Raw genomic sequence first — 57,438 nt, forward strand, 5'->3', positions numbered from 1 at the left:
TCCGGGCGCCCAACTTCCCCCCCCCCCCCCGCCGGCGGGGGGTGGGTTTCCTCGTGCGGCCTCCGTCCCCCCCCCCCCCCCCCCGGGGGCCCCCCCCCCCCCCCGGGCCCCCCCACCACACCCTTGCCGCCAGGGCACTACCGATTGCACACGCCCTGATCATCGAGCAGAGAGACAAGCTCACATGACGTTCATTCCGAACGCAGCCACCATCGCCGCAGTCTGGGGCAAGTCATCACACAGCGGCGGAGACGAGAACTGCGTCGAGGTTGCCATCCCCGGCGGGCCGGTCTCCTACATCCGCGACTCGAAGGACCCTTCCGGCCCCGCCCTGGCCTTCGACCGCGCGGCCCACTCCTCCTTCATCGCCGCCCTCGCCACCGGGGAATTCGACTTCGGGCTGTTCTGATCACCCAACAGAGAGGCAGCCTCACATGCCCATAACCCTGAACCACACCATCGTTCCGGCCGTGGACAACGAGGCGGCAGCCCGCTTCTTCGCCTCCGTCATGGGCCTCGACTACCAGGGCGCCGACCGGCACTTCGCGCCGGTGCGGGTCAACGACTCCCTCACCCTGGACTTCATGACCGTCGAGAACCCGGTCGGCCATCACCTGGCCTTCGACGTGGACCCGTCCTCCTTCGACGGGGTCCTCGCCCGGCTCCGCGACGCCGACGTGCCGTACGGCAATGATCCCCGTGAGCCCGGCAACGGTCGGATCGACCACCCGTTGTGCCCTCGCGGCCTGTACTTCACCGATGAGGCCGGGAACCTCTACGAGGTCATGTCCCCTCAGTAGGGCCCCGCTCCACTCGGTGCCTCGCCCGCCCAGTAGGCCGGGCGAGGCACCGCGGCCATCAGATCAGGCCGCGCCGCATGGCGTACCCCACGGCGTGGGCCCGGTTGCGCAGGCCGAGGCGGGTGATGATCTCGTGCAGCACGTTCTTCACCGTGCGCTCGGAGTACGAGGTCTTGGCGGCGATCTCGCTGGTGTCGAAGCCCTCCGCCACCAGCTTCAGCATCTCCGCCTCCCGCGCGGTTAACGTCGAGAGGGTCAGGCCGCGCCCGTCCAGCATGGTGCGCTGGAGGATTCCGATCCGGTCGAGCAATTCGCCCAGCAGGTCGCCGGGCATCACGCCTTCACCGTTGGCGAGGGCCGTGATGAGGTGCACCAGCCGGTCCTGGTCGGCCTCGGACCTCCGCAGCACGGCGGCGACCCCGTTCTCCACGATGGTCTGCAGCCCGCCGGCCTCGAAGTGCCCCACCACCAGGCCTATCCGGCCCGACGTCGCGAGTCGCAGCCTCCGCAGGTGCTCGGTCACCGTCTCCGTCAGCGCGTCGACCACCAGCAGGGAGACCTCGGCCCGCCCGGCCTCGTTCTCGCTCAGCAGCTCCACCTCGGGCCGCTGGCGCAGCTGTTGGACCACGCCGGTCTGCAGGATGAGGTCCTCGGCGTAGACCGCCACCCGCACCTGGGCCGGCCTGCCGCGCAGTTGGGCGGGCACGCGCGGGACGGTGGCGCCGGCGGGCTTCGGTGCCACCGTGGTCCGGCGGGCTGTGACGGCTTCCTCACGGGTTGTATCGGTCGACGTCATCGAACTGCTCCATTCTGCAAGTGCCTGCGAGGGTGACGGCCGGGCGCCGCGGGGCGGCGCCGGCCGGGGGCTTGGGGGCGGGTCACGCGGAGCCGGGCCGGGCCCGCGACGGGACCGGGCGGGGTCTCCGGTCGGTCCGTACGGGCAAGGGGTGTGGCCCCCAGCTTGCCCGTACGGCCCTCTTCTCCGGCGCGGTACGGCCCTACCGTCACGCTATGACCACATCCGCCGAACTCGGCCTGCCAGCATTGACGGTGGCCCCCGGTGGCGTGGCCACCACGACCCTGACGGTACGCAACGATCTTGACATCGTTGAGGCTTACACGTTCGAGGTGGTCGGCGACTGCGCCGGCTGGACGAAGGTGGAGCCGGCCCGGGTGTCGCTGTACCCGGGGACGTCCGAGACCGTGACGGTCCGGCTGGCTCCGCCGCGCTCCCCCGCCACCCGGGCCGGCGAGTTCCCGCTCGGCATCCGGGTGCTGCCGGTCGAGCGCCCCGACCTGGTGACGGTGCCGGAGGCCACGGTCACCGTGACGCCGTTCGAGGAGCTGCAGGCCGCGCTGGCCCCGCGCCGTCGCCGCGGCTGGCTGCGCGGACGCTACCGGGCCTCGGTGCGCAACCTCGGCAACGCTCCCACCGGTGTGACGTTCACGCCGGGACAGGCCGGTGAGGACCTGCGGTTCCGGGTCACGCCGGAGAAGCTGCGGCTGGAGCCCGGCGAGTCCGGGGAGGTGCGGGTGCAGGCGCGCACCCGCAAGCTGATCTGGTTCGGCAAGCCGGCGACCTGGCCGTTCGAGGTGACGGTGGGCCCGGAGGAGCGGGCGGACGGCAAGGACGGCAAGGACGACAAGGGAGGGAAGGACGCGAAGGACGGCAAGGACGGGGTCAAGGCGCCGGAAGCCGCACCGGATACCGCGCCGACGCCCGTCCAGAAGCCGCTCCTGGACGGCGAGTTCCTTCAGCTGCCGATCTTCCCGAAGTGGCTGCTCGCGCTCCTGGCGGCGCTGATCGCGCTGCTGCTGGCCTGGTTCGCCCTGGTCCGCCCGGCGGTGCGCAGCTCCGCGAAGCAGGCGGCAGAGAAGGCCGTCGCCCAGCAGAACGCCACTCCGGCCCCGCCGGCCGGTGTCCCGGCCGGTGACACACCGGGCAGCCCCGCCAACGGGAGCACCCCGGGCGGCCAGACCAAGCCGGGCGCCGGGAAGCCGACCACCGGCCCCGGCAGCCAGGGCGGACCTGGTCCGGGCGGGCTGGCGGTGCCGGGGACCGGCCAGCAGAGCTCCGCCACGATCGACGTCGTGACCGAGAACGGCGCGGCCACGACCGGCAGTTACCAGGTGCCGCACGGCAAGGTCTTCGACATCACCGACCTCGTGGTCGCCAACTTCCAGGGCGACCAGGGACTGGTGACCATCACGGCCGGCAACAAGACCATCACCACCATCGCCTTGGAGACCTTCCGCAACCAGGACTACCACTGGGTGACTCCCCTTCAGGTCCCCGAGGACCAGGCGGTGACCGCGAGCGTGACCTGCGAGGTTCCGGGCACCCCGGCCTCGGGCAAGCAGGCGCCCACGTGCCACGAACTCCTCAACGTCAGCGGGACTCTGAGCGACATCCGGCAAGGAAACTGAACGTTTCCGGCCCATTCGTCTCCGAATTCCCGCTCCCCCGCATCTCCCCTCACATCCCGTGACCATGTCAATACCCGACGGACACTGTTGCATCGTGCACCCGTCCGAACCAAACCGACCCGCCGGTAACCAGCCGTGATCTGCCCCTGAGGGCAACCGGCCTGGCCCCTGAGGGCAACCGGTACGCCCCTACGGGCGGTTCGGGGTGCCCCGGCCCGGAAAAGCCGAACGCCGGTCCCCGCCCAACCAGGGCGGGGACCGGCGTTCGGTGTCTGTCGCGGGCGGCGGGCCGCCGGATCAGAACCAGTGCAGGCAGTGCGGCGCGCGCTCGGCGCGGAACAGGGCGTCGGCGAGGACGGCCGCGCCGGGTCGATGGGCCCGGATGTGACCGGCCCGGACGAGGGCGCTCGGGGCGGTGCCGCCGAGGTAGACCGCCCCCAGGTCGCGGACGTCCAGGGAGAGGTCCGGCTCCCGGTCCGTCGGGACGCACTCGGCCTTCCCGTCCCGGACGGTCAGCAGGTATCGGTGGTGCTCGCCGAGGAACGGGTCGTCGACGTCCAGGACCAGTTCGCCGTCGGTGAACCAGCCGCGCGCGGTCAGCGCGCGCGGGACGTCCAGCAGCCGCACCCAGAGCCAGTCGGTCTCGCCGCCCGGCTGGACGGCGCGGAAGTCAGCGAGCTGCCAGCGCAGCGGGTGCTCCGGCGGGCAGTGCCGGAACACGACCTGGGAGACCAGGTCGTGGCCGAGCACGAACCGGGCCAGGTCGGTGTAGGCGGCGTCGTCGACGGCGACGGTCTCGTCCACCGTCAGGGTGTCGTCGCCGAGCGAGTAGCTGGCGTACCCGTCCGGGGTGCCGTCGGCGTCCCGGTGGACCGCGACGTAGCGCGGCGTCGGGGCGATCGGGACCTGCCCCGCGCCCAGCTCCCACCAGCGGCGCGGCCGGGACAGCGCACCGGGCTGACGGCGGCGGTAACGGTCGTAGACCTCCTCCACGATCTGCCCGCAGTCGGCCCGCCGCAGCAGCTCGACCGAGCCGGCCGCCGGGGCATCGGCCGCCCGCCGCGCCCGGGGTTCGGCGAAGGCGGCCTGCCGGCTCGGCACCGTCAGCCGCTGGGTGTACGTCGCCGGACCGTAGCCGAACCTGCCGTAGATCCCGGCCTCGGAGGCCAGCAGGACGGAGAGGAACTCCCCTCGCGCCCGCACGTCGCCGAGCTGACGTCGCATCAGCGAGGTGAGCACGCCCTGGCGCCGGTGGGTGGGCAGGACTCCGACGGACGTCACCCCGGAGGTCGGGACGACCACCTCCCCGGGCAGGGTGAGCTCGAAGGAGCACGCCCCCGCGGTACCGACCGGCCGCCCGTCCGCCGTCACGGCGAGCAGGTTGCGGTCCATCTCGGTCGCCGCCCACCAGACCCCGCCGCCGTCCGCGTTCGGGGTTTCCGGGAAACGCCCGAACGCGGCGTGAAGCGTGTCGACGAAGACGTCGAGGTCCTGGTCGGTCGTGGAACGGATCTCCATGCGGTGCTGCTGCCTCCCCGTACTGCCGGCGCCACCGCGCGCGGCGCCCCCCGAAGTGCAGCGCGACCGGCCTCCCCGGTCAACCGAATTACCGGCGGGCGGGGCATCGTCGGGGCGTCGCCGGGACGTCGCCGGCGGGCTCACCCGGGCCTGACGGCGGGCGGTGGCAGCGAGTGGCGGGGAAACGCTGCACAAAGGCTGCGGGTGGTGCCGGGAAACCGAAACGCTGCACAGTGCCGGGGTGAGCACGCACGCCTGCCCGTCCCCGTCCCTCTCCCCAGCCGTCCCTGCCAGCCCCGTCGTCGCGGCTCCGGCCGCGGAGCTGGAACGCCTGGTCGCCGCGGTGGCCCGGGGCGACCAGGCGGCGTACGCACGGCTGTACCGGGCCGTGGCCGCACCGGTGTACGGGACGGCGCTGCGGACGCTGCGCAGCCCCTCGCAGGCCGAGGAGGTCGCGCAGGAGGTGCTGCTGGAGGTCTGGCGCGCCGCCGCCGGCTACCGGCCGGCCCGCGGCACGGTGCTGGCCTGGGTGCTCACCATCGCCCACCGCCGCGCCGTGGACCGGGTCCGGGCAGCTCAGGCCGCCGCCGACCGCGAACTGCGGGCGGCCCTGCGCGAGCAGCCGGTCCGCGAGCCTGGCGCCGAACCGGTCGCCGAGCAGGTCGAGCGGGTCCTCGACGCGCGCCGGGTGCGGTCCGCGCTCGCCCGGCTGAGCGGCGTCCAGCGCGAGTCGCTCGTCCTGGCGTACTACGGCGGGTACTCGCAGAGTGAGATCGCCCGGGCCCTGGGGGTGCCGCTGGGCACGGTGAAGACCCGCATGCGGGACGGGCTGCTGCGGCTGCGGACGGCCTTCGACGGCTCCTGACGCCCGGGCCCGACAGGGGATCATGGCAGTGGCGAAGGACGCCCGGGACGTCCAGGGCATCCGAGACGCCCGGGACGCCCGGGTCATCCGGAAGATCCGCGAGAGGAGAACGATGGGTGCCGACCAGGCGGGCCTGCCGACCGGCGGCGTGGCCCGGCTCCTCGGGGTGTCCCCCACCACGATCCGCTCCTGGGAGCGCCGCTACGGCATCGGCCCCTCGCTGCGCGACCCCGGCCACCACCGCCGCTGGAGCCCCGAGGACATCGCGCTGCTCGAAGCGATGTGCCGCCTGGCGGCCCGCGGCGTGCGCCCGGCCGAAGCGGCCCGGGCGGTGCTGGCCTCCCACCACGCGGCCGGGGCCGGCGCCGAGGCCGGGGCCGGCGCCGGTGCCGGTGCCGCGAACGAGGCCGTCGCACCGGTGCCCGGGCAGGCCGCGGGGCCCGGGCCGGAGGCCGGTCGCGGCCCGGCCGGCGGCCGTTCGCTGCGGATGGGGGCGGTCCGCGCCGAGTGCCGGAGCCTGGCCCGGGCCGCCGTCCGCCTGGACTCCCCGGAGGTCGCCCGGATCCTGCGGGAGGTGGTGGATTCGCTCGGGGTCGTCGACGCCTGGACCGAGGTGATGATGCCCGCGCTGCGCGCGACCGGACGCAAGTGGGCCTCCTCCGGCGAGCAGTACGTCGAGGTCGAGCACCTGCTGTCCTGGCACGTGTCCACCGTCCTGCGCGCCGCGGCCGTACGGCCCGCCAGGCCGCGGCCCGCACCGCCCGTCCTGCTGGCCGCGATGCCCGACGAGCAGCACAGCCTGGCGCTGGAGGCGGCCGCGGCGGGCCTGGGCGAGCGTGCGCTGCCCTTCCGGATGCTGGGTGCGGCCGTCCCGCCCAGGGCGCTGCTGGACGCGGTGCACCGGATCGGCCCGGGCGCCGTGATGCTCTGGTCGCAGCTCCCGCCCACCGCCGACCACGAGCTGGTCCGGCGGGTGGCCGACTCCACGTGGGGCGCGCGCGGCTCCCGCGGCCGGGCCCTGGTGCTGGCCACCGGCCCCGGCTGGGGCCGCTCCGGCGCCCCGGGCGGCACCGCGGGCCCGCAGAGCCTGGCGAGCGCCCTCGACCTCCTGGAGCGGACCGTCACCGGGTGATCCGCGCGGCCGTCCCCCGACCGCCGAATATCCCCCCGGCCGCCGAATGTCACCCGCCTCCGGATGTCACCCGTTCGGGTGACTCCGAGTGCGCTCGCCCATCCGGGGCCCGTTCGGCACCGAACCCACGGTGCCGGCGGTCGGCCGGGACGAGGACATGGACGGGTACGTGGACATCGGCATGGACGTGGACGTGGACAGGAGCGCGATGAAGGTGTCCCCCAGAACGGGACGGACGCTGCGGGTCCGGCCCGCGACCCACGAGGACCAGGCCCAGGTGGTCCGGCTGATCACGGCCGACCGGCCCGCCGTGCCCTTCCCGGCGACGGCACCCGTCGCCTGGGACCGCCGGCCCGACCGGACGGTCCTCGTCCTCCACGACGGGGACGGCCGGCTCCAGGGCGCGATGGCCGTGCACCGCCGGACGACCGCCGGCCGACTCACCGGCGGGGTGGCCTGGCTGCACTGCCGCGAGGCCGCGGACGCGGCCGAGGCCCTCGTCCGGACCGTCCTGGCGCGGAGCGGCGGCCTGACGGCCGTCACCGCCTTCACCGACCCTTCGCCCTGGCCGCCCCACCTGCCCGGACTGCCGCTCCACCGCCGACCGGTCACCACCCGGGCGTTCCTCGCCCACGGGTTCCGCCCGATGGACCACCGCCTCCTGCTGCACCGCCCCGCCACGTCCACCATCGACCGCGCCGCCCTCGGCCCGCGCACGGCCGACGCCCCGCCCCTGTGGGTTTCCCCGGAGGGCACCCTCCACCACGACCGCGGCACCGTCGGCCCGCCCGCACCGGCCGTCCTCTGGCGCCGCAACCTGCCCCGCGCGCTGGAGGAACTCGACCGCGCCGGCGGCCGGGACGTCCTGGCCATCGTCGATCTGCTCGCCCCCGGCGCCTGCGAACTCGCCACCGTCCTCGCCGGGTTCGGCTTCGACGAGCTCGACCTGCTGCGCTCGATGGTCCTGACCTGAGCCTGGCCCGGGGTCTGCCGCCTCCCGGACCGCCGGGTCGCCGGGCACGGCGAGCGTTACATTGAGGCGGAGAGGGGCGCCGGTCCGGAACGGGGTGGCTGATGCACTCGATCACCGCCTGGCTGAGCGGACTGTCCGGTCCGGTCGGGTACACGGTGGTCGCGGGCCTCGTGCTCGTCGAGGACGCCCTCTTCTTCAGCTTCGTCGTCCCCGGCGAGACCGCGGCCGTCCTCGGCGGGTTCCTGGCCCACCAGGGCCGGCTCTCGCTCGGCTGGCTCGTCCTGTTCGTGGTCTGCGCGGCCGTCCTCGGCGACACCGCCGGCTACGAGATCGGCCGCCACATCGGCCCGAGGATCCTCGACACCCGCCCGATGCGGCGCCATGCGACCCGGGTCGACCGGGCCCAGGACCTGATCCGCCGCCGCGGGCCGGCCGCCGTCTTCTTCGGCCGCTTCGTCGCCTTCTTCCGCGCCATGGTGCCCACCCTGGCCGGCATGTCCCGCATGCCCTACCGCCGCTTCCTCCTGTTCAACGCCCTCGGCGGCGTCCTCTGGGGCGTCGGGTTCACCCTGCTCGGCTACTTCGCCGGAGCCGCCTACACCCGGGTCGAGAGCACCGTCGGCCGGGTGCTCGCCCTCGCGATCGCCGCGGGCGTCGTCATCGCCCTCGCCGTCTGGTACCTGCGCCGGCGCGGCGACCGCGCCCCGGACCGCGGCGACCGGAGCGACCGCGGCGACCGGGACGAGTAGTCCTGCCCCCACCGCCGACTCGTGCCCTCGTCGACCGAGGAATCGACAGCCGGCGAGAGGTCCTCGCCACCGGTTCGCCGGGGCCCGTCGGAGGAACAGGGTGCGGGTCAGCCGCAGTTCGCGCTCTGGATCGTGGTGGACACCGGCTCGTCGAAGGCGGTGACGGTGTCCACGGTGATGCACGGATTGTCGTTGAACCCGCTGAGGATGGCCACGTCCGTGTCGGCGGAGGCGCTGCCAGTGGTGGCGAACAGTCCGGCCGCAGCAAGGACGGCCGCAGCGAGCGCGGTGCGGATACGCATCGAAGTCTCCTGATCTCCCGGGCACGGGCCACCTGGTGCGGCCCGGCACGACAAGGGCGGTGCCCAGCCGCAGCCGGCATGATTCCGGTGCTCACTCCAAGAGACGACCGCTGACACCCGGGCGCCGCAGCAGTGGCCCCGCCCGGCTCAGCGACGGCCTCCGTACGGTGACGGCACCGCGGCGGACCGGCGTGGGCACGGCGCCCTGAACCGAAGCCGGGGCCGTGGCCGCACCGTGTGGCATCGCCCCCAGCGTCCGGCAGCGCGGCCTCCGGCCCGGGGTTACGGTCGGAGGGCCGACGACCGAGGGCTGACGGAACCGGCGCCGGGCCCGGTCGGGCCGGACCACCCGACCCGTACTCGCGGCCCGGATTCCGGATCGGAATCCGGTTCGGACCCGGACATCCGGGCAGCCGCCCGGTGTCCCATCCGTCGAAGCCCAGGACCCGGAAAGGGGAACGAGCCCATGACCACACCCGACGACCACGGAACGCAGCCGGACGAGGCGGCGCAGGAACGGTCCGCCGAGGAACGCGCGATCACGGCCCCGACCCCGGCGGACGTCCGGGCGAAGGCCGAGGGCCGGGTCGGAGCCCGGGAGCGCTCGGCCGAGGAGCGATCCATCAGTGCGCCCACCCCGGCCGACGTGCGGCGGAAGGCGAAGCCGGGCGAGGACGAGGAGCCGGAGCCGCCCGCGGCGGACACCGTGGCGCCGTGAGGCTCCGCACGATCACGCGGTGATCACCCGGCGACCCGCGAGCCCCACCCGCCCCACCCGCCAGCCCCGCCCCGCCCCCGCGACCGTGCGCCGGGGCGGGGCTTCGCTGTGCGGGCCCGGGGCGGTGGGCGACCACCCGCTCCCCCGATCGGGAAACCACCCGGGTGGGGGATCACGCCGGGCGACGCGGTTGCGTTGAGAGACGAGGAATGCACCCCGGGCGCGCGGGTAACCGAGCGCTGCCACCACCGGCCGCCGCGGTCGGGGAAAACCGGGTGCCACCGCCAGAATGGGAGTTCGTCGCATGACTGTCGCCACCTCCTGGTCCACCGCCGTCACCCTGCCCGAGGGCCCGTTTCCCGACGTGGCCGTGGAGGCGCAGCTGCGGTTCGACACGGCGTCGCCGTACGCGGTGTGCCTGGCGTTCCCGCCGCTCGGCGACGACGACGCGGCGCGGTGGACTTTCGCGCGCGAGTTGCTGGACCGGGGCCGGCACGGCCCGGCCGGCCACGGGGACGTGACCGTCGCGCCCGGGCCGGAGGACCGCGTGCTGATCACCCTGCGTTCGCCGGCCGCGCGGGCCGTCATCAGTGTTCCGGCGGCCGTCGTGACGGCGTTCCTCCTGGACTCCTTCCGCCTGGTGCCGGCCGGCGCCGAGGCCGAGCACCTGGACCTCGACGCCGCCCTCGCCCGCCTGCTCTCCTGACTCCGCCCCGCCGGCGGGCCGGGGCCGCCACCGGGCCGGGCCAAGGGCATGCCTCCCGGCGCGCGGGGTAGGAGGGCGTCACGCGACGGCCCCGGCCCGCCGGTCACCTCCCCCTCGGGTCCGGGCCCGCCGCCGGAACGCGAGGAGAGGAGAAGACCGTGACCACCCCACCGTTCCCGGCCACACCCGACGGCCCCGCCCTGTACGCCGTCGCCGTGCCCGCCCTGGCCCTCGCCGTGCTGCTCATCGGCGCGTTCGCCTGGGGCAGCCACCACCTGAACCGCCGACGGCCGAAGCCGGCCCGCGACGCCCCCGCAGCCCCCGCCGCCCCCGCCGCCCGTGCGGACTCCCGGCACGCTCGGCACGCTCCCGGGCCGGACGACACGCACGCCGGCCACCGGAAGCCCGCAGGCCGCGAGGCCGGTCGGCCCTCGCATCGGCGGGCCCACCGCGCGGCCCCGCCCCGACGGTCTTCGTGAGGGTCAGGGACCGTTACCGGCCGCCCGCCGTCACCAGCGGGTGTGGACCTGCGCCCGGATCCGCCGGTCGTACAGCTCGCGCACGGCGGCCAGGGTGGCCGACGGCAGCGGCGACAGTCCGGCGGCGGCCGCGTTGGCCCGGGCCTGCGCCACGTTGCGGGCGCCGGGGATCACCGTCGTCACGCCCGGCTGCTGGGTGACCCACCGCAGCGCCGTCTGCGCCGCGCTCGCGCCCTCGGGTGCGAGCGCGGCGAACTCCACCGCCGCCTCGACGCCCGTCGCGAAGTCCACCCCGGAGAAGGTCTCCCCCTGGTCGAAGGACTCGCCGTGGCGGTTGTAGGTGCGGTGGTCGTCCGGACCGAAGACGGTGTGTTCGTCGTACCGGCCCGACAGCAGGCCCGAGGCCAGCGGCACCCGGGCGAGGATTCCCACGCCGGCCGCCTCGGCGGCGGGCAGCACCTGCTCCAGCGGCTTGAGCCGGAACGCGTTCAGGATGATCTGGACGCTCGCGACGTTCGGGCGGGCGATGGCCGTCAGCGCCTCGGCGCAGGTCTCCACGCTCACCCCGTAGGCGGCGATCCGGCCCTCCTCCACCAGGGTGTCCAGGGCGTCGAAGACCTCGTCCGAGGAGTAGACCGGCGTCGGCGGGCAGTGCAGCTGCACCAGGTCGAGCCGCTCCACCCCCAGGTTGTCCCGTGAACGGTCGGCCCAGGCACGGAAGTTGGCGAGGTTGTAGTGCTCGGGCCGCTGCTCGACCCGGCGGCCGAACTTGGTGGCGACGAACACCTCGGCGTCCGGGCGCTCCTTCAGGAAACGGCCGATCAGCCGCTCGCTGCGGCCGTCGCCGTAGACGTCGGCGGTGTCGAAGAGGGTGACGCCGGCCTCCACCGAGGCGTCCAGCACGGCCAGGGCGTCCTCCTCCCGGACGTCCCCCCAGTCCGCGCCGAGCTGCCAGGTACCGAGTCCGACGATCGAGACGGGGCGGCCGGTGCGGCCGAGTACGCGCTGTTCCATGGAGCGAGCCTCTCACGCGGGGCCGTTGGGACCAATCCGCGCCGCGGGCGGCTCCGAACATCCGGGGAGAGGCAGCTGAAGCGGTAGAAGCAATCAGAACACCCGACGGCACCACCTGTGAGGCCCCGCCCGTGACCGTATCGATCGCCCTGTTCACCCAGGACCTGCGGCTGCACGACAACCCCGTGCTGCACGCCGCCCGGTCCGCGGCCGACCGGGTCGTCCCGCTGTTCGTCCTGGACCCGGCCGTCGAGGACGCCGGATTCGCCGCGCCCAACCGGCAGGCGTTCCTGGCCGACTGCCTAGCCGACCTGGACGCCTCGCTGCGCCGGATCGGCTCCCGGCTGATCGTGCGCCGCGGCGAACCCGCCGAGCAGACGGCCCGGGTCGCCGCCGAGGTCGAGGCCGAAGACGGGGCCGAGGGTGCTGCCGGTGGCGGTCCCGCTCCCGTCACCGTGCACATCGCCGCGGGCGTCAGCGCCTTCGCGCACCGGCGGGAGGCCCGGCTGCGCGAGGTGTTCGGCGGGCTTCTGCACGTCCACGACGCCTCGGTGACGGTCGTCCCCGCGGGCCGGATCACCCCGGCCGGCCGGGACCACTACGCGGTCTTCACCCCGTACCACCGCGCCTGGCAGCAGGCGCCCCGCCGCACGGTGCTCGGCGCGCCCCGGGCGCTCGACACCCCGGACGGCATCGGCAGCGAGAACCTGCTGCTCACCGGGCCGCTCTCGCCCGCCCTGCCGCCCGGGGGCGAGAGCGCGGCCAGGGAGCGGTGGCGGCGCTGGGACGTCGACGCCTACGCCCGGGTGCACGACGACCTCGCCGCCGACGCCACCTCCCGGCTCTCCCCGTACCTGCACTTCGGCTGCCTGTCCCCGACCGAACTCGTCGAACGCGCCCTGCGGCACGACGGCGAGGGGGCGCAGGCCTTCGTCCGGCAGCTCGCCTGGCGCGACTTCCACCACCAGGTCCTCGCCGCCCGCCCCGACGCCGCGCACCGCGACTACCGCACCAGGGACGACCGCTGGCACCGGGACGAGCGCGAGGCCGAGGCCTGGCGGCAGGGCCGCACCGGCTACCCGATCGTCGACGCCGGAATGCGCCAGCTCGCCGAGGAGGGCTGGATGCACAACCGGGCCCGCCTGCTGACGGCGGGCTTCCTCGCCAAGTGCCTGTACCTGGACTGGCGGATCGGCGCCGCCCACTTCCTGTCGCTGCTGGTCGACGGCGACGTGGCCGACAACCAGCTCAACTGGCAGTGGGTCGCGGGCACCGGCACCGACACCCGCCCCAACCGGGTGCTCAACCCGCTGCGCCAGGCCGACCGGTACGACCCGGACGGGGCGTACGTGCGGCGCTGGGTGCCCGAACTCGCCCACCTGCCGGGGGCCGCCGTCCACCGCCCCTGGCTGCTCGACCCCGCCCCCGACTACCCGGCGCCGCTCATCGCCCCGGACGCCCTCACCGCCCGCTTCCGCGAGGCCCGGGGCCTGGACTGAGCACGGCCGGGCGCCACCCGGTGGAGGGTGGCGCCCGGCCGCGCGGCCTGCTCGGTGATCAGCCGCGATCAGCTGCGATCAGCCGTGGTCGGCCGGGTTCAACGGTGCTTGCCCCTACAACTGTCAGAGGGCGAGCTTCTGGCAGAGCAGCGCGGACGGCCGCGCCGCCCACAGCTGCCACCAGGGCGTGCTGTAGGCCATGCCCGCGACGACCTCGTCGTCCGCGCACTGGCCCTTGGCGAAGCCGTACGAGAAGTCACCGCCACCGGCCGCGGCCGGACGGTTGTCGCCCTTCTCGAACCAGAGCGTACGGGTCGAAGCACCCAGCGGGGCGGCGGACTTGGCGCAGAGCGCGCCCATCGTCCGGCCGTTGCGGCTGTACCCGGTCATGACCGAGCCGGCCGGGCACTGGGCCTTGGCGTAGCCCGACGCCCATTCGGTGGTCACGTAGGTGCCGCCGTGGTCGACGACGAACGCGCGGCCGGCGTCCCACAGGCCGGCCTTCGTGACGTCCGTGCAGAGGCCGTTGTCGCCGCCGTAGCTCAGCCCGATCAGCCGGCTGCCGTCCGGGCAGGCGGCCTTGAGGGCGTACGGGTCCCAGTCCGGCCGGGTCGCCAGGTAGGCGGAGTGGTTGTCGTCGAACAGGCTGGCGTTGAGCGAGGTCCAGTCCACCAGCCGTACCGGGGGCTGCCCGACACTGACCGAGGCGATCGGCCATTCGCGGTGGAAGGCCAGGAAGGGCAGGTCCGACTCCAGGATCGGGGTGCCGAGGATGACGAGCCGGGCCATCAGCGCCCCGTTGATGTCGAGTCCGCCGTAGAGGGCCGCCGAACCGTTGACGTCCGGCGTGGTGCTCGCGCCGTCGAGGACGACCGAGCCGTTGACCACGGCCCGCAGGTACGGCTCGATGGACGCCTTCACGCCGACCGTGTCGTACAGGGCGATCGAGCCCTCGGCGAGCAGGCCGGCCTTCGCCGAGGCGGTGCCCCTGAGGTCGAGGCGCAGCGGGGAGACGGTGGAGTTCCCGGGGTCGGTGGTGGTGGTCCAGCCCGGGCCCTTGACGTAGTCGGAGTGGACGCCCCACTGGCCGTCGTAGGCCTGCTCGGCGTCGAGGCTGACGGTGCCGTCGGCGCTGATGTCGGCCGAGAGGGTGAAGGCCAGGTTGATCACGACGGGCAGCGGGCCGACCATCACCACGGGGCTGGCGCTGTACTTGGCCAGGGGTATCCGGATCGGCCCGGTGCTCGCGGTGAGGTTCGCGCTGACGTGCCAGTCCGCGTGCGCGCCCAGGGTGAAGCCGACCCGGGCCTGCTGGGGGTCGATGACGCCGAGGCCGCCCTGGTAGGAGAAGTCGATGGCCGGACGGAGCGAGACCGAGCCGGACAGCTTCGCCGAACTGCCGTCGGGCAGAGGGACGGTGGCGTTCGCGGTCAGTCCCAGGCTGCCGGACACCGAGCCCTGACCGGAGGTCGCTCCGAAGTCGGTGACGACCTGGACGCCACCGATCTGGGGCTGGACGTCGAAGGTGCTCGGGCTGACGGCGCTGCGCAGGCTGGTGCTGGTGCCGCCGAGCAGTTCGGGGAGGGTGGCCGGGCGGGTGGAGACGGCCACCTTCCCGTCGGCGGTCGACTGCACATCGGTGACGGCGACCAGCGCACCGTGCGGGGCCGCCGGGGTGGGCGGGCTGTCGATCAGCTGCCCGGGCCGGACGGCCGCCGCGGCGGCGTCCGGGCTCGCGGCCAGGGCGGACGGTGCCTGCGGACCGGTGGCGGCCGGTGCGAGCACGGCGGTGCCGGTGGCCGGGTCGTAGGAGGAGAGCGCGAGGACGGGGGCGGTGGTGGCGGTCGCCGGCGCGCTGCCCTGCGCCGGGGCCGCCACCGTGGCCGCGGCGGTGCCGGACGCCGGGGGCGCCAGCGTCGCCGACGCGCTCGGGGCGGCGGACGGGTCGGACGAAGCCGCCGCCGTGGTCGCGGTGGTTGCGGTGGTTGCGGTGGTGTTCGCGGCGGCCGGTGAGGCCGCCGCTCCGGTCAGGACGGCGCCGCAGAGGAGGAGCACGGTGGTTGTCGCCGCGGCTGACAGCGTCAGCTTGCGCACGGTCACGTGGAGGGTCCCTTCGGGGTCAACGGTGCTGAGGCAGTGGTGACTTGTGGCGGGACGCACAGTCCGGAGCCGTCGCACCGACTCTCGAACCGCCGGGTAACATAGCACTGACCGACAGCGTTGTTGACTGGTTCGGGCGAATCCCGGGTCGCGATCACCGAGACTTCACCGCCCTGGAGCGGGGCCTTCCCCCCTGGTTCACACAGCACTCGGCGACCGGGGCCGAGACGGGCCGACGGAGCGGATCCGGAAGGGTTCCTGAAGGGTTCCGGCCGTGCCGACCGGCCGTCACCTCCGCCGAGCGGCCGCCTCGCTCACGGCCTCCCGCTCACGACCTCCCGCTCACGGCTTCGCCGGGCGCGGCCAGTCCAGGACGGCACGCACCGTCCCGCCGAGGAGCCACTCCTTGTCCTCGGCGCCGAGCCGGTCGGTCTCCCGCAGGGCGAAGAGCTCGTCGGCCCAGCAGTGGTCGCCGCTGATCATGGTGTGGTCGCTGGCCCACATGACGCGCTCGCGGCCGAAGGCGTCCAGCACGCGCAGCAGTTTGTCGAGCGCGGGCGTGAACGGGTAGTCGCCGGCGTGGAACAGCTCCGGGCCGTGCCCCCACTTGATCATGATGTTCGACTGGTCGGACAGCCGCAGGACGTCCTCGAACTCCTCGTCGTTCACCGGCATTCCGACGTGGTCGAGGACGATCGGGGTGTCGGGATGGGCTTTCGCGTAGGGGCGCAGCAGGTGCCCGTTGCGCGCCGTCATCGCGAAGACGGGCAGGCCGTGGTCGGCGGAGGCGTCGAACACCGGCCCGTAGTCGCCCCGGGCCAGTTCCCTGACGTCCTCGTCCTCGCGTGCCACGATCCGCACCGCCCGGGCGTGCGGCGCATCGGCCACGGCCCTGATGCCGGAGGCGAGTTCGGGGTCCCGGTGGTGGATGCGCAGCAGGTGGCAGAAGCGCTCGGGGTACCGGATCGACGCCATCTCGGCCCCGGGCGCGACGGCGCGGAACGCGCGGGCCCCCGGCAGCGCGATGCCCGGCTCGCCGTGGCCGGTGCGAGCCTCGAAGCCCCAGAACTCGTCGATCACCGCCCCCTGGATGCCCAGGGCGTTCATGGCGGCGAGGGTCTCCTCGGCGCTCATGGTGAGGTGGAGGTGGATCTGAGCGTCGACGATGTCCATCGGCATGGGTACGTGCCTTTCGCGAACCCGGCCCGGGCCCGGGGGCGAGGTGCGGCGCCACGGTGCCGGTGTCCGCGCCGGACGTCCTCGCAGCCTCACCGTAGGGAACAACGACGCCGGGACGGCAACGACACTTCGGGACAAGGATCAAAGGATCATGAGTCCTGATCATGTCCCGGTGCGGACCGGGTGCGGACCGGGTGCGGACCCGATGCGGACCCGGCGGGGCCCGGCGGCGGCGATGCAGGCCCAGGTCGACACCGGGATCAACAGCCGCGCCGCCGCTACCCCGCGGCGCCGCCCGCCCTCCCCCGCCACCGGGCGAGGCTGCCACGGGTGGCCAGGGTGTGGGGGTGCTCCGCGCCCAGCACCCGCGCCTGGTCGGCGAGCACGGCCTCCAGGGCTGCGGCGGCACCCGCGGGATCCCCCGCCTCGCCCCGGCAGTACGCGAGGTTGTGGCGGACCGTCATGGTCTGCGGATGCTCCGGACCGAGCACCCGCGACTCGGTGGCGAGCACTTCTCCGAGCACGGCGGCCGCCCCGGCCGGGTCCCCGGCCCCACGCCGCCAGACGGCGACGGAGGCCAGGGCGCTCCTGGTGTCGGGGTGGTCCGGCCCCAGTGCCCGGATACGGCCCGCGTGGAGCTCCCGGTACGCCTCGGCGGCCCCGGCCGCGTCCCCCGCCTCCCCGCGCGCTTCGGCGAGGTCCTCGCAGGCCTTGAGGGTGCCGGGGTGGTCGGGCCCGTCGAGCTGCCGCAGCTTGGCGTGGAGGTCCTCGTGGACCGCGGCGGAGCCCGCCGGGTCACCGGCGATCCCGAGGCACGAGGCCAGGTGGCCCTGGGTGGTCAGGGTGTCGCGATGGGTCGGGCCGAGCACGCGGGACTTCGCATCGAGGAGCTCCCCGAAGGCGGCGGCCGCACCCCGGAGGTCATCCGCCTCCACCCGCCAGTAGGCGAGGTTGGTACGGGAGTGGAGGGTGTCCGGGTGGTCGGGGCCCAGCACCCGCAGCCGGTCGGCCAGCACGCCCTCCAGGGCGGCGGCCGCCCCGGCGGCGTCCCCGGACTTCCCGCGCCAGTGGGCGAGGTCGCTGCGGGCGGTCAGGGTGTCGGGGTGGTCGGGGCCGCTGGTGTCCCGCAGCCTGACGCGGAGCTCCTCGAAGCGCGCGGTCGCCCCCTCGGGGTCCCCGACCGCGCCCAGGGACGCACCGAGGTGGCGGAGGGCGGCGAGGGTGCCGGGGTGGTCGGCGCCGCTGATCCGGGCCCGGTCCGCGAGGAGTTCCTCGAAGGCGGCGGCCGCGCCCTCGGCGTCGCCCGCCTGCCCGCGCCAGGAGGCGAGGTTGTGCCGGGCGGCGAGGGTGTGCGGGTGGTCGGGACCGTGCGCCCGGAGCTGGACGTCGACCATCCGCTCGAAGGCGGCGACCGCCCCGGCGGCGTCGCCGGTGGCACCGATCGACCAGGCGAGCCGGTTGCGGACGGCGAGGGTGTCGGGGTGGTCGGGGCCGCTGACCCGGACCAGGTCCGCGAGGATCTCCTCGAACTCGGCGGCCGCACCCGCGGCGTCCCCCGCGTCGTGCCGCGTCGCGGCGAGGTTGTTGCGCGCGACGAGGGTTTGGGGGTGGTCCGCTCCCAGGACCCGCAGCATGTCGCGGAGGAGCGCCTCGAAGGCGGCGATCGCCTCGGCCCGCTCCCCCGCCTTCCCGCGCCACGTGGCCAGGTTGTTCCGGGTGATCAGCGTGTCGGGATGGTCCGCGCCGAGGACCCTCACCTGGTCCGGGAGCAGCTCCTCGAACCCGCTGACCGCCGCTGCGGGGTCACCGGCGTCGCCCCGCCGACGGGCGAGCTCGCCGCGGACGTCGAGCGTGTGGGGATCGTCCGGCCCGAGCACCCGCAGCATGTCGGGAAGGAGGGCCTCCAGCTCGGCGGTCGCCCCGGAGGTGTCCCCCGCGTCCCCGCGCCAGGCGGCCAGGCCGTTCCGGGCGACCAGGGTGTGGGGGTGGTCCGGGCCGAGGATCCGGACCCGGTCCGCGAGCAGCTCGTCGAACTCGGCCGCCGCCAGCGCGGCGTCGCCGAGCGAGCCGCGACACCGGGCGAGGTTGCCACGCGTGGTCAGGGTGTTGGGGTGGTCGGGGCCCAACAGCCGCACCAGGTCGGGGAGCAGGTCCTCGTACGCGGCCAGCGCTCCGGCCTCGTCACCCGACTGGCCGCGCCAGAGGGCCAGGTTGTGGCGGACCGTGAGGACGGTGGGGTGGTCCGGGCCTAGGAGGCGCAGCAGGTCCTGGAGGAGTTCCTGGTACGCGGCGGCCGCGCCCGTGGGGTCGCCGGCCTCGCCGCGGCTGTAGGCGAGGTTGTTGCGCACGGTCATGACCTGCTCGTGGTCGGGACCGAACACGCGGGTCAGATCGCGGAGGAGCTCCTCGTAGGCGGCGACCGCGACCGAGGGGTCGCCGGTCCGGCTCCGCCACAGGGCGAGGTTGTTGCGGGTGGTCAGGGTGTGGCGGTGGTCGGGGCCGTGGACCCGCAGCATGTCCACGAGCAGGTCGGCGTGGCCGGCAACCGCTCCTGCGGTGTTGCCGCAACCACCCTCGCAGGTGGCGAGGTTGCTGCGGGCGGTCAGCGTGTCGCGGTGGTCCGCGCCCAGGTGGCGCGCGGAGTCCTCGGCCACCTGCCGGTAGTGGTCCCGGGCGGCCGCCGCCCGGCCGCTCTGCTCCAGGCTGCGGCCGTGCTGGTGGATCAGCGTGTGGGCGGAGTCGGGTCGGTACAGGGCCTCGCCGGCGTGGCCGATCAGCACGGCGGCGTTGGTGCGCAGCGTGTTCACGAGGACGGTGTCGTGGTCGGTGCCGGGCCAGGAGGCGAGCAGCGCGTCGGCCGCGGTCCGGGCGAGTTCGTCGCGCCGGCCGGGGGTGAGCGACTCGCGGGTGGCGCGCTGGACGAGCCGGTGGACGCGGACCGCGTGGTGGGGCGTCCGGGGCGTGAAGTCGATCAGGCTCAGGCGGTGCAGGGTGCGCAGGGCGTCGACGGCCTGCTCGGCGGTCACCTCGGCGGGTTCTGCGGTCGCATCGGCGGGTCCGGCGCCGTCGTCGGAGGGTCCGGCGCCGTCGTACGCGGGTTCTGCGCCGTCGTGCGCGGGTTCGGGTCCGGCGCCGTCGCCCGCACGGAGCCCCAGGTGGGCCAGGGCGGGCGGGCCGGTGAACACACCGCTCGGAATCCCGCTGGGGGCGAGCACGGCGGCGAGTTGGAGCATGGGCCGCGCCAGCCCCCGAGGGTGCAGCTGGTCGGCGCGTTCGACGGACAGCGACCAGGCGGCGGCGACCGAGATCCGGTAGTCGTCCGCCCGCGCGGATTCGGGGAAGAGGTCGGCCAGGGTGCGGGCACGGTCGGCAAGCCGGCTGCGGTACTCGGCGATGCCGATGTCGGCGGCCTCGACCAGGTAGGCGGAGGCCTGGGACAGGGCCAGCGGGAGGTGACCGAGGTCGGAGGCCAGGCCCCGCAGGTCCTCGGCCGCATCGCCGCGGTCGGCGGGCGCCAGGGTGGCGTGGAGATAGTCGGCGGCCTGTTCGACGGTGAACATGCCGACGGGCACGAGACGCCCGCGTCGGACGAGCTCGGCGTCGCGGCGCCGGGTCGTCACCAGCGTCTGGGATTCGGGGCCGGCCGGCGGCCACAGACCCACGAGGTCCTCGGGGTCGGCGAGATCGTCCAGCACGACCAGCCACCGGCACGACCGGTCCGGCCTGGGGTGCAGCCAGGCCAGGAACTCCTGCGCCGCCCGCTCGCTGTTGCCCGGGTCGGCGCCGAGCAGGTCGGCCGCCGCCCAGGCGTAGGCGTCGACGACCCCCTGACGGGTCGAGGCGTTCACCCAGACCTGCAGGTCCACCCGGCCGTCCCGCCACTGGCGGTTCGCGTGGTCGGCCGCGACCTGGGTCTTGCCCGCCCCTCCGGTCCCCACCAGGACGACGGTCCCCGGATTGGCGAGGGCCTCACGGAGTCCGGCGTCGTCCCTCCCGCGGTCCTGGAAGCAGCCGGCCGTGGAGGGCGGCACATCGATCCGGTGCGGCAGCGGCACGGGCTCGCGCCGCTCCTGCGTGATGTACGCGACTCCGGTGACGGCAACGGAGTTGGCGCCGTTCGCGAACGCGTTGCCGGTGCGCGAGAGCAGCGACGCGCGGACCTCGTCCCCGCCGGACCCGTGGAAACCCGTCACGGCGAACCCACCGGCCTCGGCCCGCGCATCGCCGGATTCCGTGACCTGTGTCGCCGTCCCCGGGCGCGGATCGCCGGGCTCCGGCAGCGCCGGTTCCCCCGGCGCGGCCGAGCGACCGCGCCACCACTCCCTGACCTTCTTCACGGCAGGCCCCCGTCCGGTGGTCGCGCGGTTCAGCTGTTGTCGACGCCGGTGACGGCCTTGCTCCCCTGGCCCGTGGCCTTGGCGTTCCCGGTCCGATCCGCCCGGAAGCTCCCGCCGCCCGCACCCCCGGGGTCGCGCACGCCGGTGCTGGCCACTCCGCCCTCACTCGCCTCGGCCGCGCCGGTGCGGACGGCCGTGCGGACCCGGCCGGAAGCCGACGCCGCTGCCGCGGACCGCTGCTGGAGAACGGCCCAGACCAGGGCGGCGATGCCCGAAGCGCCCTGGACCGACGCACCGACCAGCTGCCCGGCGTCGGGGCCGTCCATCAACCAGAACGCCGGCGTCGAGACGATTCCCGCCACCGCCACCACGATCACCGCGACAGTCCATCCACGTGACATCCCCAGCCCCCTTCCACGCCGGGCCCGTCCCGGGCCCGCGAGCCACCACTCCGATGCGCCCGTGTTTCCCCAGTGGCAGCACCTTCACTCGCCCGTGCGGCGCCCGTGGACGAATCGTGAATCATCCGGGACCGCTTCGTGGCAGAAGGCGACCGCGGGGCTCCCCCACCCACCGCGCGCCGCGGCAGGCCGCTTCGCAACGCCGAGTCGGCCCGCGAGGTCGGATATCGGTGGTGGGGCGGTGTCGGTGGCGACGCCTAGGGTGCCTCGTACCCGAGACCAGGAGAAGGACATGCGCTTTGTCGACGACGTGGCCGTACCGGTGTCAGGCGAGTGGGAGGCATGGCTCGCCTACGCGGACGCGCTCACCGCGGCAGGTGATCCACGAGGCGAGGCGATCCGGCTGGAGCACCTCCAGGAGAACGGCGGCGGGGATGCGGCCGAGCTTGCCGAGGTGTACGGGCAGGTGGAGCGTGCGCTCGGCCTCGATCCTCTGCGCGGTGACGGCTCCTGGCAGTTCACCTGGTCCCGCGGCTTCATCGACAAGGCCGTCTTCCGGCTGGTGGCGGAGACCGCGCCGCAGCGCCGGGCGCTGGTGGAACGGCTCCTGGCGGACCTGCCCCTCCCGGAACTGCCCCTCTCCGGGGCCTTCGATCCGACCGATCCCGAGCAGTGGGAAGCGGCGCTGATCGACGTCCTGCTGTCCCACCCGGCGAGCCGCCTGCTGGCCGGCCTGGAACTGCACCTCACCGACTACCACCACTCCGCCGAACGCGCCGCGGCCGCCCTGGCCCGTCGGCAGTGGCCCCGCCTGGAGTCCCTGTACTTCGGCCACGACTTCGACACGCTCTACGAGCACCACGAGACATCGACGGGCAACCGGATCGAGCCCGAGACGTACCTGCACGACGCGGTGGTGCCCAAGGAGGTGGAGCGAGCTCTGTGGAGGTCCCTGCCCGCACTGCGCACCCTGGAACTCGAAGGCGCCTTCCTGTTCGACGATGTGGAGCACGAAACCCTGACCCATCTGCGGACCCGGGGGGCCGTCTTCTCGGACGGTTCCCTGTTCGCGTTCTCGGCACCCGGTCTCACCTCGCTGGAGGTGGAGATCGGCCATGACATCCACGGCGTCGTGGGGACGAACGCCCAGCTGGAGGAACTCCAGGCCGCCAGTTATCCGCTGCTCAGGAGCCTCGACCTGAGCGAGGCGCACTTCGACCCCGACGGGGCCGGCGACTTCGCCGTCCTCGCGGAGAGCTCGCTGCTCCCCCAGCTCGCGTACCTGGGCATCAGGGACCTGGTGATCGAGGACACGGACGACGACCGGGACCCGCTGACCGTTCTGACGGAACTGGCCCCCCGATTCGCCCATCTCGACCTGCACGTGGACGGCGACATCGACATCGAGGGAGCCGACGACCAGGACGTCGACCGCGTCCTCGCCGCGCTCGGCTTGGGCGAGCACGCGGACACCGATGACGCGGACGTCGATTGAGCGACGCGCGAGACCCCACGCCGGGCACTCCACCCGCTCCCGGCTCGTCGTGGCACGGACGGTCAGGTACTCGGCGTGGACGGCGATGCCATCGGCGGGTTCGCCTGCCTGCCGGATCCCGTCCGGCGTGTGCAGGTCGGGTGCCGAGTGCCTGTATCGACCATTGCTCCCGCCGATCTGCTAACCTGCCGGAGGCCGTGCGAGAGAACAAGGAGGTGGTACCCGTGAACGTATCGACATGGGTGCTCTCCTCCGGGGTCACGGTCGGGCGATAGGTCGTCGTCCGGGAGCGCCGTTCCAGCGCATTCCCGAAAGGCACGACCATGAACTTCACTTCCGAACAGCGCCTCGACGACGACATCCTCGAGCGCGAGTTCACCCTCGGCGAGATCCCCGGCATCCTGTGGACGCCCGCATCCGCTTCCGCGTCCGAGCCGGTCCCGCTGGTCCTGCTCGGCCACCCGCCGCTCGGCCTGCACAAGATGTACCCCCGGCTGGTCGCCCGGGCCCGACGCTGCGCGGCGGACGGCTTCGCCGCCGCCACCATCGAGCTGCCCGGGAGCGGTGACCGGCCCCGCTGGGACGCGGCCGAACAGGCCCGAGCCGACCTGCGGCAGGCCATGGCCGCCGGTGAGCCGGTCAGTGACGAGATCATCGACGCCCTCATCCTCCCGCTCGTCGACCGGGCCGTCCCGGAATGGCGGGCCGCCCTGGACGCCCTTCTCGCGCTGCCCGGGATCGGCGGCCCGGTCGGGTACTCGGGGGGAATCATCTCCATCGGCATCCGGCTGGCGGTGGTCGAACCGCGCATCGTGGCCGCCGGCCTCTTCGCCGGGAGCTTCGTGCCCCGCGCCATGTTCGAGGAGGCCCGCCGGGTCACCGTTCCGCTGCACGTCCTGCTGCAGTGGGACGACGAGGGGAACGACCGGCAGGCGTCCCTGGACCTCTTCGACGCCTTCGGCTCCCAGGAGAAGACGCTGCACGCCAACATGGGCGGGCACACGGGCGTCCCGCAGTTCGCCGGGGAGGACGCGGCCGGATTCTTCGCCCTGCACCTGCGCTAGCCACGGGCCGGACCGGTGGACGGTAGGCAGTGCCGACCGACACACCACTCGTCAGGACGGCCTGGGCCCCGGCCCGTGCCTTCCGTGACGGCGCCGGCCGGCAGGTGCACAACCGCCTCGACCGGGCCGGTACCAGCCATCGGCGGTACCGGCCCGACCGGGTCGGCGCCCGGCCGGGTCGGCGCCCGGTCACCAGCCGCACCGAACCGACTCCGGCCCGGGCTGTACCGGCGTCAGGCCTTGCGGATCCGGTCGCCGATCTCCGGCCTCGCCTCGAACCCGGCCGCGCTGTAGGTGGCGACGGCACCGGCGTTGGAGCTCGGGGTGCACACCCGAACGCTCGACGAGCCCATCTCCCGCAGCGCGGCCGCCCCGGCGACGGTGATCGCCCGACCGTACCCGCGACCGCGGTGGTCCTCGTGGACGCCCATCGGCTCGACCAGTCCCGGCTTCCCCGGGCCGGCGGACCAGACCGTCACCACCGCCGCCGGGTGGCCGTGGTCGTCGTAGGCGCCCAGGCAGCGGGCGTCGGCAAAGAACGGCCCCGCCGACATCGCGTGCCAGTACGCGCGCGTGGGCCGCGAGGTGTTGAACGCCGACCGCAGAACGTCGGCGAAGTCCTGCGCCTGCTCCGGGCCGATCGCCCTGATCCGCGCGCCGGGCTCCTCCACCGCTTCCGCGAGGTCGCGGAAGAGCGGCGTCCACGGCTCGTCGACGCCCCAGCCGTCCTCGGTCAGCAGGTCGTGAAGCAGCAGGCCCGGCGGCGCCTCGACGGACACCGTTCCTTCCGGCAGCACGCCGCGGTCAGGCAGCGAATTGTCCTCGACGAGCCGCCGCGCCAAGTCCTCGTCCTGGAACGCGTCGGGAGCGACCGTCATCCGCAACACCGTCGGCGAGTCCAGCATCCCGACCGCGAGGATCCGTCCGCCCCGGCTCCAGGTCCGAACCGCCGCGGCCGTCTCAGCCGTTCCGAGCCGATGGTTCCAGCCGATGTCCCCCGCGTGCAGCTGCATCGGCGCTCCGTCGTCCTGCCACCCCCGCAGCGCGCCCATGGCCTCGCGCACCCCGCCTGCGGTCGGCGTTCCCAGCACTATCGTCATAGCCGGGATCCGACACCCCATCCCGGAGATCTGCAACCCATTAACCGGAAATCCTGCCGATCACGGTGGCTCTCCGGTCCGGTTGCCGAGCGGTCACGGAACGTCGCACACTGATAAGAGGCACCTCCGCAGGGCAGGTGAATCGCAGAAATTCAAGAAGTGGGCGCCATGCAGCTGCCAGCGGAAATCGACAAGGTAGTCGCGCCGCCGGAAGGTGGTGACTTCAGCGGACGACGAAGCCGTCACGGACATCGTCATCGCCACGATCGCGGGTGGCGTCTCGGCTTCGTTCTACCTGACCCGCGCCCAGGCCGCTGTCATCACGGAGCGGTTCTGGACTCCGGAGCGGATTCGCCGCACGGGGGCTCCGCCCGATATCCCCTGAGGAAACCAAAAGGATTCGAGTGGAGCTGGGCATCGGGGTCGCGAACTTCAAATGTGCCCCGATCACGTGCACCTGCGGCCACGCCCACGACGCATTCGACTTCATTCAGCAAGGGATTCGCGAGCACGGCCTCGATGTCGTCAATTCTGTGTTCTCCCTGAAGGATTCGACGTTCCTACAGGTCAATCCGTCGTTCACCCCGATCTGCCCCGTGGACGACCAAGAGCTGAGCCGCACCCACCGCGCCGACGACGGCTTCGCATACGACTGCGACGAGTACGGCGGGTGCTGCTACCAGAAGTGATGCGAGGGCGTTCCGCGAGTATCGGTGGTTGTTCCTCCGTCACTCGGCCAGGGTCGCGCGGAGGAACGCGAGGAGCTCGTCACCGTCACCGTCACCGTCGCCACGACATGGGTGGCCTGTTAAGTACGGTCGTGTGCGGGACACTGCGCGGTCTGGTCACGGGGTGTCGCGACCGGTTGCTTCGGCCTTTGCCTGCAGCTCGTCGGGCCGCTGAGGCAGTTCACCATCGCCAACTCCAACCACCCCAACCACACCGTGCAGACCCGGGCCCTGCACGCCTACCTGCGCTGGCGCAACGCCAACGCCGGCCACCGCGACGTCCTCGCCGCCGAACGCAAAGAACGCGCCCGCATCCGAAGCGAGAACGGCATCCGCTGGGGCGGACGGCCTCTCAAGAGCGCAGCTTGATCCAACCTGGCGGACCTGTCCGGCCGCATCACTAGGGTTTCGGCCATGAGTGACGACGTTCATATGACCGCTTCGGCTTCGGATCCGTCGGGGGCGGAAGGGTGGTGGACGGACCTGCCATGGCTGGTGAACGCTGATCCGGAGCGGGTTCTGGGGTTGCTGGCTTCCGATGCGGATTCCGATGCGCGACTGATGGCTGCGGTCTACCGGGCGTCGGTGGACGTACACCGGGACGTGCCACCGTGGGTGCGGCGGCAGCTGCTGGCCCTGGACGCGGCTCGGTACGGGGACCGGGAGTTGTCGGCACGGATTGCCGCCGTGTCAGTGGAGGATGTCGACACCGAGCCATGGCAGGTGCTGTGGTCCACCGGCGCGCAGAGTGACCCGCACTTCCAGATGAACCCGTCCGGTCACACCGGCGGTGTTGACGCGGTGGTGACAACCTTCTCGGACGGCCGCCACGTCGTGGTCACCGGCAGCAAGGACCAGACGGTCCGGGTGCGGGACCTTGAGACCGGCCAACCGGTCGGCGGGCCCATGAGCGACTCCAACGGCAGAGTGTGGGCGGTGGCGACGGAGGTCGTGGACGGTCGGCCGTGCGTCGTCACGGCCAGCGACTGGGCGGTACTCGCGTGGGACCTGGCCACCCGCCAGCAGACGGGCGAGCTGCCGGGGATCAACGGTGAGGTGTGGTGTCTGGGCACGGCTGTCGTCCAGGGGCGACCGTGTGCGCTCGCCAGCGACGACGACGTGTCCGTGCGGGTCTGGGATCTGGCCAGTGGGGAACAGGTCGGCGAACTCACCGGACACGACGACTTCCTGATGGCCATCGACACGCTGGTGATCGATGACAGGCCCCATGCGGTGGGCTGTACGAGCGGTGGCAAGGTCTGGCAGTGGGACCTGACCACCGGACAACCGGTCGGGGAGCCCCTGCCGGGCCACGACGGCGAGGCGTGGGCGGTCGCGACAGCGGTCGTCGGCGGCAGAGCCCACGCGATCACGGCAGGTTACGACGCCACCGTGCGCGTGTGGGACCTGGTCATGGGACGGGAAGTCGGCAGGCTGGTCGGCCACGAAGGCACCGTGTCCGCGGTGGTGACCGCGGTGATCGGTGGAGAACTCCGGGTCGTCACCGGTGGTTCGGATGGAACGGTGTGCCTGTGGGAGCTGGCCGCCGGGCGGCAGATCGGCCGGGAGCTGGTGTTTCCCGCGCCAGTCCATGCGCTGACCGTGACCCCGGAAGGCTCGCTCGTGGTGGGCTTCGGCGGCGACGTCGCGGTCCTGTCCCTGCATGCCGACCCTGACTCTACTGGGCCGTGAGCCGTTGGTGCTGTGACCGGATGGTTGCTGGTTCCGCCCCGGCGATGAGGACAAAACGCAGCCAGCGGCTGCGCAACCCGGCGAAGGGTTCTTGAACGTGTCGAAGCCGATCCGGAGCGTGCCGGTGGCGGCACTGGCGTTGGTGACGGTGGTCAGGCACAGCGCCACCGCGGTGGCGGCCAGGCCGGCGGCTTGGAGCAGTCGTTTCACGAGATCTCCTCAACAGAAGGGGTCTTGAGAAAAGTTCGTTCCGGTGCGACCGAGCGTGTGCAGCCACCCATCCGTGTGAACCCGTCCGCCCCGGGTCGGCAAGGCGGCCCAGCATGCCGGCGACCAGGGCGGTCTGGGTGGGCACGGCATCGGGGTAGATGAACTCGCCCTGGGCGTGGGCGCCGTGGCCGACCCCGCCCATGCCGCACAGCTCCCCGTCCAGCTCGCCGCCGCCGACCTGCTGGAGCAGGACTCGTTCGGACCGGCGGAGATCTACTCCGCCGTCGACCCCACCGCGGGCCGAGGAGCACCGAAGTCGTCACTCGCGCGCTCCGGTCTCACTCCAGTGCCGCATCCACCAACTCGGGTGGGATGACCTGGGTCGATTCACCAATATGACCGGACGGGAACACGGTCCTCGAGTCCGGACGACAGCCCCTCAGTCTCCATGCCCGGAGCCGTCGCTGTCAGTCCGTATGGTTCCGGGTTCCGTGCCCCGCGGCGCGTCGCTACCGTCCGAACCGTCGGAAATCCGGCGGTCCGGACGGGCCGCCGTCACGCGTCTTCAGGAGGTCACGGTGACCGCGAACCACCCCACCCGCAGGAGCATCCTCAAGTCCGCCGGCGGGCTCGGCGCCGCGCTGGCGCTCGGCGGCGCGGGCGTCCTCGCGACTGCCTCTGCCGCTCGCGCGGCCGACGACGGCTTCGGCCTGCACATCTCCGACCGCAACGAGGGCGACGCCCGGATGTGGTACTACCGTTTCCGGACCGCCGAGATCGGCTGGGAGCCGGCCGTCAACGTGCTGCTTCCCGACGACTACCACACCAGCGGCCGCACCTACCCGGTCCTCTACCTGCTGCACGGCGGCCTCCAGGACTTCATCGAGTTCGACCGCCGGGGCGTCCGCGACTGGACCATCGGCAAGCCGCTGATCGTCGTGATGCCCGACGGCGGGCAGGCCGGCTGGTACTCCAACCCGGTCAGCACCAACGTCGGCCCCCGCAACTGGGAGTCCTTCCACATCAACCAGCTGATCCCCTGGGTCGACGCCAACTTCCGCACCTTCGCCGAGCCCGAGGGCCGCGCCGTCTCCGGCTTCTCCATGGGCGGTTTCGGCGCCCTGAAGTACGCCGCCAAGTACTGGGGCCACTTCGCCTCGGTCAGCGCCCACTCCGGCCCGGCCAGCCTGCGGCTCCACAGCGGCGCGCTCGCGCACTGGGCCAACGTCTCCTCCGCCGTGCAGGACCTGGCCGGCGGCAGCATCTACGGCATGCCGCTGTGGGACCAGGCCAGGGTGACCGCCGACAACCCGGTCGAGCGCCTGGAGAGCTACCGCAACAAGCGGATCTTCCTGGTCGCCGGTACCAGCCCCGACCCGACCAACCCCTTCGACACTTTCAACGAGACCGAAGTGCTGGCCGGTCAGCGGGAGTTCCGCGCCCTGCTCGACGGCGCCGGCATCCCGTACGAGGCCCACGAGGAGTCGGGCGGCCACTTCATCCGCCCGGACATGATGCAGCGCGACATCGACGGCATCATCGGCCGCCTCCGCAAGGCGTGAGGGGCGCTCCGATGGTCTCCCTCACTTCGCGGTCGGCCCTGGCCGCGGCCGCCCTGCTGCTGCCGCTCACCGTGCCGGCCGTTCCCGCCGCGGCCGCTCCCGCCCCGGCCGCCGGTTTCGCGGCGGCCTGCCCGGCCCGCGGTCACATCTCCCAGCACTACTCCCAGGAGCACAACGGCATCGACATCGCCAACGACTACGGCACCCCGATCTACGCGGCCGGCGACGGCAGGGTCGTCCTCTCCGGCACGACGCCCGACTACGGCCAGTGGATCCGCATCCTGCACCCGGACGGGACCATCACCGAGTACGGGCACATGCAGCGGCGGGACGTCTTCGAGGGCGACGACGTGACGGCCGGCCAGCAGATCGCGCTGATGGGCAGCGAGGGCAACTCCACGGGCCCGCACCTGCACCTGCGGGTCTGGGCCGATCCGAACGCGTCCATGCGCACGGACCCGGAGCCCTATCTCGCGGAGCGCGGCGTCACCGTGCCCTGTGTCCCCGGAAGCGGTCCCCGCCCCGCGCCGCTGGTGTATCCGGCGGAGTCCGGCCGGGTGGTCTCGGCCCGGTCCGCGGACGGACGCCTCGAAGTGTTCGCGGCCGGCGCGAACGGCGTCTCGCACGCCTGGCAGACCGCGATCAACGGCGGCTGGTCGGAGTGGGAGGACCTCGGCGGCCCCGCCGGCGCGGAACTCGCCATCGGCCCCAACGCCGACGGCCGCCTGGAGATGTTCGCGATCAACGGCTCCACCCTCCAGCACCGCTACCAGCTCCAGCCCTCCGGGGCCTGGTCCGGCTGGGAGGACTTCGGCACCGGAGGCCACGACATCGCCGTCGGCCCCAACGCCGACGGCCGCCTCGAAGTCTTCGCCTCCGGCCCGGTCGGCGTCTTCCACCGCTACCAGACCGCGCCCAACAGCGGCTGGTCCGGCTGGGAGGCCACCGGCGGAGGCCCCGCCAACAGCGAGATCGAACTCGGCAAGGCCCCCGACGGCCGCCTGGAAGTGTTCGCCCTCAACGGCACCACCTTCCAGCACCAGTGGCAGACCGCCGTCAACGGCACCTGGTCCACCTGGGACGACTTCGGCACCGGAGGCCACGACCTCACCGTCAGCCACAACCAGGACGGCCGCCTGGAGGTCTTCGCCTCCGGACCCGCCGGCGTCTACCACAAGTACCAGACCGACCCCACCAGTTGGTCCGGCTGGGAAGCGACCGGAGGCCCGGCCGACTCCCGGCTCACCAGCCAGCAGACCGCAGACGGCCGGGTCGAGGTGTTCGCCATCAACGGCAGTACGGCGCAGCACATCTGGCAGACCGGCCTCAACGCCCCGTACGGCCAGTGGGACACCTTCGGCACCGGCGGCACCGAGATCGGCGCCGCCACCAACGCCGACGGCCGGATCGAGGTCTTCGGCTCCAACACCGACGGGGTCCACCACAAGTGGCAGACCGGCTTCTCCACCTGGTCCGAATGGGCCTGGCTGAACACCACCCACGGACCCGCCGTCGGCCGAGGAGCCCTCACGTGACCGGAGCGCAACGCACCCTGCTGTCCGCGCTCGCCGCGCTGGCCGTGACGGCGGGCCTGGTGGTCGCCGCCCCGTCCGCGCCGGCCGCCACCGGCAGCGACCTGTGCGCCGAGGTCGGCTACCGGGCGGGCTTCCGGGGCGAAGCCCTGGTGACCGCGATCGCCGTCGGCCTCGCCGAGTCCAGCTGCAACCCGCTGGCCTCCAACACCCAGGGCAACACCCCGGACACCTCCACCGACCGCGGCCTGTGGGAGATCAACGACCACTGGCACAGCGAGGTCTCCGACGCGTGCGCCTACGACGCCCAGTGCAACGCCGACGCGGCCTACAAGATCTCCAACGGCGGCCTCGACTGGCACCAGTGGTCGACCTACAGCGCGGGCGCACACCTGCGGCACATGGACGAGGCGCGGGCCGCCGTGGACCGGCTCGGCCACCACGAACCCGGCCCCGCGCCGCTGGAGTATCCGGCGGAGTCCGGCCGGGTGGTCTCGGCCCGGTCCGCGGGCGGACGGCTCGAAGTGTTCGCGGCCGGCGCGAACGGCGTCTCGCACGCCTGGCAGACCGCGATCAACGGCGGCTGGTCGGAGTGGGAGGACCTCGGCGGCCCCGCCGGCGCGGAACTCGCCATCGGCCCCAACGCCGACGGCCGCCTGGAGATGTTCGCGATCAACGGCTCCACGCTCCAGCACCGCTACCAGCTCCAGCCCTCCGGGGCCTGGTCCGGCTGGGAGGACTTCGGCACCGGAGGCCACGACATCGCCGTCGGCACGAACCAGGACGGCCGCCTCGAAGTCTTCGCCTCCGGCCCGGTCGGCGTCTTCCACCGCTACCAGACCGCGCCCAACAGCGGCTGGTCCGGCTGGGAGGCCACCGGCGGAGGCCCCGCCAACAGCGAGATCGAACTCGGCAAGGCCCCCGACGGCCGCCTGGAAGTGTTCGCCCTCAACGGCACCACCTTCCAGCACCAGTGGCAGACCGCCGTCAACGGCACCTGGTCCACCTGGGACGACTTCGGCACCGGAGGCCACGACCTCACCGTCAGCCACAACCAGGACGGCCGCCTGGAGGTCTTCGCCTCCGGACCCGCCGGCGTCTACCACAAGTACCAGACCGACCCCACCAGTTGGTCCGGCTGGGAGGCCACCGGCGGCCCCGCCGACTCCCGGCTCACCAGTGGACGTTCGCCGGACGGCCGGGTGGAGGTGTTCGCCATCAACGGCAGCACCGCACAGCACATCTGGCAGACCGGCCTGAACGCCCCGTACGGCCAGTGGGACACCTTCGGCACCGGCGGCACCGAGATCGGCGCGGCGAACAACGCCGACGGCCGGATCGAGGTGTTCGGCTCCAACACCGACGGGGTCCACCACAAGTGGCAGACCGGCTTCTCCACCTGGTCCGAATGGGCCTGGCTGAACACCACCCACGGACCCGCCGTCGGCTGACCACGCCGGTAACCCCCTGGAGCACAGCAATGCACCCGATCAGCAGGCGCGGCCTGCTGCGGGCGGCCGGAGCGGGAGCACTCGTGCTCCCGCTCCCGGGCCGTACCGCCTCAGCGGCATCCGCCGGCGCTGCCGAACCGCCCCACCTGTGGGTCGGCGCCGGCCCGTTCGAGCAGGTCTACGACCCCTCCGCCACGCACCGCCGCTACCTCAACGACCACACCCTGGTCCGGGCCGGCGGCCGATGGCACCTGTTCAGCATCGTCGGCGACAGCGCACCGCCCGGGCAGGCGCCCGACAGCGCCGCCGAGGTCTCGCTCGCGCACGCCTCGGCGTCCTCCCCCGCCGGGCCGTGGAGCAGCCACCCGGACGCGCTGACCGTCGACCCGTCCTACTTCGGCGAGGAGCACCTGTGGGCCCCGCACGTCGTCGAGTCGGGCGGCGTCCACTGGATGTTCTACGCGGCGGGCGGGCGCGCAGGGGCGGCGATCAACGCCGCGACCTCCACCGACCTGTCCACCTGGACCAGGCTGCCGTCCGGGCCGCTGTTCCGCGGGACCGCCGCCCGCGATCCGATGGTGCTGCGGATCGGCGACCAGTGGGTGATGTACTACACCGAACTGTCCGCCCCCGGCGGGCAGCACCAGGTCTGCTACCGGCGCTCCACCGAGCTGCTGACCTGGAGCGAGCCCGGCGTCGCCTTCGCCGACGCGGCCACCGCCGCGGACGGCGTCTCGATCACCGAGTCGCCCTTCGTGGTGGCCCGGGACGGCTGGTACTACCTGTTCCTCGGACCGCGCAACGGCTACGAGGGCACCGACGTCCTCGCCTCCCGCGACCCGTTCCGCTTCTCCCTCGACGGCCGCGCCGGCCATGTGCCGGGCCACGCCGTGGAGGTGGTCACCGACGGGCGGCAGTGGTGGGCGAGCGCCGCCGGCTGGTTCCGGCGCGGCCTGTACCTGGCCCCGCTGGACTGGCGGTCCACCCCGCCACCCTGGCAGAGCCCGGACAACCCGGTCGCCGCCCCGGACGTCCGGGGCCGGCTGAACGTGTTCGCCCTCGACGCGGCCGACCGGTCGATGCTGCGCCGTGTCCAGACCGACCCGGACTCCGACATCTGGTCGGACTGGGAGGAGTTCGGGACGCCCGCCGGCGCGGTGCCCGTGCTGGGCCGCAACGCCGACGGCCGCCTGGAGGTGTTCTCGCTCGCCCCCGACGGCGCCGACCTGCACCACCGCGTCCAGCGGACGGACGGCGGCTGGACGGACTGGGAGGTCTTCGGCGGCCCGGCCGGCGCCGCCCCCGCCATCGCCCGGAACGCCGACGGCCGGCTGGAGGTCTTCGCCCTCGCCCCCGGCGGCGCCCTGATCGCCCGCCGCCGCCAGGCCTCGCCCGGCTCGACCGGCTGGGACGACTGGGACGCGGGCTTCAGCGGCCCGGTGGGCGCTCCGCCGGTCGTCACCGCCAACGCCGACGGCCGGCTGGAGGTGTTCGTGCTCGCGCCCGGCGGCGCGGCGCTGCTGCACCGCTGGCAGACCTCGGCCGGCGGCGCCTGGTCCGCGTGGGAACGCTTCGGGACGCCGGCCGGGGCCGCGCCGCGGGTGGCCCGCGACGGCACCGGGCGGCTGAACGTCACCGCGATCGCCCCCTCCGGCACGGCCGCCTTCCAGCGCCGCCAGTCGGTGCCCAGCGGCGGCTGGGACGCCTGGCAGCCGCTGCTCGGCTGGTCCACCGCGGCGCCACTGACGATCGCCGGCGCGGACGGCCGGCTGGAGGCCTTCACCCTCTCCCCCGGCGGCGAACGGCTGGCCCACCGCTGGCAGTCGGCGCCCGCCGGAGCCTGGGAGCCCGCGGGCCTCTTCGGCGAGGACTTCGGCGAGCCGGGCCTGGTGCTCGCCGCGCCGCCCTCGGCCGCGGCCGACTCCACCGGACGGCTGCACGTCTTCGCGGTGGCCGAGGACGGCCGGCTGCGCACCCGCGTTCAGGACCGTCCCGGCGGCGGCTGGCGACCGTGGGCCGCCTTCGGCGACCGCCCGGTGGCACCGCTGCGTCCGGGGGCGCCGATGCTCTGACCGAACACCCGTACACTCCGCTGCCACCTTGTCAAGTACCCTGCCGCTCCGGTTTATTGTCGTACGCGAAGAGGTACCGTCCGTCCGTCCGGCAAGAGTCGGCGCACGGGACGGGGAGCGGTGCGCGGAACGGAGGAGCGGTGCGCGGGATTATCGTCCACCTGCCGGCGGGGAACGGCGGCGACACGGCGACCTTACGGCTCGGTCCGGGAGAGCGGGCGCGCTTCGGGCGCGGGTCCGCTCACAGGCCGGTAGAGCTACGCCTCGGCGACGAGTCGGTCTCGCGGCTGGCCGGTGAGATCCACGCGACCGACGACCACTGGCAGTTGAGCAACCTCAGCGACTCCCACGCCTACCTGGTGGAGAACCCGGAGGGCGCCGGCGAGTACCTGCGGGTGCCGCCACGGCGGGTCGGCGCGCCGATCCCCTTCGAGTTCTCCCGGGTGGTGCTGCCCTCCCGGCGGGAAACCCCGCTGTCCTTCCAGGTGTTCGCGCCCGACCACGTCTACCTGGACCTGGACGCCCGCGGCGGCTCCTGGGAGAGCCGCACCATGACCGCGTACTCGCTGGACGAGACCGCCACCTACTTCCTGGTCCTGGTCGCACTCTGCGAACCATGGCTGCGCGACCGCTCCCTCGCCACCGTGCCCACCACCCCGCAGGTGGTCGCGCGGTTGCAGGGCCACCCCTCCTGTGCCCGTCTCACCGCCCGCGCGGTCAGCTCCCACCTCGACTACCTCGCCGCCGAGAAGCTCCGCGTCGACCTGCCCGACGACGACCGCGCGGACCGCCGCAGCGGCAAACGCGAGGCCGTGGTGGGGCTCGCCCTGAAGTTCGGCATCGTCCGCGAGGAGCACCTCGTGCTCCTGCCGGACCCCGGCCCCGGCCGGTCCGGACGGTAGGGGGGCCGGCTGTGCCGCAGAACCCGGCCTTCCCCGGGGACGGCGAGGAACTCCTGCCGACCGGCCACCGGGTCGGGGAGTGGACCGTCACCGGGCTGATCGGCGAGGGCGGCTGGGCAACGGTGTACGCCGCCCACCGGGCCGACGGCGGGGGCGGGGCGGATGACACGGTCGCCCTCAAGGTGCTGCTGACCGCCGGACTCGCGCCCCGCCAGGCCCGCCAGGTCGCCGAAGCCGCCCGGCGCGAAGCCGAGTTGGGCCGTACCGCCCCGCACCCCCGGCTGGTGCGGCTGCTCGACGCCATCGTCCTGGCCGCCCCCGACCAGCCCTCGCTCGACGGCGCGATCGTCCTGGTCATGGAACGCGCCCGGTGCACCCTGCGCGACCTGCTCGCCATCGGCATCGACGAGGCCGACGGCGCCAGGATCGTCACCGGCATCTGCGAGGGCCTGGCCCACCTGCACCGCTCCGGCTGGGTCCACACCGACCTCAAGCCGGAGAACGTCCTCATCGGCGCGGACGGAGAGGTCCGCCTCTCCGACTTCGGCCTCGCCATCGAACTCACCGGCTCCCACGGCCACGGCTCCCCGATGGGCACCCCCGACTACCTCCCGCCGGAGCGCTGGAAGGAACCGCTCGGCGAACACGGCGTCAGAATTCGCACCACCGCCGACATCTGGGCGCTCGGCATCGTGATCCACGAGGTCTTCGCCGCCGGCAGCCGGCCGTTCCCCGGCGCCACCTCCGCCGCCCGCTGCGCCACCACCCAGCAGTACGCGGAAGGCCGCGCCGCCCTGCGGCTGGCCGCCGCCGTCCCCCCGTTCTGGCGCGCCCTGGCCGCCGACTGTCTCGCCCCCACCCACGCCGCTCGCGCCCCGCACACCGCGGAGAGCCTGCTCGCCCGCATCCGCGCCCACCGCCCCGGCCGGCGCGCGCGCCGCCCGACCCCGCGCCCTCGCACCGCCCTGCTGGCCCTGGCCTCCTGCGCCACGGTCGCCGTCACCGGCACTGCCCTCTGGCCGCACCCGGGACCGTCCGGACAACCCGCCCACATCCGGGTCTTCAACACCGAACGCGGCTGTCAGGACCGCACCGACCGCGACCCCCAGTGCAGCCTCGGCCTCGCCGTCGACCCTCTGCGCCCCTACACCGCCGACAACGTCGTCCCCGTGCGGGTCTGGCACAACGACACCCTCGACGCCGACTGCCAACTCCCGACCGGCCTCCCCGTCATCAACGAGGAGGACCTCGTCTCCACCCTCTGGTACCGCGTCCGCCTGCCAGGACCCACCACCGCCTGGCTCCCCGCCGTCCGCACGAGGGACCGTCCGGCCCTGCTCCGCTGCCTGTGACCGCCGCCCGCGCGGCTGCCGTCCGTCCGGCCCGTCTCCCGCCCGCGCAGGGACACCCCGAAGCGCGAACGGGGCTCGACCCGCTGCGACAGCCGCGGGTCGAGAACGGAAACCTCGTCAAGGATTCGGCCCCGCGCGGGCCCGGGCGTCCGGTGCTACGGGCCCGCGGTCTTCAGCAGTCCTCCTCGCCGGCAGTCCGCGTGGCCCGCGCCGCGCAGCAGCAGGCCGAGCGAGAGCATCGCGGACAGGCTGAGCAGCACCGTGGACCAGAACCAGAAACGCACCCAGGTGTCGGGGACAGGCAGCAGGATCGCCAGCACGGCCGGATAAAGCACCAGCAGCCACCCCAACCGCCGCTCCGCTCTGGACTGTTGGTGCAGCTGCCTGGCTGCCCTCTCGCCCTGCCCGGCGGCCCCACCGGTGATCAGTCTCAGCCCTTCGGCGGTGGTCAGCCGACACGCGTGCACGAGCGCCGCGATCATCGTGAGGAGCAGGGCGAGCCCCAGTAACTGGGCCCATTCGGGCACTCTGGGACGGTCTGACGCGGTGACCGTCAGCATGGGCACCGCGAACAGCAGGGTGCTCAACGCCTCGAAGGCGAAGAGCCGGGTGGCGGGGGCAGGGGGCGTGGACACCAGCGCCCCCTTGGACAGCAGCGTCGCCTTGGACAGCAGTCTCCGGTGGCCGCAGGCGCAACCTATCGCTCGGGGGCGGTGCGGATCCGTCATGACCCCGGCTGCGCTTCGCCGACGCCCGCGCGGACGGACCCCTCGGAGACGGACCGGTCCGGGGCGACGCGCGGCGCCGTCAGGATGTACTCGTCCGGGTCGATGGCCCGGGTGCGACGGCGGAACTGCCAGGTCGACGCGGGCCAGATGGTGGTGACACGGCCCGTGCGGTCCTGGTACCAGCCGGAACAACCGCCCGCGGCCCAGACCGTGGGGGCCATCCGGTTCTGCAGTTCGGCGTTGTACGCGTGCTGTGTCTCCGCGCGCACGTCCACGGAGCCCAGACCGCGGCTCCGCATCAGCTGCAGGGTGCTGACGAGGTAGTTGATCTGCGACTCGATCATGTGGATGAGGCTGGTGTGCCCCACGCCCGTGTTGGGTCCTGCCATCAGGAACAGGTTGGGGAATCCCGCGACGGTGGTGCCGAGGTGTGCCTGCGGGCTGCCTTGCCAGACCTCGTTCAAGGACCGTCCGTCACCGCCTATGACGCGCTGCGCGTAGGAGGCGTCGGTGACACGGAACCCGGTCCCGAAGATCAGTACGTCCACTGGATGCGTGGTGCCGGCGGGTTCGGTGCCACCGGGTTCGGCTCGGGTGCCGCCGCGCGGGGTGGTGAGGACCGTGTTCGGTCCGACGCTCGCGATCGGGTCGGTGACGACGTGGACGTTGGGTTGGACCAGGGCCGGGTAGTAGTCGTCGGACAGCAGGACCCGCTTGCAGCCCAGTGCGTAGTCCGGGGTCAGCTTGGAGCGCAGCTCGGGGTCCTTGACCTGGCGGTGCAGGTGGGACAGCGCCTCCCGGCGCCCCAGCGCGGCCATGGTGCGGTTGCCGAGCAGTGCCGGCAGCGTCGCCTCTCGTGCCATGTACTCCCAGCCCCGCGCCAGTCGCTGCGCCGTCGGGGCGAGCTGGAACAGGCGGTGCTGCCATGTCGGTACCGGCCGGTCCCGGCGCGGGGCGATCCATGACGGAGTGCGCTGGAAGACAGTCACCTGCCGGGCCGTGCGCTGCAGGTGAGGGACGAACTGGACGGCGCTCGCGCCGGTGCCGATCACGCCCACCCGCTTGGCCGACAGGTCCAGGTCGTGTTTCCATCCGGCGGAGTGGAAGGCTTCTCCGGTGAAGCCGTCCAGACCGGGCAGCGAGGGGACGGCCGGCTCCGAAAGGGGCCCTTGGGCCATCACCAGCAGCCCGGCGCTGAGCGGTCCGGTGCTGGTGTCCAGCTCCCAGCGCAGCCGATCGGGGTCCCAGGTGGCGCGCCGCAGTTCGCAGCCGAGCCGAAGGCGGGGCGCCAGGTCGTATCGGTCGACGCAGTACTTCAGGTACCGCTCGATCTCCTCCTGAGGTGCGAAGCGCCTGCTCCAGGTGGGGTTGGGTGCGAACGAGAACGAGTACAGGCGCGAGGGCACGTCGCAGGCGCATCCGGGATAGGCGTTGTCCCGCCACGTGCCGCCGACCTCATCGGCCCGCTCCAGTATCAGGAGGTCGCGGTGGCCCTCCTGCAGCAGCCGGACGGCTGTGCCGAGGCCTGCGAATCCCGCGCCGACGATGACGACGGACACGTGTCCGGGTGAGGCGCCGACTGCTTCGTACGGGGCCGGGCCCGTGGTGTGCGGGTCGGTCATGGTTCCCCTCCGTCCAGAAGAATGTTCGAACCGAATGCTATCGTATGCATTACGATCGTAATCCATGCGATAGATGGAGCAGCGAATGAGGATTCTGGCCCTCGGAGGCCCCGGAGCAATGGGTGCCGTAGCGGTACGCGTGGCGGCCGGACTCCCCGGCGTCACCGAGATCGTCGTGGCCGACCGGAACCTGGAGGCGGCACGGACACTGGTGCGCCGGCTCGACGAGGACGGCACGGGCGGCGCGCCGATGCGGGCGCTGAAGGTGGACGTGACCGACAGCGGCGCCCTGCACGCCGCGCTGGAGGACGCGGACGTCGTCCTCAACACCGTCGGCCCGTACTACCGCTTCGGCCTGACCGTGCTGCGCGCCGCGATCACGACCGGCACCCACTACCTGGACATCTGCGACGACTGGGAGCCGACCCTGCAGATGCTCGGCCTGGACGAGGAGGCCCGGGCCGCCGGGATCCGTGCCGTGGTGGGAATGGGCGCCAGCCCCGGCGTCAGCAACCTGCTGGCCACCCGTGCCGTCCGGCAACTGGACCACGTGCAGGATCTGTACACCGCCTGGCCCGTCGACGTCTCCGGCAGCGGTGGGGACGACGAGCAGCTGAGCGACCCCGACGGGCGCCCCAGCGCGGCCGCCGTGCACTGGATGGAGCAGATCAGCGGGAAAGTCGCGATGGTCAGCGGCGGACGGCTCGTTCACCGGCGGCCGCTCCAGCCGGTCGCCCTCTCCGTATCCGCCGGACACACCGGCACGGCCTACACCGTCGGCCACCCCGAGCCGGTCACCCTGCACCGCAGCTTCCGACCGGCCGGCGAGGCCGCCAACCTCATGGTCGTCACCCCGGGCACGATCGCCTACCTCGACGTCCTGCGCCGCGACATCGACGCCGGAAAACTCACCAACGAGACCGCGGCAGCCGAACTCGCCAAGCCCTCGGTGTCCCGCGCGCTGCGGGCCACCGCCGGTGCCATGACCCGCAAGGGGCCCGGGTCACTGCCCCCGTTCTTCGCCGCCGCCACCGGCACCCGCGACGGCCGCCGGGTCACAGCCCTCGCCCGGCTCGCCGATACACCCGGCGCCTCGGCACTGCTCAACGACATGGCGGAGGCAACCGGACTGCCCCTGGCGCTGGGGCTCGCGCAACTGCTCGACGGCACCGGTGGCCACCTCGGCGTCCACCCGCCGGAGACAGCCATCGACGCCGACCGCTTCTTCCTCGACCTGGCCCGCCACGTGCCCGACCTTCCCGGCCACGACGGCCCCCACGACGGCGTGATCATCGACGTGACCCCGACCCGGTGAAACGCGGCAGGAGACACAACGTGCCATCGAAGAAAGCCACCGCACCCGCCACGGACTTCATCGACGTCGCGGGACGTACCGTCCACTGCGCCGCGACGGGCAGCGGCCCCCCGGTGCTCCTGCTGCACGGTCTGGACCGCAGCCTGGCGGACTGGGCACCGCTCCAAGCAGCCCTGCCCGACCACCGGCTCATCGCGATCGACGTCCCGGGGTTCGGCCGGTCGCAGCCCCTGCCGGACTGCCGGCTCCCCGCACTGGCCGGACACGTCGAACGGGTACTCGACCGACTCGGCCTGACGTCCCCCGTACACGTGGTCGGCAACTCCCTCGGCGGCGCCATCGCGATGCGGCTCACCGTTCACGCCCCCGAGCGCGTGTCCTCGCTGACACTGCTCAACAGCGCCGGATTCGGCCGCGAGGTCACCTGGGCGCTGCGCATCCTCGACCTGCCGCTGCTCTGGCGGCTGCTTCTGCGCCCCACCGAGGGGAACGCACAGCTCGCGGAACGCTCCCTCTTCCACGATCCGGACTTCGCGACCCCCGAACGGACAGCCGCAGCACTCGCCCTCGCCCGCCGCGAAGGAGCCGCCCGGACGCTGCGACAGGTGGCCCGCGAGCTCGGTTCCTGGCGCGGCGTACGGTCCGGCTGGCGCACCGAGCTGCTCGCGGAGGTCTCGGCGCTCGACACCCCGACGCTGATCGCCTGGGGGACCCACGACCGCATCCTCCCCGTCCGCCATCTCATCAACGCCGCGTCCACCCTGCCCCGGGCACGTACCCACCTCTTCCCGCGAACCGGTCACCTGCCGCAGATCGAGCGCACCGAGGAGACGGCCGCCCTGCTCCGCTCGTTCTGGAACGACCGGTGAAGCGCGTCGCGCGAGGGCTGGACGGCGGGGGCGACGCGCAGGTCCCGGCCCCGGGCCGCCTGCTCACGTTCCTTCCCGGCCCTGCGGACGGACGGCCGGCGCGGACAAGCCGTCGAGCTCGCGCCCGATCGCCTCTCGCAGGCCGTCGTGCTCCGGTCCGAGCGCGCTCGCGGGATCGCGCCAGTTCTCCGTGGGATACAGCCACACCGGGCGGCGGACGCGGTCCGGACTCTCCCACTCGAACCGCGGCCACACGTGCGCGTGCAGGAAGTTGTCGGTATTGCCGAGGATCTCCAGGTTCACGCGCCGGAACTCCGGGTCCAGCCGCCGGCAGACCCGCTCCACGGCCTCACCCAGCCGGTCCATGTCCGCGAGAAATGCCGTTCGTTTGCCGCGCGGGAGATCGGACAGCCGCTGCACACCGGGCTCGTCCACCAGCAGGACCGAGTACCCGGGCAGGAACTGCACGTCGCCGATCACCGCGAAGCCGGCGTCGAGCCGCCGGAGCACCGTGGGGTTCGTGCCTTTCAGCGCACTGCCGATCCTGTCGTCCCGCCAGTCCTTCACCATGACACCGCACCCCGTACAAGCGTGACCGGGCAGGCCCGGCCGAATGATGGTCGCCGGTCGCTCCCCCGGCTCCGTGCCATGTTCGCATCCGGCCGAGGTAAGACGGGCAGTGACGCCGGCCGAAATCGACCGGCCTCATCGTCCCTCCTGCGGTAAGCCACGCACCGTCCTCGGACGGGCCGGACACCCGGTGATGCAGGACCACGCCATGCGCGCCAGGCTGCGAGTGGGCAGATGACGGCCACTCTGGCCGGGTCGCGGGGTGCTCCGTCTGCAGGCTGTCGGCCTGCAATGACGGCGGCGTCCGTTCCTTCGGCCGAGTGGCGCGGGCGGCTGCCCAAGGTTCTGCTTCAGGTCCCGGATCGGCAGCTGACCCCCGCTGGCGCGGGGAGGACGCGCGGTGGAGATCGGCCGTGACCATCGCCAACGGCTGACCCCGGCTGGCGCGGGGAGGACCGCATTGCCGACACCGAGCACGGCACCCTGCGCGGCTGACCCCCGCTGGCGCGGGGAGGACCAAGCCCTCACCGACGTCCTGCACTCTGCCCACGGCTGACCCCCGCTGGCGCGGGGAGGACCAGGAGGCGGGCGGCGGTGTTCATCACCCGGCCGGCTGACCCCCGCTGGCGCGGGGAGGACACCACCACCAGGACCACGCCACGCGGGGCGAGCGGCTGACCCCCGCTGGCGCGGGGAGGACGCGGGCAGCACCGGGCCCCTACGACGGGCCTGCGGCTGACCCCCGCTGGCGCGGGGAGGACTCCAGCTCCGGGCGGACAAGCAGGAAACCGGCCGGCTGACCCCCGCTGGCGCGGGGAGGACCGCTCGGCCACGCGCCGGAACGTGCCGTAGCCCGGCTGACCCCCGCTGGCGCGGGGAGGACACTTTCTGACCTGCAGCGCTCCTATGCCTTTACCATTCCTTGACCATCAATGGCCTGCACACCCGTCATCGCCACCAGCGTCAGCCCGTCAAAGTCCACCGGCTTCCGTCGCTGCTCGCCCGCAGTCCGGAGTTCGAAGCCCTGTTCGTTGGCGGCCGTGTGGACCAGGACCGCGACGCCGCTGCCGACGCATCCGCTGACGGCCTACCAGAGTTCCTCGCGGACCTTGGCGGAAATGGTGCCGACGTACAGCTGCGGGGTGACTTCGATGAGCCAGCGGGTGAGTGCGCCGCGTACGTGGTCGGGGACGGCGGTGGCGGACAGGACGGTCATCGCGGCCATGGATGCTCCCTGAACCGGTAGGTGTCCCGGTGCAGCTTCACAGCAGCTCCTCCCCGGCATAGTTGACGCCGCCCGGGATGGGTCCGGAGACCGGGTCCCACAGGTCGACGAGTTGCTCCTCCGGGTCGGGGCGGGTGATGTCCTGGTCCGGTGCGAGCAGGCGCTGGATGTCGGTGACGATGCGCGGTAGCAGGCGGAACAGGCGTAGTCCGTCGCGGAAGCCGCGCCTGGCGTCGGCTTCCGGCTGGGGAGAGGCGTGCAGGGAGAAGGCGAGCGGGATGGTGAGTTCGGCCTTGTAGAGGTCGGCGATGTCGTAGACGAACGCCTGTTGGTTGCCGCTGTGGACGAAGCCGAGGGCCGGCGAGCAGCCGAGGGCGAGGACGGCCGCGTGGACGATGCCGTAGAGGCAGGTGTTGGCCGACGACAGCGCCAGGTTGACCGGGTCCTGGGTGTCCCAGGAGTTCGGGTCGTAGTTGCGGCGGAAGCGGCCGATGCGGTGCTGCTGGGCCAGCAGGCGGTAGTGGGCCTTGACCCGCTGCCCTTCCAGTCCGCGCAGCTTCGCGAGGCTGCTGCCGGTCGGGGCGGTGCCGCCGCCGAAGCGCTGCTCGTACATGGCGGTGGCGACGGCCAGCCGGGTGCTGTCGTCCGCCCAGGCCCGGGCCTGGCGTTCGAGCCAGGTGGTGCTGAGGGACTCGGGCACGGTGGCGGCGTAGCAGCGGACGCCTCCGGATCCGGCGATGACGACGGTGGCGCCGTGGCGGGCGAAGGTGGACAGGGCTCGCGCGGTGATGGAGGTGCCGGGGCCGAGGAGGACGCAGCTGAGGGCGGCGGTGGGCAGGTAGACCGTCTCGGTGCCGCGGTGGGGGCTGGTGACTTCGGCGCAGACTCCGGTGTCGTCCTGGACTATGCGGACGATGTCGAGGTACAGGAATGAGAGGGAGTCCGCGACCCGGGGCAGCATGGCAACGGTGGGGGCCGCCAGTTTGCGCCGGGCGGCGCCGGGGTCGGGATCGGGGCGGCGGCCGGTCACTGCGGCCTCCGGTGCGGGGCGATGCTGAGGAGGCCGCAGCCGTAGGCCTTGCCCTTGCCGATGCCGTCGGTGAGGCGGGTGCGCAGGCGGCCGGCGTCGGTGATGACGGCAGTGCCTTCGAACAGGACTCGGTCGTGCTTGATGGGCCGTTGGTCGCTGCGCCGGTGGCCCTTGGCCGCTTCGATGGGGCTGGAGTGGAGGGTGTCGATGTTCAGGCCCGAGCTTTCGGCCTGGCGGGCCCACCAGTCGTCGGCTGCCGCGCCCTGGAGGGGGACGACGGCCTTGAGCCGGTAGAGCTCGCGGTTGGCCTTACTGGGCTTGCGGATGGGGTTGGCGGCAATGCGGTAGCGGATGTGCAGGCCGGGGCGGAGGGCGTCGAGGAGCGGGGTGAGCGGTTTGGTCACGGCCTGGCCGTACCCGGCGGGGAGACGGTCGAGGTCGGGTTGCCGGACGCTCTGCAGGAGGATCTGTTCGCCGGCGGCGGTGGACTCGGTGCGGAAGAGCACGCCGAGTCGGCGGCGCGGTTCGTCGTCGGCGACGTGGTCGGGGAACAGCGACATCATGCGGTGGTGCAGGTCGACGGCGCCGGCGGTGTCGCGGCGGGCGTCGCGGCTGCGGGGGTCCGGGGTGATGCGGGTCAGCCAGAGGGTCATGCGGGGATGCTTTCGGGGCGGGTGGTGTGCCGGTCGAGGTAGTCGCCGAGGGCGCTCAGGTAGTCGGTGGCGAGGCCTCGGCAGCGGTCTGCGGGCAGGGTGAGGGTGCGCTGGTAGCGGGGGCGGGCGCGGTGGGCCCGCCGCCGGGGGTGGAAGCTGAGCGGATCGTCGGTGACTTCTCCCGCGGGGGCGCTGCCGTCGCCGTCCCCAGGCTGGGGGTGGTCGCCGAGGCGGTCGAGCGGTTGGTCGCCGTGGAACACGATGTCGACGGTCCTGCTGCCCGCACGGGCCCGCCGAGCGATCGGCAGATGGACGAGGTGGTGCAGCGGGTCGTCGACCAGGCCGAGCAGCAGCGGGCCTTCCGGCGGGCAGGAGCGGCGCCCGAGGTAGGGGGGCCAGTGCGGGTTCCGCAGCGCCTCCGCCCAACCGTCGAGGTCCTCGGAGACTGCGGTGACGACCGCGGTGAAGACGGCGTCGGCGAGGTAGTAGCGGTGGGACAGCAGGGTGGCGGTGGGGCCGGTGCGCTTCTTCCCCTCGGCGGTGGTGACCGTGCGGGCCGCGGGCAGGCCGCCGCCCACGGTGTGCAGGTCGCGCAGGACTTCGCCCGCGCGGTCGGTGCGGATGGTCAGCGAAAGCGCGGCAAGGTCGGCGATGTCGTCTCCCCGCTTCCTGCCCAGGGCGGCGGCGAGCAGGCCGATGACGCCCGAGCGGGTGGGGAAGGGCGCGGTGTCGCGTTCGTTGAAGCGGCCGGTCTCGCCCCAGGACTGCAACGGTGCGGCGAGGCGCAACAGCAGTCCCCGTCCCCGGGTGTCCGTGGCGGAGGGGCTCATACGCCGGCCCCGGCGGGGGCAGTAGTGACGGCGGCGGTGAAGGCGGCGGCGATGGCGGTGTCGACAAGCTGGGGGAAGGAGTCGACGCGGGTGCCGAGGCCGTCGAGGTCCTTTTCCTCAAGGCTGGCCCAGGCGGTGGCGACTGTGCCGCGCTTGCCGAGCAGCTTGTTGGCGGCGGTGGCGTAGCGGGCGAGCGCTGTGCGGGAGGCGGCGCCGTAGCCGCCGTTGTCGTGGGAGGCGACCGGCTGTTCGAAGGCGGCGGCGTAGGACAGGGGGCGGTCGCTGCGGACGGCGATGTGGACGAGGTCGGGGATGGTGTGAGGGGCGGTGGCGGTCTTCTTGGCACGCGGGAGGGAGAGGATGAAGGCCTCGGCGAACCCCGCGGCGAGTTCGCGGGCGGCGTCGCTGTCGCCGCCGAGGTTGGCCACGAGGTCGGCGAGGTCGACGGTGGCGTAGCGGTAGAAGACGCCGGCGCTGAACTCTGCGTGGCCCATGTGGGCGCTGCCGGTGCTGTCGCCCCAGGCGGAGGTGACGTCGTCGACGGCGGAGAAGTAGTCGAGTTCGACGTCGGTGCCGTGGGTGGTGAGGGCGTGGGCGACCTGGACCGCGCCGTCCACGCCGGCGTCGTCGACCTCGGCGAGCATGCGTCCGAAGAGGTTGATGATGCCGTTGCGGCTGCGCAGGATCGCGTCGATGGCGTCCCTGGGCAGGACGCTCTTGTCGCCGGCCTTCTTGATGTCCTTGGCGCTTTCGAGTTCGGCGCGGTGCTCCTCGGCGAGCGCGCCGAGTTCGGCGACGGCGGTCTCGGGTACGTAGACCATGGCGTTGGTGGTGATGACGGATGAGTCCTTGGCGGTCTCGAACTTGATGCTGCTGCCGGCGGCGACGTGCTGGCCGGCACGCTGGGCGAGTTCGGCGGGCCAGCCGTGCTCCTCCTGGAGGAGGCGGGTGACTCGGGCGCCGATACGGCGGGTGCGCAGGGCCTGCTCACCGAAGCCGGCCTGGAAGTACTCGCGGACTGCGCGCTTCCAGGACTGGCTGCTGACGCGGGTGCGCTCGGTATCGCCGTAGCGGACGGTCTTGACGGAGTTGTTGTCGTCGCGGTTGAGGTTGGCGAACGGGACGCTCTGGAGGACGTGAATGTCGAGGAAGCGGGCGGTGGTGCGGTCATGGCCGGGCATGCTCTGCTCCTGGGGGCTGGTGTGGGTGGGCTGTGGGTCGTGCGGGCCGTGCGGGTCGTGCCTGGTCAGGCCTCGGGATCGGTGCTGTCCGTGGCGTTCGTGACGTCGGCCTGGTCGTCGTCGTGCTCGCGGGCCCGATCTTCGTCGTCCTTCCGCAGGGTCCGGTGGTAGTCCTGGAGCCAGATTCGCTTGACGGTTCCGGAGCGACGCCGCCACTGGCAGAGGTCGATGAGCAACTGGGCCCAGTCGATGTCCACCTCGCTGCCGCGCAGTTGACGGACGGCCCCGGGAAGGTGACGGTGCAACCCGTCGACGCTCTGACGGGTCAGCAGGTTGAGGCGGGTCTCGGCCGAGGTCTCGCGCAGGCCGGTGCCCTGGCCTCCCTTGAGGACGCCCTCGGCGAAGGCCTGGCCGAGGCTGCGCGAGGGGATCCGCCTGACCGTGGCGGCGTCCGTGTCCTGCACGCGGCCGGCCGGGTCACCGAGCATGTCCGGCACCGCCTCGGTGCTGTTCGGCTCCACGCCCTTCGACGTCCGGCCCTTCTCCGACGTCACGGCCTTCGCGGCGGCGTACTGGTCGCGGCGCTGCGCGGCGATCAGCGACGCGACGGTGTAGAAGGCACGCTGGACGTCTCGGCTGCGGGCCTGCTCGTCGGTGAGCCATGAGGCCACGAAACGGTGCATGAAGGGCACGGCGTCCAGGTCCTTGCCGACACCGCGACGCAGGGCCGCGCGTACACCCGGGTCGTCGTGGCTTCGCTGGTCGATCCTGTCGGTGAAGGCCCGGGCCCGTCCCAGCGAGGGGACGAGGCTGGGTTCCTTTCGCGGGCGGACGGGTTCGTCCGCAGGTTTGGCGGGGCCCGGAATGGCGCTCTTGCTCACGTGTCCTCCGTGCTGGTGGTGCGGCCTGCGGTGCCGCCGGTCCTGGTGGGGCGCTTCACCGGACCGCGGTAGAGCTCGATTCGGGCCGTGGTGCAGGCCTTGGCTCCGCGCATGGTTCCCAGCGCGCCGTAGGTGACGGTGTCGTAGGCTTGTTCGGCGAGGGTGCGGAAGGCGACGGCGGCACCGTCGAAGTCGCGTTCGTCGAGGCGCTTCCAGAACTCGGCCTCGGCGGCGGGCCAGTAGCGGGCCGCGGCGTCGACGGCCCAGGTGCAGTCGCGGATCTTGGGGGCGGTTGTGAAACCGGCCCAAGCCTTCTTGACGGCCTGGTCGAGCCTGCTGCCGTACCGTTCCCCCAGCATGCGCAGGCGGCCGATCTCGACGGCTACGGCGGGTTCCTTGTCCTCCGCGAGGCCGAGTACGGGCGGGGTGACGGCGTCGACGAACTGAACGTCCTTGGCCTGACCGTCCTGCTCGAATCCGAGCGCGTGGACGCTCAGTTCTTCCGATACCTCCAGCGCGGTGGCGAACACTTCGGGACGGCGCGGCCGGGTGCTGCCCGCAGGGTTGTAGAGCAGCAGCGCGTCCACGTCACGCCACAACGCGCGGTGCGAGTCGGCGGGACGCGGGTAGGGATTGCCTACCTTGCTGGTCTGCCAGATCAGGTACGGGTCGCCCTCGCGCGAGATCTTGTCGCGGTAGGCCCAGGTGATGAAGGCGTCCTCGACGCGTTCGCCGGCTGCGTCGGGCACGAGCAGCAGCGCGTGCTGGGAGCGGGCGGTGAGCCGAGAGCAGGGGCCCTTGAGCGGCGGCGGAGCGGCGACGGGGTCGGGCAGTTCGTCGCGGTCCCACGGGCAGAGGTCGCTCGCGCGGCTGACGTCCCGTCCGGGCTCGGGCAGTCCGGCCAAGAGGGTCTGGAAGAGCGTCTCGCCCTCCGGGTGGTACGAGAGCGTGCTGCGCAGCGGGCCGGCCGCGCTGTTCGCGGCCTTGATCGCGCCGACGGTGCGACTGGAGCAGCGTCCGGAGGGGCCGTAGTAGTGCCAGACGAGCAGGTGCAGAACAGCCTGGTCGGAGGTGGGCAGGTCGGGGGCGGCGCTGTTGACGTGCTGGAACCAGGAGTGGTTGTTGCCCGAGGGGCGGGTGGTGATGAGCTTGTCGACGCCGGCGGTGTTCGCGGGGTCGCACTGCTCGGCGAGCCGCGGATCCTGGAGGAAGGGACGCTCGGCGTCGAACAGGTCGAAGCGGCCGCGGTTGCGCTCGACGTACCCGGCGACCTGGCCCGGGTCGAAGTGTCGTTGCTCGACCAGGTCGAAGCGGCGGTCCGACCAGTCGCCCGGACCGGCCTCGTCGAGCTCCGTCATGCGGGCGGTGATCGCGTACAGGATGCGGTACAGCGCGGAGAGCGCGGGCGGATTGTCGATCGCGATCCGTTCGATCTCGTGTGCGCGCAACAGGAGTTCACGCAAGCAGACCTTGGGCGGGTGGGTGGTGGCCGAGTCCGCCTCGTCCTCCTCCCGGTGGGGGACCCAGCGAACGGGGACCCACGCTCGGTCGAGGAGGTTGTAGGCGGGTGGTGCGGGTGGCATGCGGCCTCCGGCGAGGCGAGTGCGGGTGATCACAGGATGGGTAGGCTCTGCCAGATCCCCGCGAGCGAGCGGGGGTGAGCCGTGCGGCACTTAGGGAACAGCCGTGTGGCAGCCCAGTCCCCGCGCAAGCGGGGGTCACGCTGGTCCCGGAGAGGCGACAGCCCGGTCCGGGACCAGCACGCTCAACGTAGCGCCAAGTGCGGTACTTAGGAGCCCAGTTCTTCGGAAATTCCCACGTTCGAGTACAAGAGCTGCCGCTCCCCCAGCCGGGCCGTCCACCGGTCACCGTCATGCCGCATGCGCAGCAGCGCAAGGCCGGCCAGCAGGGGGCGGTCGCCCCAGGCCTTCGGTACGGCGTTCTCATCGGTGCGGCCGACGACCCAGCGGCCGGGCAGCGGCACGGTGTGCCGCATGATCAGCGCGATGTCCTCCCGATTCGCTGCGGCCGTGGGCAGCGGCACGTCACGGTCGGGAACGAGGCTCCACCCGCCGCCCTGTCGTTCGAAGACGCACACGGCACGGCCACTGTCCGCCCCGAGGCGGGTGGTCAGCAGATCGTCCGAGACGACGAAGCTGCTCTCACTGATGAGGGACAGGTCGCCGACCACGTCGTACGGTGCCCGGATATCGGCGAGCTCCGCCAACTGTTCCTCGGCCGCGGCCGAGGCGATGCGCTCGGCGTCCATCCGCTCAAGCTCCGCCAAGGCTGCCTTCTCCAGATCGGCTGCGAAGTCATCCGCGTAGACCTCGTCCACCAGCCGCTGGACGTCGCCCGGGACCTCTACCCCGCCGCTGGTCCGCCTCGCGAGCAGCAGGCTGGTACGGCGCAGCAGGGAGGCGTCGTAGACGGTGCCCCAGGAGCGGGGCGCGACCACGTTCCCCTGGTCGTCGAGCGGTTCCAACACGATCATGCGCGGCTCGGTGGCCGGGCCGGTCCATGACGGACGGGTGGGGCGATCGTGGCGCTTGCCGCGGCCGGCCCGCTGCAGGAGCTGCGCCAGAGGGGCAAGGTCCGAGACGATCAGGTCGAAGTCCAGGTCGAGGGACTGCTCGACGATCTGGGTGGCCACCAGGATCGAGCCCTCGCGCGGATCGGCCGCCGCCGCGACGTTCACGGGCTTCCCGTAAGCGGCTTCGCACTCGGTGGTGATGCGTTGCCGCTCATGGGCGGGGAAGCGGGAGTGGAGCAGTCGCAGGCCGCCCTCGCGCGAGGCGAGGCCGGACAGAACGGATCGCAGGTAACGATAGGTGCGCTGGGCCTCGTCCACGGTGGTGCAGCAGACGAGTACACAGCCGCCCTGGGCGGCCACCGGCGCGAGGATCTCGCGCAGAGCATCGCGGCGGCCCTGCCGTCCTGGCTTCTTCGCCGCGTCCTCGTCCCGGACGTCCCAGTGCACCTGGCGGGTCTCCACAGCCAGGGTGCGGGCCCGGCTGCTGCCGACCCGACGCGGCTCGGACACCGCTCCGCTGCCCGCGTCCACGAAGAGCCACCCGGGGTAGCAGGGCTCCACCGTGATGGGCTCGCGAAAGCCCGCACCACGCCGGTAGGCGTCGACGAGCGACGAGGCCGCCCTGCCCGTCAGAGTCGCCGACAACAGCACGACCGGGGCGCCGAACGCCCCGAGCCACTCCAGCATCCGCACCAGCAGGCTGTGCATCCACGGGCCGTAGGCATGCGCCTCGTCCACCACCAACACCTTGTTCGAGAGGCCGAACAGTCGCAGGAAGCCGTAGCGGATCGGGAGCACCCCCGTGAGCGCCTGGTCGATGGTGCCGTTCGCAAGCGGCGCGAGCAGGCCCCTCCGTCCGGTGCGCAGCCACTGGCCGGCCTCGGTGTCCGCGAGCACGGCCGTCCCGTCCGTCGCCCCCTCGCCGGGGGCGTAGTCCGGGCTCAGCCAGGCCATGCTGTGCAGCAGGGTGAGTGCACGGTCTCCCTCAATGTTCAGCTCCGCGAACGTACGAACACGGGTGAACATCGCGTCCGCCGTGGCCATCGTCGGCAGCGCGAAGTAGAGCCCGGACGTGCCGGAGGCCCTCGCCATCACGGACGCCGCGTACAAGGCGGCCTCCGTCTTGCCGTCCCCGGTCGGGGCAGTGACCAGCAGCAGCCCGGGCCCCTTCACCACATCGGGCAGGTGCTTCGCGACATCGACCTGCAGCTTGTTCGGGGGGAACGGGAACTGCTCGGAGAACTGCTTGCTCGGAAACGCCGCGCGCCCGAGGCCGGCCTCGCATACCCACTTCGGTGCGGCCTCGGCGGCCGCACCGAAATGCTCGGCAAGCTCCGTATCCCCGGCCTTCCAGTCGTCCCCGGGCATCCGCGGTTCGATGACGTCGACCTGGCTGGCCAGCCAGTCGGCGACCACCACCAACCCTGCGACCACCACGGCCAGCTCACCCGGCAGCACGGACTCCAGCGGCTTCTCGGCCCCGACCGTCCGACGGACCGCGTGCGCATGGGCAAGCCGCTGCACCCGCCACCCCTCGGCGGTGCCGAGACCCGGCTGATAGCCGGCCGGGTCCCTGATCTCCTTCACCTGCAGCGCAGGAGCGAAGCACCCATGGTGCCCACCGAGCAACTGGGCGATCTGGTGGGCCGGAGACCGCTTGACCTTTGTGCTGAGCGGATAACCGCACTGCCTGAAGAACTCCACCAGCCCCCAGTGCGTCGCCGTCTCGTGCCTCAGATACCCGCTGCGCTTCGCCGCCGGATTGTCCTCCGCATACGCCGGATCCCCCATCAGCTTCGCGACCTCCTCGACAACCTGCTGCTGGAAGTGCAGCGAGATCTTGCCGATGTCGTGCAGGCCGGCCCACAGCATCACCATCCGCCGGGCCTCGGCCTCGGTGACGCCCATGGCCCCGGCGATCCGCTTCCGCATGCGCTCGCTCAGGACCGCGTCCCACACGGCACCCGCGACGACAGCGGTGTCCAGGAGGTGGCAGATCACGGGGTACGGACCGGGGAGTCCGGCACTCTTGCCCCACAGGCGGGAGTCCGGAGCTGATTTTCCGAAGGCTCCAATGGGCTTGCTGTCATTCATGCCTGATGGAATATCAGCTGCCACCGACTATCCGCACGGCCACCGCACCAGGATCGATGGTGCGCGAGGACCAGGCGGGCAGGGCCCTCAGCGCATCCCGCGAGGTGGTGAGCCTTCGAGGGCATGGCAGGTAGTCCGCATAACGAATCCAACAGCCGGAGTCGTACTCGACTTCCCTGTAGGTTTGTCTTTTTGACTATCGCAAGACCTGGCTGAGGACTTTGGGCATCTGCAATCGAACCAGCCTCGCGCCGCCATGGGGTCAGCGCCACGGAACCTACGAATGCCAGTCCGATGAATGACCGCCCTCTTTGTGACTACAGCCTCCCCATGAGGGCCCGTCGGCAGGCGCTGAGCAGGCACCTCCAGCGCCACCGAATCCGGGGACCCGATGGGCCATGGCATCATGTGGACGATCCTTGACACCTTGACACCGAGCAGAGCATCGACCGAGACGTCAGGCACATCACCTGAATGGTCAAGAAATGGCAAAGCCTCGGCTGCGCCGCAGGTCACGAAGCCTCCTCCCCGCGCCAGCGGGGGTCAGCCGCCCTCGGCATCCCGTTCAACGAGGCCACCACCCTCCTCCCCGCGCCAGCGGGGGTCAGCCGAACTCGGCCGGCTCCGCCGAGGCCTGCGTGGGCTCCTCCCCGCGCCAGCGGGGGTCAGCCGAGCCGGATGCCGCAGCACAAGGTCGGCATCTACTCCTCCCCGCGCCAGCGGGGGTCAGCCGTACGTCAGCCCCTACGCCGACTCGGTGGCCACCTCCTCCCCGCGCCAGCGGGGGTCAGCCGCTCCTGGGCGAGTCGAAGGCCGGCGGCCGGCCCTCCTCCCCGCGCCAGCGGGGGTCAGCCGACCTCTTCGAGCTCGGTGGCGAACGGCCCGTCCTCCTCCCCGCGCCAGCGGGGGTCAGCCGCCGCGGCGGGCACGCGGCCCCCGGCCGCGCATCTCCTCCCCGCGCCAGCGGGGGTCAGCCGGTGTGGACGCCCAACTGAGCGATGTTGCGGGCCTCCTCCCCGCGCCAGCGGGGGTCAGCCGCCGCCCAGGGTGCGCTCCGGGTGGCGCCCCGTCTCCTCCCCGCGCCAGCGGGGGTCAGCCGCCTTCGCGTCGGCTTCCGCGGCGGCCTTCGCGGCCGCCGTGTGGCTCCTCCCCGCGCCAGCGGGGGTCAGCCGGGCACAGCATCGACTCGGCCTCCGGGGTCATCCTCCTCCCCGCGCCAGCGGGGGTCAGCCGCTCTGGGCGGTGCCCACCTTGTGGTGGGTGATCTCCTCCCCGCGCCAGCGGGGGTCAGCCGTGGGAGATCCGGTGGCACGACGGGCCGACGGCCTCCTCCCCGCGCCAGCGGGGGTCAGCCGCCGTCTGGAAAGCCCGCCGCCTCCTCGCCCGCCTCCTCCCCGCGCCAGCGGGGGTCAGCCGTGCAGCGCGTTCGCGGCGTAGAAGTCGTACTGCTCCTCCCCGCGCCAGCGGGGGTCAGCCGCTCCGGCGGGTGGCACTCAACATCGGGGCGAGCTCCTCCCCGCGCCAGCGGGGGTCAGCCGCGCCGCGCGGCCTCGTGCATCCTCGGGATGTCCTCCTCCCCGCGCCAGCGGGGGTCAGCCGCACCGCGCGAAGCGTGTAACGCAGCCTGACGGCTCCTCCCCGCGCCAGCGGGGGTCAGCCGTACATGGCGGCCAGCATCGCCGTGCGGGAACTCTCCTCCCCGCGCCAGCGGGGGTCAGCCGTGCCAACAGCGCTTCCGAGCCTCTGACCTCGTCTCCTCCCCGCGCCAGCGGGGGTCAGCCGCTTGGCCGTTTCCTCAAGGACGACGTCGTCCCCTCCTCCCCGCGCCAGCGGGGGTCAGCCGGCCGCGCCGATGCCCTCGCGGCCCTTCTTCACCTCCTCCCCGCGCCAGCGGGGGTCAGCCGTTGCCGGAGGTCAGGACCGCGTTCAGCTTCCGCTCCTCCCCGCGCCAGCGGGGGTCAGCCGGCAGCGCCGGAGCCCGCGGACCGGGATCAGCTCTCCTCCCCGCGCCAGCGGGGGTCAGCCGACGCCGAGCGCGGAGACAGGCGCCCGACAGCACTCCTCCCCGCGCCAGCGGGGGTCAGCCGTTGCTCATGGGGGTCTCCTTGGTCAGCGGAAGCTCCTCCCCGCGCCAGCGGGGGTCAGCCGGACGACACCGCGACCGCGATCGTCCACCAGGCCTCCTCCCCGCGCCAGCGGGGGTCAGCCGCCCAGCACCCGCACGGAAACCCCGGACTTCGCCTCCTCCCCGCGCCAGCGGGGGTCAGCCGTGACCTCTTCGTGAGGCCTGTTCGGCGTGCCCCTCCTCCCCGCGCCAGCGGGGGTCAGCCGGCCTACTTCAATACCGGCATCGGGCAGGCCCACTCCTCCCCGCGCCAGCGGGGGTCAGCCGGCCTACTTCAATACCGGCATCGGGCAGGCCCACTCCTCCCCGCGCCAGCGGGGATCAGCCGGAGCTCGAGGGCTCCCTGCAGGCACTGATGATCTCCTCCCCGCGTCAGCGGGGGTCAGCCGGAGGCAGGCCAGGCCAGCGGCACGATCCTGCTCTCCTCCCCGCGCCAGCGGGGGTCAGCCGGACGAAGTCGGACCCGCGGTCAAGGACGTGGCCTCCTCCCCGCGCCAGCGGGGGTCAGCCGAGGTTCTCGGCGAGGGACGGTTCGCCGGGGTTCTCCTCCCCGCGCCAGCGGGGGTCAGCCGGGCACCAGCCGGCAGGCTGATGCAGAGGTGGGCTCCTCCCCGCGCCAGCGAGGGTCAGCCGGATGTCGAGCAGGCCTGTGCCGGATTGGTCCGCTCCTCCCCGCGCCAACGGGGGTCAGCCGTCGTCGCCGCGGACCGGGGTGATCAGGGGGATCTCCTCCCCGCGCCAGCGGGGGTCAGCCGCGGGATTCCCGCCCGCTCCCCCCGCCGGCCGCCTCCTCCCCGCGCCAGCGGGGGTCAGCCATCGACGCGGACTCCTCGACGTTCAGCAGGTACCTCCTCCCCGCGCCGGCGGGGGTCAGCCGGTGACGTAGTCCTTCCCGCTGTCAGTCAGGTGCCGGACCCCGGCCCTGGCACGGACGTGGGGCCCGCGCCGGGGAGGGCCCGCCCCGGGGGCGCTCCCCGGGGCGGGGTGGGTCAGCTTCCGGCCGGGGCGCGGTGGCCGTGGCGGAAGAGCGGGGCGCGGGTGTCGAAGGGGACGTCCTCGCGGGAGGCGGCGACGGCGGCGTCGGAGGCGGGCAGGTCGAACGGGAGGGTCGCGGTCATCGGGGCGCGGCCCAGGGCGGCGTCCAGGACGACCTCGTCCGCGGCGCCGAACTCCCCGATCAGCAGGGCCGCGTGCGGGGCGAGCGGGGTGAGGACGGCGGGCCGTTCCAGCTGGGCGGCGAGGACCGTGGGGACGGCGGCGGCCAGGGCGGCGAGCCGCTCGACCTCGGCCGGCTCGAACTCCAGCGAACCGCTGTGGAAATGCTGTTCGAGCATGCCCTCGCGCCGCTCGTACGGGGTGGCGAGGCGGACGACGGCGAGGTCGGCCTGCTCGGGGTGCTCGACCGGGGTGCCGTACCCGGCGGCGACCCGCGGGTCGATGCCCTCGACGTAGAGCCGGGTGGCGGCGGTGGCGGTACGCGGCTCGCCGGCCAGGTGGACCACGGAGCGGCGCTGGAGCTCGCGGCCGAGCGCCCGGCCCTCCGGCGTGCCGACCAGTTCGGCTGCCGCCTCCACGTCGACGTACGGGTCGTCGAAGAGGCCGAGGCGGAACTTGTCGCGCAGGATGCGGCGGGCCGACTCGTCGAGCCGGGCCTCGGTGACGGCGCCGGAGCGGACGGCGGCCAGGATCAGCTCCGGGTCGGTCTCGCCGCCGAGCTGGTCGGCGCCCGCGTCGAGGGTGAGCACGACCTGCTCGGCGACGGACAGCTCCTCGACGCCCCAGTGCCGCGGCGGCAGGGTGACCACGCCGGGGACGCTCATGCCCGTGATGGCGTTGAAGTCGGTGCAGACCACGCCGTCGAAGCCGTAGCGCCCGCGCAGCAGGCCGGTGATGACGTCCCGGTTGAAGTTGGCGCCGACCTCGGCGAGCCCGCTGCCGGAGGGGATCGCGTAGGCGGGCATGATCTGCGCGGTGCCCGCGGCGAAGGCCGCCTCGAAGGGGCGCAGGTGGGTCTCCAACTCGCCGCCGGGATAGACCAGTCGGCGCCCCGCGGCGAAGTGCGAGTCCTCGCCGCCGGCCTGCGGGCCGCCGCCGGGGAAGTGCTTGGTCATGCAGGCGACGCTGTCCGGGCCGACCCGCTCGCCCTGGAGGCCCTCGATGTAGGCGGTGATCATGCGCGAGGCGCGCTCCGGGTCCTCCCCGAAGGTGCCGCTGATCCGGGCCCAGCGGGGCTCGGTGGCGAGGTCGGCCATCGGGTGGATGGCGACCCGGATGCCGACGGCGCACAGCTCGCGGCGGATCAGGTCGGCGTAGCGGCGCACCAGTTCGGGGTCGTCGGTGGCGGCGAGGCCGATCGGCTCGGGGCCGGTGCTGAAGCCGCCGCCGGTGTGGGCGGTGGCCGGGTTGGCGGTGAAGCCGTGCCGGGGGTCGGAGGAGAGGGTGACGGGGATGCCCAGCCGGGCGGCCGCGGCGAGGTCCTGGACGTGGTTGTTCCACGCGGCCATCGCGCGCGGGTCGGGGACGGCCATCATGGCGAAGTGGGTGAGGCCGCGTTCGGTGATCAGGTCGGCGCCGGAGGGGAACGGCGGGTGCTCGCCGGGGAGCATCCGGCCGTGCAGCATCAGCGCGGCCTTCTCCTCCACGGTCATCCGGCTGAGGAGGTCCTCGACCCGCTCCTCGACGGGCAGCCGCGGGTCCTCGTAGGGCTCCATGGTGCCGTTGTGGTTGAGGTCGCGGAAGGGCGTGCCGTCGGTGTGGTGCAGCAGGGTCGTCGTCATGCCGTCACCCCGGCGGCGTTCGACACGGCGGTACGGGCGGCGGCGTCGCTACCGGCGGTGGTCGCGGTACCGGCGGCGGCCTCGGTACGGGCGGCGGCCTTGGCGTGGAAGGCGTCCAGGGTTTCCGCGGTGACCCCGCAGGCGGTCAGGAAGGCGGCGGCGCCGCCGTGCTTGGTGCGGACCAGGTCGAGGAAGGCGCTCATCGCCCCGGCGGGCGCCTCCAGCAGCGGGGCGGGGACGACCAGTCGGCCGGCCTCGACCTCGTTGAGGGCGGCGCGGTTGCGGTCGGCGAGGCCGGCCCAGATCTGCTGGATCGCCTCGTTGGTGCGGGCGTAGTCGGCGACGATCTCCTCGGCGGGCACCCCGAGCAGTTCCAGCAGCAGCGCGGTGAGCAGCCCGGTGCGGTCCTTGCCGGCGGCGCAGTGCACCAGCACCCCGCCGGGGCGGGCGGTGGCCTCGACGGCGGCGGCCAGGGCCTGCGGCGCGGACTCGGCCATCAGCAGGTAGAAGGCGCCGAGGTCCTCGGCGGTGGTCATGGTCCGCATGGCCTGGGCCAGTTCGTCGTTGGTGGGCTCGATCCGGGCGGCGACGACGGCGACACCGGCGGCCTCGGCGGCGGCCCAGTCCTCGGGGCTGCTCTCGGCCT

At 73.2% G+C, this 57,438-nt stretch carries 45 protein-coding genes, 3 pseudogenes and 2 CRISPR repeat arrays (1 of these 50 cut by a window edge); of the genes and pseudogenes, 25 read left to right on the top strand and 23 right to left on the bottom strand.

The window, feature by feature from the left end:
* Positions 1–184 precede the first annotated feature (184 nt).
* On the top strand, positions 185–409 hold the full coding sequence (locus ACFVVA_RS00940; RefSeq protein WP_387684386.1) for a DUF397 domain-containing protein: 225 nt from the start codon (positions 185–187) through the stop codon (positions 407–409).
* A 25-nt stretch (positions 410–434) separates the two neighbouring features.
* Complete coding sequence (locus ACFVVA_RS00945) at positions 435–800, top strand: VOC family protein (RefSeq protein WP_387684387.1); 366 nt, start codon at positions 435–437, stop codon at positions 798–800.
* Positions 801–858: 58 nt separating this feature from the next.
* Here the strand turns inward: ACFVVA_RS00945 and ACFVVA_RS00950 are convergent, their stop codons facing one another.
* Positions 859–1,596, bottom strand: a complete 738-nt coding sequence (locus ACFVVA_RS00950; RefSeq protein WP_387684389.1) for a response regulator transcription factor — start codon at positions 1,594–1,596, stop codon at positions 859–861.
* Between the two features lie 215 nt (positions 1,597–1,811).
* Here ACFVVA_RS00950 and ACFVVA_RS00955 point away from each other — a divergent pair, with 215 nt between their 5' ends.
* The gene (locus ACFVVA_RS00955; protein ID WP_387684391.1) at positions 1,812–3,227 is read left to right on the top strand and encodes a hydrolytic protein; all 1,416 of its coding nucleotides are present in this window, start codon (positions 1,812–1,814) and stop codon (positions 3,225–3,227) included.
* 297 nt (positions 3,228–3,524) lie between these two features.
* Here the strand turns inward: ACFVVA_RS00955 and ACFVVA_RS00960 are convergent, their stop codons facing one another.
* A complete protein-coding gene (locus ACFVVA_RS00960) occupies positions 3,525–4,745 on the bottom strand; it encodes a GNAT family N-acetyltransferase (protein ID WP_387684393.1) in 1,221 nt (406 codons plus the stop codon).
* Between the two features lie 241 nt (positions 4,746–4,986).
* Between ACFVVA_RS00960 and sigK the strand changes: the two genes are divergently transcribed.
* The 4 genes from sigK to ACFVVA_RS00980 all read left to right on the top strand — a co-directional run bounded on the left by sigK (position 4,987) and on the right by ACFVVA_RS00980 (position 8,464).
* On the top strand, positions 4,987–5,610 hold the full coding sequence (gene sigK / locus ACFVVA_RS00965) for an ECF RNA polymerase sigma factor SigK (RefSeq protein WP_387684395.1): 624 nt from the start codon (positions 4,987–4,989) through the stop codon (positions 5,608–5,610).
* A gap of 112 nt (positions 5,611–5,722) precedes the next feature.
* Positions 5,723–6,742 (top strand): MerR family transcriptional regulator, encoded by a 1,020-nt coding sequence (locus ACFVVA_RS00970; protein ID WP_387684787.1) that lies wholly within the window; start codon positions 5,723–5,725, stop codon positions 6,740–6,742.
* An 88-nt stretch (positions 6,743–6,830) separates the two neighbouring features.
* Positions 6,831–7,715, top strand: a complete 885-nt coding sequence (locus ACFVVA_RS00975) for a hypothetical protein (RefSeq protein ID WP_387684397.1) — start codon at positions 6,831–6,833, stop codon at positions 7,713–7,715.
* A 101-nt stretch (positions 7,716–7,816) separates the two neighbouring features.
* Positions 7,817–8,464 carry a DedA family protein gene (locus tag ACFVVA_RS00980; RefSeq protein ID WP_387684399.1) on the top strand — a complete coding sequence of 216 codons (648 nt, stop codon included), beginning with the start codon at positions 7,817–7,819 and terminating at the stop codon, positions 8,462–8,464.
* A gap of 107 nt (positions 8,465–8,571) precedes the next feature.
* Here the strand turns inward: ACFVVA_RS00980 and ACFVVA_RS00985 are convergent, their stop codons facing one another.
* Positions 8,572–8,766, bottom strand: coding sequence for a hypothetical protein (locus ACFVVA_RS00985; protein WP_387684401.1), 195 nt, complete (start codon positions 8,764–8,766; stop codon positions 8,572–8,574).
* 466 nt (positions 8,767–9,232) lie between these two features.
* Here ACFVVA_RS00985 and ACFVVA_RS00990 point away from each other — a divergent pair, with 466 nt between their 5' ends.
* The 3 genes from ACFVVA_RS00990 (at position 9,233) to ACFVVA_RS01000 (ending at position 10,669) form a co-directional block, all read left to right on the top strand.
* Complete coding sequence (locus ACFVVA_RS00990) at positions 9,233–9,484, top strand: hypothetical protein (RefSeq protein WP_387684403.1); 252 nt, start codon at positions 9,233–9,235, stop codon at positions 9,482–9,484.
* A gap of 304 nt (positions 9,485–9,788) precedes the next feature.
* Positions 9,789–10,190: an SsgA family sporulation/cell division regulator gene (locus tag ACFVVA_RS00995; protein ID WP_387684405.1), complete on the top strand. Its 402-nt coding sequence runs from the start codon at positions 9,789–9,791 to the stop codon at positions 10,188–10,190.
* 158 nt (positions 10,191–10,348) lie between these two features.
* The gene (locus ACFVVA_RS01000; RefSeq protein ID WP_387684407.1) at positions 10,349–10,669 is read left to right on the top strand and encodes a hypothetical protein; all 321 of its coding nucleotides are present in this window, start codon (positions 10,349–10,351) and stop codon (positions 10,667–10,669) included.
* A gap of 30 nt (positions 10,670–10,699) precedes the next feature.
* Here ACFVVA_RS01000 and ACFVVA_RS01005 read toward each other — a convergent pair whose 3' ends face one another.
* Positions 10,700–11,683 (bottom strand): aldo/keto reductase, encoded by a 984-nt coding sequence (locus ACFVVA_RS01005; protein ID WP_387684409.1) that lies wholly within the window; start codon positions 11,681–11,683, stop codon positions 10,700–10,702.
* A 131-nt stretch (positions 11,684–11,814) separates the two neighbouring features.
* Here ACFVVA_RS01005 and ACFVVA_RS01010 point away from each other — a divergent pair, with 131 nt between their 5' ends.
* Positions 11,815–13,182 carry a cryptochrome/photolyase family protein gene (locus tag ACFVVA_RS01010; RefSeq protein ID WP_387684410.1) on the top strand — a complete coding sequence of 456 codons (1,368 nt, stop codon included), beginning with the start codon at positions 11,815–11,817 and terminating at the stop codon, positions 13,180–13,182.
* A 123-nt stretch (positions 13,183–13,305) separates the two neighbouring features.
* Here the strand turns inward: ACFVVA_RS01010 and ACFVVA_RS01015 are convergent, their stop codons facing one another.
* From ACFVVA_RS01015 to ACFVVA_RS01030, 4 genes are all read right to left on the bottom strand, one after another.
* Entirely contained in the window at positions 13,306–15,282 is a 1,977-nt protein-coding gene (locus tag ACFVVA_RS01015) for a hypothetical protein (protein WP_387684412.1), read from the bottom strand.
* A 342-nt stretch (positions 15,283–15,624) separates the two neighbouring features.
* On the bottom strand, positions 15,625–16,461 hold the full coding sequence (locus ACFVVA_RS01020; protein WP_387684414.1) for an amidohydrolase family protein: 837 nt from the start codon (positions 16,459–16,461) through the stop codon (positions 15,625–15,627).
* 278 nt (positions 16,462–16,739) lie between these two features.
* Positions 16,740–20,654, bottom strand: coding sequence for a tetratricopeptide repeat protein (locus tag ACFVVA_RS01025; protein ID WP_387684416.1), 3,915 nt, complete (start codon positions 20,652–20,654; stop codon positions 16,740–16,742).
* 173 nt (positions 20,655–20,827) lie between these two features.
* The gene (locus tag ACFVVA_RS01030; protein WP_387684418.1) at positions 20,828–21,199 is read right to left on the bottom strand and encodes a hypothetical protein; all 372 of its coding nucleotides are present in this window, start codon (positions 21,197–21,199) and stop codon (positions 20,828–20,830) included.
* 292 nt (positions 21,200–21,491) lie between these two features.
* On the opposite strand from ACFVVA_RS01030, the gene ACFVVA_RS01035 reads away from it, so the two are divergent.
* Positions 21,492–22,694, top strand: a complete 1,203-nt coding sequence (locus tag ACFVVA_RS01035) for a hypothetical protein (protein ID WP_387684420.1) — start codon at positions 21,492–21,494, stop codon at positions 22,692–22,694.
* Positions 22,695–23,017: 323 nt separating this feature from the next.
* Positions 23,018–23,758 (top strand): alpha/beta hydrolase, encoded by a 741-nt coding sequence (locus tag ACFVVA_RS01040; protein ID WP_387684422.1) that lies wholly within the window; start codon positions 23,018–23,020, stop codon positions 23,756–23,758.
* Between the two features lie 233 nt (positions 23,759–23,991).
* Here ACFVVA_RS01040 and ACFVVA_RS01045 read toward each other — a convergent pair whose 3' ends face one another.
* Positions 23,992–24,858: a GNAT family N-acetyltransferase gene (locus ACFVVA_RS01045; RefSeq protein WP_387684424.1), complete on the bottom strand. Its 867-nt coding sequence runs from the start codon at positions 24,856–24,858 to the stop codon at positions 23,992–23,994.
* A 217-nt stretch (positions 24,859–25,075) separates the two neighbouring features.
* Here ACFVVA_RS01045 and ACFVVA_RS01050 point away from each other — a divergent pair, with 217 nt between their 5' ends.
* From ACFVVA_RS01050 to ACFVVA_RS01065, 4 genes and pseudogenes are all read left to right on the top strand, one after another.
* On the top strand, positions 25,076–25,243 hold the full coding sequence (locus tag ACFVVA_RS01050) for a hypothetical protein (RefSeq protein ID WP_387684426.1): 168 nt from the start codon (positions 25,076–25,078) through the stop codon (positions 25,241–25,243).
* A gap of 19 nt (positions 25,244–25,262) precedes the next feature.
* Positions 25,263–25,547, top strand: coding sequence for a hypothetical protein (locus ACFVVA_RS01055; RefSeq protein ID WP_387684428.1), 285 nt, complete (start codon positions 25,263–25,265; stop codon positions 25,545–25,547).
* A 204-nt stretch (positions 25,548–25,751) separates the two neighbouring features.
* Positions 25,752–25,955, top strand: a pseudogene (locus ACFVVA_RS01060) (IS630 family transposase); the annotation flags it as partial.
* Positions 25,956–26,000: 45 nt separating this feature from the next.
* Entirely contained in the window at positions 26,001–27,278 is a 1,278-nt protein-coding gene (locus ACFVVA_RS01065) for a WD40 repeat domain-containing protein (protein WP_387684430.1), read from the top strand.
* A gap of 295 nt (positions 27,279–27,573) precedes the next feature.
* Here the strand turns inward: ACFVVA_RS01065 and ACFVVA_RS01070 are convergent.
* Positions 27,574–27,699: pseudogene (locus ACFVVA_RS01070) on the bottom strand (M20 family peptidase); the annotation flags it as partial.
* A gap of 367 nt (positions 27,700–28,066) precedes the next feature.
* On the opposite strand from ACFVVA_RS01070, the gene ACFVVA_RS01075 reads away from it, so the two are divergent.
* The 6 genes from ACFVVA_RS01075 to ACFVVA_RS01100 all read left to right on the top strand — a co-directional run bounded on the left by ACFVVA_RS01075 (position 28,067) and on the right by ACFVVA_RS01100 (position 36,359).
* On the top strand, positions 28,067–29,050 hold the full coding sequence (locus ACFVVA_RS01075; protein ID WP_387684432.1) for an alpha/beta hydrolase: 984 nt from the start codon (positions 28,067–28,069) through the stop codon (positions 29,048–29,050).
* Positions 29,051–29,061: 11 nt separating this feature from the next.
* A complete protein-coding gene (locus tag ACFVVA_RS01080; protein ID WP_387684434.1) occupies positions 29,062–30,585 on the top strand; it encodes a peptidoglycan DD-metalloendopeptidase family protein in 1,524 nt (507 codons plus the stop codon).
* Complete coding sequence (locus ACFVVA_RS01085; RefSeq protein ID WP_387684436.1) at positions 30,582–32,033, top strand: hypothetical protein; 1,452 nt, start codon at positions 30,582–30,584, stop codon at positions 32,031–32,033. The genes ACFVVA_RS01080 and ACFVVA_RS01085 overlap by 4 nt, the downstream gene beginning before the upstream one ends.
* Before the next feature lie 29 nt (positions 32,034–32,062).
* Entirely contained in the window at positions 32,063–34,105 is a 2,043-nt protein-coding gene (locus tag ACFVVA_RS01090) for a glycosyl hydrolase family 32 (protein ID WP_387684438.1), read from the top strand.
* 140 nt (positions 34,106–34,245) lie between these two features.
* Positions 34,246–35,007: a serine/threonine protein kinase gene (locus ACFVVA_RS01095; protein WP_387684440.1), complete on the top strand. Its 762-nt coding sequence runs from the start codon at positions 34,246–34,248 to the stop codon at positions 35,005–35,007.
* A gap of 11 nt (positions 35,008–35,018) precedes the next feature.
* Positions 35,019–36,359 carry a serine/threonine-protein kinase gene (locus ACFVVA_RS01100; RefSeq protein WP_387684442.1) on the top strand — a complete coding sequence of 447 codons (1,341 nt, stop codon included), beginning with the start codon at positions 35,019–35,021 and terminating at the stop codon, positions 36,357–36,359.
* Positions 36,360–36,514: 155 nt separating this feature from the next.
* Here ACFVVA_RS01100 and ACFVVA_RS01105 read toward each other — a convergent pair whose 3' ends face one another.
* Together ACFVVA_RS01105 and ACFVVA_RS01110 are read right to left on the bottom strand one after the other, a co-directional pair.
* Positions 36,515–36,994, bottom strand: a complete 480-nt coding sequence (locus ACFVVA_RS01105) for a hypothetical protein (protein WP_387684444.1) — start codon at positions 36,992–36,994, stop codon at positions 36,515–36,517.
* An 89-nt stretch (positions 36,995–37,083) separates the two neighbouring features.
* On the bottom strand, positions 37,084–38,709 hold the full coding sequence (locus tag ACFVVA_RS01110; RefSeq protein WP_387684445.1) for a flavin-containing monooxygenase: 1,626 nt from the start codon (positions 38,707–38,709) through the stop codon (positions 37,084–37,086).
* An 85-nt stretch (positions 38,710–38,794) separates the two neighbouring features.
* On the opposite strand from ACFVVA_RS01110, the gene ACFVVA_RS01115 reads away from it, so the two are divergent.
* Together ACFVVA_RS01115 and ACFVVA_RS01120 are read left to right on the top strand one after the other, a co-directional pair.
* On the top strand, positions 38,795–40,024 hold the full coding sequence (locus ACFVVA_RS01115) for a saccharopine dehydrogenase family protein (protein ID WP_387684447.1): 1,230 nt from the start codon (positions 38,795–38,797) through the stop codon (positions 40,022–40,024).
* Between the two features lie 20 nt (positions 40,025–40,044).
* Complete coding sequence (locus ACFVVA_RS01120; protein ID WP_387684449.1) at positions 40,045–40,893, top strand: alpha/beta fold hydrolase; 849 nt, start codon at positions 40,045–40,047, stop codon at positions 40,891–40,893.
* A 63-nt stretch (positions 40,894–40,956) separates the two neighbouring features.
* Here the strand turns inward: ACFVVA_RS01120 and ACFVVA_RS01125 are convergent, their stop codons facing one another.
* The 11 genes and pseudogenes from ACFVVA_RS01125 to ACFVVA_RS01175 all read right to left on the bottom strand — a co-directional run.
* Positions 40,957–41,463 carry a diadenosine tetraphosphate hydrolase gene (locus ACFVVA_RS01125; RefSeq protein WP_387684451.1) on the bottom strand — a complete coding sequence of 169 codons (507 nt, stop codon included), beginning with the start codon at positions 41,461–41,463 and terminating at the stop codon, positions 40,957–40,959.
* Between the two features lie 307 nt (positions 41,464–41,770).
* Positions 41,771–42,346: a CRISPR direct-repeat array (repeat unit 29 nt; unit sequence CGGCTGACCCCCGCTGGCGCGGGGAGGAC).
* Between the two features lie 21 nt (positions 42,347–42,367).
* A pseudogene (gene cas2e / locus ACFVVA_RS01130) lies at positions 42,368–42,688 on the bottom strand (type I-E CRISPR-associated endoribonuclease Cas2e).
* 37 nt (positions 42,689–42,725) lie between these two features.
* Positions 42,726–43,649, bottom strand: coding sequence for a type I-E CRISPR-associated endonuclease Cas1e (cas1e, locus tag ACFVVA_RS01135; protein WP_387684789.1), 924 nt, complete (start codon positions 43,647–43,649; stop codon positions 42,726–42,728).
* Positions 43,650–43,714: 65 nt separating this feature from the next.
* Entirely contained in the window at positions 43,715–44,371 is a 657-nt protein-coding gene (cas6e, locus tag ACFVVA_RS01140) for a type I-E CRISPR-associated protein Cas6/Cse3/CasE (RefSeq protein WP_387684453.1), read from the bottom strand.
* Entirely contained in the window at positions 44,368–45,201 is an 834-nt protein-coding gene (gene cas5e, locus ACFVVA_RS01145; protein ID WP_387684455.1) for a type I-E CRISPR-associated protein Cas5/CasD, read from the bottom strand. The genes cas6e and cas5e overlap by 4 nt, the downstream gene beginning before the upstream one ends.
* Complete coding sequence (gene cas7e, locus ACFVVA_RS01150; protein ID WP_387684456.1) at positions 45,198–46,382, bottom strand: type I-E CRISPR-associated protein Cas7/Cse4/CasC; 1,185 nt, start codon at positions 46,380–46,382, stop codon at positions 45,198–45,200. Before cas7e ends, cas5e begins: the two co-directional genes overlap by 4 nt.
* Positions 46,383–46,447: 65 nt before the next feature.
* Positions 46,448–47,263, bottom strand: coding sequence for a type I-E CRISPR-associated protein Cse2/CasB (gene casB, locus ACFVVA_RS01155; protein ID WP_387684457.1), 816 nt, complete (start codon positions 47,261–47,263; stop codon positions 46,448–46,450).
* Positions 47,260–48,846 (bottom strand): type I-E CRISPR-associated protein Cse1/CasA, encoded by a 1,587-nt coding sequence (gene casA, locus ACFVVA_RS01160; protein ID WP_387684459.1) that lies wholly within the window; start codon positions 48,844–48,846, stop codon positions 47,260–47,262. The genes casB and casA overlap by 4 nt, the downstream gene beginning before the upstream one ends.
* 206 nt (positions 48,847–49,052) lie before the next feature.
* Complete coding sequence (cas3, locus tag ACFVVA_RS01165) at positions 49,053–51,890, bottom strand: CRISPR-associated helicase Cas3' (RefSeq protein ID WP_387684461.1); 2,838 nt, start codon at positions 51,888–51,890, stop codon at positions 49,053–49,055.
* 521 nt (positions 51,891–52,411) lie between these two features.
* Positions 52,412–54,892: direct repeats of the CRISPR family, unit length 29 nt; unit sequence CTCCTCCCCGCGCCAGCGGGGGTCAGCCG.
* 112 nt (positions 54,893–55,004) lie between these two features.
* Positions 55,005–56,792: a glycoside hydrolase family 3 protein gene (locus ACFVVA_RS01170; protein WP_387684463.1), complete on the bottom strand. Its 1,788-nt coding sequence runs from the start codon at positions 56,790–56,792 to the stop codon at positions 55,005–55,007.
* On the bottom strand, positions 56,789–57,438 hold the 3' portion of the coding sequence (locus tag ACFVVA_RS01175) for a tyrosine-protein phosphatase (RefSeq protein WP_387684465.1). Its footprint extends 169 nt past the window's final position; the window shows 650 of its 819 coding nt (coding positions 170–819); its start codon lies off the right edge, out of view — the gene reads right to left on this strand; it ends in the stop codon at positions 56,789–56,791. The genes ACFVVA_RS01170 and ACFVVA_RS01175 overlap by 4 nt, the downstream gene beginning before the upstream one ends.

Origin of the sequence: Kitasatospora sp. NPDC058048 (assembly GCF_042885555.1) — a bacterium.
Taxonomy (GTDB): Bacteria; Actinomycetota; Actinomycetes; order Streptomycetales; family Streptomycetaceae; genus Kitasatospora; species Kitasatospora lactacystinica.

What these genes read in the sequence shown, in the direction of transcription:
- cas6e (WP_387684453.1), bottom strand. Translation starts at nt 44,371, where the DNA reads ATGACCCTCTGGCTGACCCGCATCACCCCGGACCCCCGCAGCCGCGAC.
- ACFVVA_RS01040 (WP_387684422.1), top strand. Translation starts at nt 23,018, where the DNA reads ATGAACTTCACTTCCGAACAGCGCCTCGACGACGACATCCTCGAGCGC.
- ACFVVA_RS00990 (WP_387684403.1), top strand. Translation starts at nt 9,233, where the DNA reads ATGACCACACCCGACGACCACGGAACGCAGCCGGACGAGGCGGCGCAG.
- ACFVVA_RS01125 (WP_387684451.1), bottom strand. Translation starts at nt 41,463, where the DNA reads ATGGTGAAGGACTGGCGGGACGACAGGATCGGCAGTGCGCTGAAAGGC.
- ACFVVA_RS00995 (WP_387684405.1), top strand. Translation starts at nt 9,789, where the DNA reads ATGACTGTCGCCACCTCCTGGTCCACCGCCGTCACCCTGCCCGAGGGC.
- ACFVVA_RS01090 (WP_387684438.1), top strand. Translation starts at nt 32,063, where the DNA reads ATGCACCCGATCAGCAGGCGCGGCCTGCTGCGGGCGGCCGGAGCGGGA.
- ACFVVA_RS00940 (WP_387684386.1), top strand. Translation starts at nt 185, where the DNA reads ATGACGTTCATTCCGAACGCAGCCACCATCGCCGCAGTCTGGGGCAAG.
- ACFVVA_RS00950 (WP_387684389.1), bottom strand. Translation starts at nt 1,596, where the DNA reads ATGACGTCGACCGATACAACCCGTGAGGAAGCCGTCACAGCCCGCCGG.
- ACFVVA_RS00945 (WP_387684387.1), top strand. Translation starts at nt 435, where the DNA reads ATGCCCATAACCCTGAACCACACCATCGTTCCGGCCGTGGACAACGAG.
- ACFVVA_RS01115 (WP_387684447.1), top strand. Translation starts at nt 38,795, where the DNA reads ATGAGGATTCTGGCCCTCGGAGGCCCCGGAGCAATGGGTGCCGTAGCG.
- ACFVVA_RS01110 (WP_387684445.1), bottom strand. Translation starts at nt 38,709, where the DNA reads ATGACCGACCCGCACACCACGGGCCCGGCCCCGTACGAAGCAGTCGGC.
- cas1e (WP_387684789.1), bottom strand. Translation starts at nt 43,649, where the DNA reads ATGCTGCCCCGGGTCGCGGACTCCCTCTCATTCCTGTACCTCGACATC.
- casA (WP_387684459.1), bottom strand. Translation starts at nt 48,846, where the DNA reads ATGCCACCCGCACCACCCGCCTACAACCTCCTCGACCGAGCGTGGGTC.
- ACFVVA_RS01030 (WP_387684418.1), bottom strand. Translation starts at nt 21,199, where the DNA reads ATGTCACGTGGATGGACTGTCGCGGTGATCGTGGTGGCGGTGGCGGGA.
- ACFVVA_RS01065 (WP_387684430.1), top strand. Translation starts at nt 26,001, where the DNA reads ATGAGTGACGACGTTCATATGACCGCTTCGGCTTCGGATCCGTCGGGG.
- ACFVVA_RS00960 (WP_387684393.1), bottom strand. Translation starts at nt 4,745, where the DNA reads ATGGAGATCCGTTCCACGACCGACCAGGACCTCGACGTCTTCGTCGAC.
- ACFVVA_RS00980 (WP_387684399.1), top strand. Translation starts at nt 7,817, where the DNA reads ATGCACTCGATCACCGCCTGGCTGAGCGGACTGTCCGGTCCGGTCGGG.
- ACFVVA_RS01020 (WP_387684414.1), bottom strand. Translation starts at nt 16,461, where the DNA reads ATGCCGATGGACATCGTCGACGCTCAGATCCACCTCCACCTCACCATG.
- cas5e (WP_387684455.1), bottom strand. Translation starts at nt 45,201, where the DNA reads ATGAGCCCCTCCGCCACGGACACCCGGGGACGGGGACTGCTGTTGCGC.
- ACFVVA_RS00970 (WP_387684787.1), top strand. Translation starts at nt 5,723, where the DNA reads ATGGGTGCCGACCAGGCGGGCCTGCCGACCGGCGGCGTGGCCCGGCTC.
- ACFVVA_RS01045 (WP_387684424.1), bottom strand. Translation starts at nt 24,858, where the DNA reads ATGACGATAGTGCTGGGAACGCCGACCGCAGGCGGGGTGCGCGAGGCC.
- ACFVVA_RS01005 (WP_387684409.1), bottom strand. Translation starts at nt 11,683, where the DNA reads ATGGAACAGCGCGTACTCGGCCGCACCGGCCGCCCCGTCTCGATCGTC.
- cas7e (WP_387684456.1), bottom strand. Translation starts at nt 46,382, where the DNA reads ATGCCCGGCCATGACCGCACCACCGCCCGCTTCCTCGACATTCACGTC.
- ACFVVA_RS01035 (WP_387684420.1), top strand. Translation starts at nt 21,492, where the DNA reads ATGCGCTTTGTCGACGACGTGGCCGTACCGGTGTCAGGCGAGTGGGAG.
- cas3 (WP_387684461.1), bottom strand. Translation starts at nt 51,890, where the DNA reads ATGAATGACAGCAAGCCCATTGGAGCCTTCGGAAAATCAGCTCCGGAC.
- ACFVVA_RS00955 (WP_387684391.1), top strand. Translation starts at nt 1,812, where the DNA reads ATGACCACATCCGCCGAACTCGGCCTGCCAGCATTGACGGTGGCCCCC.
- ACFVVA_RS00985 (WP_387684401.1), bottom strand. Translation starts at nt 8,766, where the DNA reads ATGCGTATCCGCACCGCGCTCGCTGCGGCCGTCCTTGCTGCGGCCGGA.
- ACFVVA_RS01170 (WP_387684463.1), bottom strand. Translation starts at nt 56,792, where the DNA reads ATGACGACGACCCTGCTGCACCACACCGACGGCACGCCCTTCCGCGAC.
- ACFVVA_RS01080 (WP_387684434.1), top strand. Translation starts at nt 29,062, where the DNA reads ATGGTCTCCCTCACTTCGCGGTCGGCCCTGGCCGCGGCCGCCCTGCTG.